This is a genomic window from Flavobacterium sp. GW823-FHT04A11 (genome assembly GCF_058796535.1).
Genome location: NZ_CM179503.1, coordinates 2133845 through 2191515, shown reverse-complemented (window position 1 = coordinate 2191515; position 57671 = coordinate 2133845). Strand labels below are relative to the sequence as shown.

Annotated in this window: 33 protein-coding genes and 1 tRNA gene (1 of these 34 cut by a window edge); 15 read left to right on the top strand and 19 right to left on the bottom strand. The window is 34.5% G+C overall.

The annotated features are described in order from the left end of the window. Positions 1-193 precede the first annotated feature (193 nt). Together AC3QL1_RS09490 and AC3QL1_RS09485 are read right to left on the bottom strand one after the other, a co-directional pair. Positions 194-1156, bottom strand: a complete 963-nt coding sequence (locus AC3QL1_RS09490) for a GSCFA domain-containing protein (protein WP_492497069.1) — start codon at positions 1154-1156, stop codon at positions 194-196. A gap of 92 nt (positions 1157-1248) precedes the next feature. After that, the gene (locus AC3QL1_RS09485; RefSeq protein ID WP_492497067.1) at positions 1249-2046 is read right to left on the bottom strand and encodes a hypothetical protein; all 798 of its coding nucleotides are present in this window, start codon (positions 2044-2046) and stop codon (positions 1249-1251) included. 157 nt (positions 2047-2203) lie between these two features. Here AC3QL1_RS09485 and AC3QL1_RS09480 point away from each other — a divergent pair, with 157 nt between their 5' ends. Then, positions 2204-3355 carry a M12 family metallopeptidase gene (locus AC3QL1_RS09480; RefSeq protein WP_492497065.1) on the top strand — a complete coding sequence of 384 codons (1152 nt, stop codon included), beginning with the start codon at positions 2204-2206 and terminating at the stop codon, positions 3353-3355. 80 nt (positions 3356-3435) lie between these two features. Here the strand turns inward: AC3QL1_RS09480 and AC3QL1_RS09475 are convergent, their stop codons facing one another. Further along, positions 3436-4224, bottom strand: coding sequence for a hypothetical protein (locus tag AC3QL1_RS09475; RefSeq protein ID WP_492497063.1), 789 nt, complete (start codon positions 4222-4224; stop codon positions 3436-3438). 250 nt (positions 4225-4474) lie between these two features. Next, positions 4475-5203 (bottom strand): hypothetical protein, encoded by a 729-nt coding sequence (locus AC3QL1_RS09470; protein ID WP_492497062.1) that lies wholly within the window; start codon positions 5201-5203, stop codon positions 4475-4477. A gap of 451 nt (positions 5204-5654) precedes the next feature. Here AC3QL1_RS09470 and AC3QL1_RS09465 point away from each other — a divergent pair, with 451 nt between their 5' ends. After that, complete coding sequence (locus AC3QL1_RS09465) at positions 5655-7400, top strand: ABC transporter ATP-binding protein (protein WP_492497060.1); 1746 nt, start codon at positions 5655-5657, stop codon at positions 7398-7400. Between the two features lie 459 nt (positions 7401-7859). Here AC3QL1_RS09465 and alaS read toward each other — a convergent pair whose 3' ends face one another. Continuing rightward, positions 7860-10496, bottom strand: a complete 2637-nt coding sequence (gene alaS, locus AC3QL1_RS09460) for an alanine--tRNA ligase (protein ID WP_492497058.1) — start codon at positions 10494-10496, stop codon at positions 7860-7862. 257 nt (positions 10497-10753) lie between these two features. Between alaS and AC3QL1_RS09455 the strand changes: the two genes are divergently transcribed. From AC3QL1_RS09455 to AC3QL1_RS09415, 9 genes are all read left to right on the top strand, one after another. Next, positions 10754-11731, top strand: coding sequence for a M23 family metallopeptidase (locus AC3QL1_RS09455; RefSeq protein WP_492497057.1), 978 nt, complete (start codon positions 10754-10756; stop codon positions 11729-11731). Between the two features lie 47 nt (positions 11732-11778). Then, positions 11779-12111: a MerR family transcriptional regulator gene (locus tag AC3QL1_RS09450; protein ID WP_492497056.1), complete on the top strand. Its 333-nt coding sequence runs from the start codon at positions 11779-11781 to the stop codon at positions 12109-12111. A gap of 45 nt (positions 12112-12156) precedes the next feature. Beyond that, on the top strand, positions 12157-12738 hold the full coding sequence (locus AC3QL1_RS09445) for a LemA family protein (protein ID WP_492497054.1): 582 nt from the start codon (positions 12157-12159) through the stop codon (positions 12736-12738). Positions 12739-12805: 67 nt separating this feature from the next. Continuing rightward, positions 12806-13243 carry a TPM domain-containing protein gene (locus AC3QL1_RS09440; protein ID WP_492497052.1) on the top strand — a complete coding sequence of 146 codons (438 nt, stop codon included), beginning with the start codon at positions 12806-12808 and terminating at the stop codon, positions 13241-13243. A gap of 3 nt (positions 13244-13246) precedes the next feature. Then, complete coding sequence (locus tag AC3QL1_RS09435) at positions 13247-14074, top strand: TPM domain-containing protein (RefSeq protein WP_492497554.1); 828 nt, start codon at positions 13247-13249, stop codon at positions 14072-14074. A 141-nt stretch (positions 14075-14215) separates the two neighbouring features. Continuing rightward, positions 14216-14911: a tetratricopeptide repeat protein gene (locus AC3QL1_RS09430; RefSeq protein WP_492497051.1), complete on the top strand. Its 696-nt coding sequence runs from the start codon at positions 14216-14218 to the stop codon at positions 14909-14911. 10 nt (positions 14912-14921) lie between these two features. After that, entirely contained in the window at positions 14922-15335 is a 414-nt protein-coding gene (locus tag AC3QL1_RS09425) for an RrF2 family transcriptional regulator (protein ID WP_041517419.1), read from the top strand. Positions 15336-15582: 247 nt separating this feature from the next. Further along, on the top strand, positions 15583-18132 hold the full coding sequence (locus AC3QL1_RS09420) for a TonB-dependent receptor (RefSeq protein ID WP_492497049.1): 2550 nt from the start codon (positions 15583-15585) through the stop codon (positions 18130-18132). 176 nt (positions 18133-18308) lie between these two features. Continuing rightward, positions 18309-19046 (top strand): DUF2490 domain-containing protein, encoded by a 738-nt coding sequence (locus AC3QL1_RS09415; protein ID WP_492497048.1) that lies wholly within the window; start codon positions 18309-18311, stop codon positions 19044-19046. An 85-nt stretch (positions 19047-19131) separates the two neighbouring features. On the opposite strand, the gene AC3QL1_RS09410 is transcribed toward AC3QL1_RS09415, so the two are convergent. The 3 genes from AC3QL1_RS09410 to era all read right to left on the bottom strand — a co-directional run bounded on the left by AC3QL1_RS09410 (position 19132) and on the right by era (position 24702). Beyond that, positions 19132-21900, bottom strand: a complete 2769-nt coding sequence (locus tag AC3QL1_RS09410; RefSeq protein WP_492497047.1) for an outer membrane beta-barrel protein — start codon at positions 21898-21900, stop codon at positions 19132-19134. A gap of 156 nt (positions 21901-22056) precedes the next feature. Further along, positions 22057-23364 carry a ribosome biogenesis GTPase Der gene (gene der / locus AC3QL1_RS09405; RefSeq protein ID WP_492497045.1) on the bottom strand — a complete coding sequence of 436 codons (1308 nt, stop codon included), beginning with the start codon at positions 23362-23364 and terminating at the stop codon, positions 22057-22059. A gap of 456 nt (positions 23365-23820) precedes the next feature. Next, positions 23821-24702 (bottom strand): GTPase Era, encoded by an 882-nt coding sequence (gene era, locus AC3QL1_RS09400; RefSeq protein WP_492497043.1) that lies wholly within the window; start codon positions 24700-24702, stop codon positions 23821-23823. Positions 24703-24818: 116 nt separating this feature from the next. Between era and AC3QL1_RS09395 the strand changes: the two genes are divergently transcribed. Next, positions 24819-24891 (top strand) — tRNA-Met (locus AC3QL1_RS09395). A 321-nt stretch (positions 24892-25212) separates the two neighbouring features. Here AC3QL1_RS09395 and AC3QL1_RS09390 read toward each other — a convergent pair. Both AC3QL1_RS09390 and AC3QL1_RS09385 read right to left on the bottom strand, forming a co-directional pair. Continuing rightward, on the bottom strand, positions 25213-25608 hold the full coding sequence (locus AC3QL1_RS09390; RefSeq protein ID WP_492497041.1) for a hypothetical protein: 396 nt from the start codon (positions 25606-25608) through the stop codon (positions 25213-25215). A gap of 535 nt (positions 25609-26143) precedes the next feature. Continuing rightward, positions 26144-26602: an RNA methyltransferase gene (locus tag AC3QL1_RS09385; RefSeq protein WP_492497039.1), complete on the bottom strand. Its 459-nt coding sequence runs from the start codon at positions 26600-26602 to the stop codon at positions 26144-26146. 136 nt (positions 26603-26738) lie between these two features. Here AC3QL1_RS09385 and AC3QL1_RS09380 point away from each other — a divergent pair, with 136 nt between their 5' ends. Continuing rightward, entirely contained in the window at positions 26739-27188 is a 450-nt protein-coding gene (locus AC3QL1_RS09380) for a hypothetical protein (protein WP_492497038.1), read from the top strand. 263 nt (positions 27189-27451) lie between these two features. Here AC3QL1_RS09380 and AC3QL1_RS09375 read toward each other — a convergent pair whose 3' ends face one another. Continuing rightward, on the bottom strand, positions 27452-32233 hold the full coding sequence (locus tag AC3QL1_RS09375; RefSeq protein WP_492497036.1) for a DUF5977 domain-containing protein: 4782 nt from the start codon (positions 32231-32233) through the stop codon (positions 27452-27454). A 40-nt stretch (positions 32234-32273) separates the two neighbouring features. Next, positions 32274-32342, bottom strand: a complete 69-nt coding sequence (locus tag AC3QL1_RS09370; RefSeq protein ID WP_492497553.1) for a hypothetical protein — start codon at positions 32340-32342, stop codon at positions 32274-32276. Positions 32343-33134: 792 nt separating this feature from the next. Between AC3QL1_RS09370 and AC3QL1_RS09365 the strand changes: the two genes are divergently transcribed. Together AC3QL1_RS09365 and AC3QL1_RS09360 are read left to right on the top strand one after the other, a co-directional pair. Next, a complete protein-coding gene (locus AC3QL1_RS09365; protein ID WP_492497035.1) occupies positions 33135-33404 on the top strand; it encodes a hypothetical protein in 270 nt (89 codons plus the stop codon). Between the two features lie 472 nt (positions 33405-33876). Then, positions 33877-36054 (top strand): hypothetical protein, encoded by a 2178-nt coding sequence (locus AC3QL1_RS09360; protein WP_492497033.1) that lies wholly within the window; start codon positions 33877-33879, stop codon positions 36052-36054. Positions 36055-36241: 187 nt separating this feature from the next. Here the strand turns inward: AC3QL1_RS09360 and AC3QL1_RS09355 are convergent, their stop codons facing one another. The 7 genes from AC3QL1_RS09355 to AC3QL1_RS09325 form a co-directional block, all read right to left on the bottom strand. Continuing rightward, entirely contained in the window at positions 36242-36784 is a 543-nt protein-coding gene (locus AC3QL1_RS09355) for a hypothetical protein (protein ID WP_492497031.1), read from the bottom strand. Positions 36785-37881: 1097 nt separating this feature from the next. Further along, the gene (locus AC3QL1_RS09350) at positions 37882-41274 is read right to left on the bottom strand and encodes a DUF6443 domain-containing protein (RefSeq protein WP_492497030.1); all 3393 of its coding nucleotides are present in this window, start codon (positions 41272-41274) and stop codon (positions 37882-37884) included. 34 nt (positions 41275-41308) lie between these two features. Beyond that, positions 41309-46486, bottom strand: coding sequence for a DUF5977 domain-containing protein (locus AC3QL1_RS09345; protein ID WP_492497028.1), 5178 nt, complete (start codon positions 46484-46486; stop codon positions 41309-41311). Between the two features lie 351 nt (positions 46487-46837). After that, positions 46838-48499: a T9SS type A sorting domain-containing protein gene (locus AC3QL1_RS09340; RefSeq protein WP_492497026.1), complete on the bottom strand. Its 1662-nt coding sequence runs from the start codon at positions 48497-48499 to the stop codon at positions 46838-46840. 790 nt (positions 48500-49289) lie between these two features. Next, positions 49290-49736: a DUF4265 domain-containing protein gene (locus AC3QL1_RS09335; protein ID WP_492497024.1), complete on the bottom strand. Its 447-nt coding sequence runs from the start codon at positions 49734-49736 to the stop codon at positions 49290-49292. An 8-nt stretch (positions 49737-49744) separates the two neighbouring features. After that, positions 49745-54781, bottom strand: coding sequence for a DUF6443 domain-containing protein (locus AC3QL1_RS09330; protein ID WP_492497022.1), 5037 nt, complete (start codon positions 54779-54781; stop codon positions 49745-49747). Between the two features lie 10 nt (positions 54782-54791). Then, on the bottom strand, positions 54792-57671 hold the 3' portion of the coding sequence (locus AC3QL1_RS09325; RefSeq protein WP_492497020.1) for a hypothetical protein. The gene runs 336 nt beyond the window's last position; 2880 of the gene's 3216 nt are visible here — the last part of the coding sequence; the start codon falls outside the window, past its right edge; it ends in the stop codon at positions 54792-54794.

Here is a 57671-nt window from a genome sequence, read left to right as displayed (position 1 = left end):
AAGTTGCGTTTTTATATACCTGTATTTATACAGTATACAAAAGTGTTAATTTTAAGCTTTAACAATTTACATAATTATGCGCAATTATTCTAAAATTATACTGACAAATAGTTAATTTCTTACTTTTTATTTTGGTGGGAAGACACTAAAACACAATGTCTTTTTCTTATAAATGCTTGTTTTATTTAATTTTTTAAAACCTAATATGCGGCAATTTTTCGCCCAGAAGATTTATTCTTTGCTGAAGTTTGGCTAAGAATTTCTGATGTTGTTTTGATTCCGGATTGAAACTTTTGTGACGCAGGCTTTTTTGAATTTCTTCGATTTCTTTCATGGTAGAAACAGCGTTTTCAGCAATATAATTTTCACTGAATTTATGCCAGATATAATCTATCGCAACCTGGTTCGGATGCAGCATGTCTTCTTTGTAAAAACGATAATCACGAAGTTCATCCATCATGATTTCGTAAGAAGGAAAATAGTTATGAATTGTGAGTTGTGAGTTATGAGTTTTTTTTAAAGTCTGATGAAGAGCCGCAAATAAATGGGATTTGCTTAATTGATTTTCCGCAAAACCATCTTTTATATGGCGAACTGGTGAAATGGTGAAAATGAAGTTTATGTCCGGATTAATCGTCTGAATTAAATGGATTGTGTTTTGAATGCTTTTTTCGATTATTTCAACCGATAATAATTCTTTTGCGAATTGCTTTTGCGGTACTTTATGACAATTTGCAACTATTTCATTACTTTCCAGATTTTTGTAAATCCACGAAGTTCCGTAAGTAATAATAATATGTGTGGCTTCTTTTAGTTTTTTATTGGTTTCTAAAATCGCTTTGTTTAAAGTTTCCAGTAATTCCTGTCGGTCTGAATTGCTTAAATCGGAATGTACTTCATAAGAATGCCAGCGTTCGTTGTGAAAGAAAACATCTTTTTCGGTAAATTCTTTTTGTTGAACTGTTCTTTCTATTACTTTCTCAATCGAAATCGGATTAAAAATAATTCCGAATGGATTTGTTTCATTTTGAAATTTAAAGTAATCAAATTTATCAGCCATATTTTCAGCAAAACAAGAACCAAATGAAAGCACTTTCGAATTATAATCGATTGGATTATTTGTTTTAGAAATTGGGATTTCGGTTCTGAATTGCATGGCTTTTTATTTGAACACGAATTTCACGAATTTTCACCAATAAAAAAACCAAATACAGAAAGTATTTGGTTTTTGTGAAAGAAGCTTTTTGCTTAATATGTATATTCGATTATCTCAATTATATTTCCCGTATAATCATAAGTAGTTTTTTTAGTTGGATATCCTTTCGAATTGTATTCGTATTTCATAACATTTCCGGAAGGTTCAAATACAATTGTTGATTTTGAATTTTGAATATGATGAACTTTATATCTTGTTATATTATTTGCTGAAGAAAGATTCATTTCATCATCAAAATTAAACTGATCAATTAGTAAATTCAATCCTGTAACATTTTTAAAGACATTGTTCTTTGTATCATATTCATAATAAGAATTACTAATAACATTATAGCCGTCTCCCCAATTGTATTCTGATTTAACTATGTTGCCATTCAAGACAGTAAAAACCATATTTTCATCGCTTTTTGACTCTTTTCCTGTTTTGTTGTCAAAATCATACACCTCTTTTTTAATAGAACCATGACCATTATTGATATATAAAAATTTTGTTTCTTTTCCGTTTACTAATTTTGTGACAGTTTTTAAACTATCATTTGAATAGTTATATGATTTTTCAATACAACTTTTACCATAATCCCGATATTGATTTTCTTTCACTATTCGATTGCCATCATAAACAAAATCAATAGTTACAAATTTATTAGAAATGCTTACCATTTTATTACCATCATAAGTAAAAGCTGTAGTTTGATAAATGTTGTTGTTTTGATCTTTATATGTTATTGTTTTGGGTAAAACTAAATTAGCAGCATTATTACTCTCCTCATTTGAGCAAGAATTCAAAAGCAAAAGCAGTAATGGCAAATAATAAAATAAATTCTTTTTCATACTATTTAGTTTATGTATTACACAAAAGAAATCTTTTCTTAAAAGCGCTATATCCACAATAAGCTTTAATTACAACACTTTAAGACATACTACGGATTTACTCTTTTTTTATACTCTTTTTACATGCAAATTGCAGATTAACTTTAATCGATATAAAATGAAAAAACTAAAATTTGTAATTGCTGGTTTTACATTTATTTTTTTCTCTTGTGATAAGAATAACGATACTACAACAAACTCATTCTCTCCTATCGACGAAACAGAAATTTGTACATTTGATTTAATAAATTCACAAAAAACAACAACTCCAAAATCAAGTTCAACGATTATAAATTGGCATAGATGGGAAACTGGTCAGGTTATAAAAATTAAATTCTTAGATGGTACTGAAACTCAACATGAAATAGTAAAAAAGTATGCAGATGAGTGGATAAAATACGCAAATCTAAAATTTGAATATGTTTCTAAAGATCAAGATTCCCATATTAAAATTGCCATTAATATGGGTAGTGGAAGTTGGTCTGAATTAGGAGCTATACCAATGTATCCAAGTCCGCTTTATACTAATGCTCAAAATACACCAACTATGCGCGTGGGGAATGTCATTGATCTTCCAAGCTCCCGACGCAATATACTACATGAATTTGGACATGCTTTAGGTTTAGAACATGAAACAAAAAACCCTGATGCCAATATTAAATGGAATTTATCAGAGGTTTATAAGTATTACAGCGATGCGCAAGGATGGACAAAAGAAGAAGTAAATCTATTTGTAATCAACAAAGCAAGCAGTACAAATTATAGCGAATATGATCCGCTCTCTATCATGCACTATAATATACCTGCATTTCTTACAACTGATCATGTGGCCGTATATCAGACAACAGAATTATCTATTATTGATAAGAAATCGATAAATGAATGGTATCCGTTTACAATTGTATCAGTTTTAGATTCAGGACAAAGTATAAACGATCTTCCTTGGAACAAACGCATAAAATCTCCTAATGGAAAATATTCGCTGGAATTTGACAATGGCCTTCTACAAGTTATGGATCTTACTGACTACAAAGTTATTTGGGAAGCTGGAGATTCTAATTATAATCGTAAACCAAGTTGCTACTTCGAGTCAACAACCGGAAATATTATAATTAAAGGCGCAAGACTCAGCACTCTTCCTACAACCATAACATGGACAAGTAATACTTCTGGTTTTCCGGGAGCAAAACTTTATTTACAAGATGATGGTGATCTGCAATTAATGCATAATGGAGTTTTACGATGGTCTTCTGCAAAGGGGAAAATATAATTTGGAATGATTAATAAAAAAGTCCAACAAGTTTAAAACTATGTTGGACTTAATTTACACAACTTATTTTTTTACAAATCTTAATAAGTATATTCAATTTCATATTCTATTGATTTACCTCCGCTATCTAATGAACTACGTTTTTTTGGATAATCACTTTCATTATAAATATAGCTTGTCAGGTAAACCGCTGTATTATCAGATGATGTTCTGGTAGTTTTTACAATATTATTTTTTCCAAATTCACTAATTTCATTTAGTAAAAGATTAAAGCCTAAAATATTTTTAAGTGGATTATTCTTTGTATCGTATTCGTAAAACAATGTTATTGTTGTAGAATCAAACTTTTGTTGGTCTTTGACAAGATTGTCATCTTTATAAGTCAAAGTACCTTCACTAGTTTTAATTTCTTCTTTTGTGTTTTTATCAACTGAAGAATTTACATATGAAATTAATTCATTAGAGCTATAGGTATAAACTGTTTTATCAAAATACAGACCATCAGGATTATTAACAGAAATACCATCTGTAAAAGTTCTGGTTTTTAATTTTCCATTTTCATAAAAATAACCAACTTCACTATGTTTAGTTTCTTTCCCTTGCTGATCTACATCAAATGCTTCTTGCTTTACAATAAAATCACCGCTGTAAGTAAATGTTACTTTTGATCCAAATTCGACAATACTTACAATTTTATTTCCATCAAACGTAAGTGTATTTTTTTCATTCGTTCCCGGAGATATGATGGGATATGTGTAAGTAATGGTTTGAGGTAAAACCAAAGTATCTTCTAAAATAGAATCATCATCATTAGCACATGAAGTTAGTACAGCAATCAAAGCGATACAAAGCAATAAAAGTTTTTTCATTTTTAATAGGTTATTTTTAAGGTTATATAGTATCAATTGGGCAAATATAATCGAAAATAAAAAAATGCAAATGTTTAATCTTTTTTAAACTAAAAATCAAATTTATCAGTTCTGTCTTCGGCAAAACAAGAACTGAAACAAAGCGCTATAACTGTAATAAATTGAATTAATGTTTTCACGAATTATCACCAATAAAAAAACCAAATACACAAAGTATTTGGCCTTTTTATTTTTTGGGGAAAATTAACTATTAGTAGAAATATTCAGAAGTAAAGCTTTCTCCTTCTTCATTATCAATACTTTTTTCAGGATATCCATCAGCGTTATATGTAAAGCTGTAAGTAGACCAAATTTCTCCGTCTGCAGTATCAGAAAGTTGATTATGAAAAACGTCAGTTCCTTCACCATCTACAAATGCAATTTTATCAAGACCTAAAACATTTTTAGCTGCATTGTTTTTACTATCGTAAGTATATTTGTGATCAGGTGAATTAGTACTTGTAATTTCAGATACATCTCCATTAACAAAGGTAATTGTAGATGTTCCAGTAGCATTAGTTTGAGTTTTATCATCTCCGTTATATGCTTTTACAGAAATAGTACCATTTGCATTATAAGTATAAACTTCTTTGTATCCTTTAAAGTCATCTTCATCAAATTCAACTCTAACAAAAGTGGCTAATTTTCCATCTGTTCCGTAAGTAAATGTATTTGTTTGCTCTATTGATCCATCAGGAAGTTTAAAATCAATTTTAGTAATTAAATCTCCTGTGTAAGTGTAATGCATGTTTATCACTTTAAAATCATCAACTACGCTTACAAGTTTGTTTCCATTATATGTGTAGTTCACTGTAGTTTTTCCTTCCGATCCCGTTAGGACAACTTTTTTAAGTAAAACTGTATCAGATGAATTATCATCACTAGAACAAGATGTTAATGCTAATGTCATAGCACAAAAAAGAAGTAAAAATTTTTTCATTTTTATAATTTAATATTAATAATTAAAATAAATGTAATAGAAACACTTTGTATAATCCAAATTAATTTTTAACATTTTTTAACACATAAAATCACATTGTAGTTTAATATCATGCAACTAAATTTCTAATTATTTCAAAGTCAAAGTAATAAGCAAATTACATGTTTTTTAAAAAAATGAAATAAAATAATCCTGTACCGTATAAATACCTAGCTCTTTTCTTAATTTTTTGTAATCAAAAATTTGTTATTAGATTGGCAAAGCATACCAATAAAATCATCAATAATACTTTTAAATTATATTTTTATCTATAGCATACTTAAAGTTCTTAAGTGATTATTTCAGTTTCTGAAATCTATTTTACAGAATTACATTTTTAATAACAAATAATCCTCTGTATTAACTCAAACTATTCACTACTTTTGCATCTTCCATAAACTCAAATTCATCTATGAAATTATTATATTCTTATATAATCAAACATAAAATGCTACTATTTTTTGCTTTGATTATGGCTGCTATCAACATCTGTTTCAGCTTATCAGATTCTATTATTACCGGTAAATTAATGCAAGATTGCGGTGTTGGACTGCATAAATACAAAGGAAACGAAATGGGATTTATTAGATCCTTGTCGTTTTGGTTAGGACTTTCTCTTGGCGCTGCCATGATTTCCAGAATTACCAAAAACTTTCAGGATTACTTTACAAACGTAGTTATTCAGCGTACCGGAGCTCAAATGTATACAGACGGAATCAAAAAATCTCTCGATTTACCTTATGCCGAATTTGAAGATCAGAGAAGTGGTGAAACTTTAAGTAAATTGACAAAAGTACGTTCTGATTCTGAAAAATTAATTACCCTTTCCATTTCTTTGATTTTCCAGACTGTTATTGGTTTCGTATTTGTAATTGTTTACGTTGCGCGAATTGATTATCGTATTTCACTTATCTTTTTAGTTACCGCACCGATTATTGCATTGGTAAGTTCTTATTTAGGAAAGAAAATAAAAATCGTTTCTAAAAAAATCGTGAATCAAACCAATGCTTTGGCAGGTTCTACAACCGAAAGTTTAAGAAATATTGAACTTGTAAAAAGTCTTGGTTTGACGTATCAGGAAGAAAAACGTTTGAATTTAAATACGTTTAAAATCCTTCAGCTCGAATTAGAAAAAATCCGTTTTATCAGAAGTTTGAGTTTTATTCAGGGAACAACTGTTCACTTTTTAAGAACTTGCGTTGTTTTTACTTTGTACTATTTCTTATTTGGAGGAAAAATTATTGTGGGTGATTTGCTTACAATGGTATTTTTTACTTTTTTCATTTTTGGTCCTTTACAAGAATTGGGGAATTTTATCATTGCTTTGAATGAAACCAAAGTCTCGATGGAAAACTTTAAAATCTTATTGAGTGCTCCAAAAGAATTCCGACCAAAGAGTCCAAAACATATTGCGGCGATTCAATCTTTACTTTTTTCTAATGTGAGTTTTAAACACAAAACGGCAAAATTTAAAGCTGTCGAAAACATTAATTTTGAAATCAAACAAGGGCAAACAGTGGCTTTCGTTGGTCCGTCTGGTTCTGGAAAGACTACTTTGGTAAAGCTTTTAGTTGGTTTGTACACACCTGCAGAAGGGCAAGTTCTTTATAACGATATTGATTCTACCGATATAGATTTGCTAGACTTAAGAAAACAACTAGGTTTTGTAACGCAAGATGCCCAGTTATTCTCAGGAACGATTCGCGAGAATTTATTGTTTGTGAAACCAAATGCAACCGACGAAGATTTATACGATGCTCTAAAAAGAGCAAGTTGCGATAAATTACTAAGACGTGCCGAAGATGGTTTAAACACGACAATTGGCGAAGGCGGAATTAAAGTTTCCGGTGGTGAAAAACAACGTTTATCAATCGCTCGTGCTATTTTAAGAAATCCGAATTTATTGATTTTTGATGAAGCGACTTCTGCATTAGATTCTATTACAGAAGAAGAAATCAATGCTACAATCAGAAACATATCAGACAAAAACAGAATCACGGTTTTAATCGCCCACCGATTATCTACCGTAATGCACGCTGATAGAATATTTGTTTTAGAACAAGGAAAAATTATCGAACAAGGAAAACACGAAGACTTAATCGTTGAAAAAGGTTTGTACTACGCTATGTGGCGTCAACAAATTGGGGAAAGAAAGTAATTTTAAGATTCTAAGTTACTGAGAATCTAAGTCACTAAGGTTCTGAGTTCTTTTGTTTAAAAAAATAATCTCGCAAAGACGCAGAGTCGCAAAGTATTTTTCAATAGCGTCCAGCTTTAGCTGGATGGAAAAATAAATTAAAGAAAGGGCTTTAGCAAAACTGTTACGTTTGGCTAAAGCCCTTTTTTTAATCCCTTCTAAAATGTTCTTTTTTTTAAAATAATCAAGTTTAACGCACTATTTGTCATTTCGACGAAGGAGAAATCACACTAGAAATTCTACAATCAAAATCGCCAATCTTTATCGAGTTACGCGTGTGATTTCTCCTTCGTCGAAATGACATAAAATGAGACAAACACACAAAAAACCCGACAGGTTTTAAAAACCTGTCGGGTTTACTTTATAAATCTTATAAAAAACTTAGAACCTTAGTAACTTAGATTCTTAGCAACTTTTTCTTTACTTCACGAAATCAACTGCATGAACTAAAGCTTCTTTAATTCCGGCAGCATTTTTACCTTTTCCGGATGCAAAGAAAGGCTGTCCTCCTCCGTTTCCTTCAATATATTTCCCTAATTCTTTGATAACTGCATTTGCATTTAAGCTTTTGCTTGTTACCAATTCTTTAGCGATATAACAATGAATATTTGGTAAACCATCTTCGATTGAAGCTAAAAACACAAACGAATCTGCTTTTGAACTTCCTAAAGCAGAAGCTAAATCTTTTGTCGAAGCCATACTTAAATCAACTTGTTTTGCAAGGAAATTTACGCCGTTTACTTCTTGAAAATCTTTTTCTAATTCTGATTTTAAAGCATTTACTTTTTCTTTCAGTAATTGCTCCACTTGTTTTTTCAATTTCGCATTATCATCTTGTAAAGAAGCCACTGATTTTAAAATATCCTGAGGATTTTTCAATGTTTCTTTTATTTCAGATAAAGTATTTTCCTGATTTATATAGAAGTCTTTTACCGCATCACCTGTAATTGCTTCAATACGACGAATTCCAGCCGCTACTGCACCTTCAGAGATGATTTTGAAATGCCAGATTTCTGCTGTGTTTTTCACGTGAATTCCACCGCAAAGTTCTTTACTGTCACCAAATTCAATCATACGAACATTATCTCCGTATTTCTCTCCAAATAAAGCCATTGCACCTTTATCTAATGCTTCTTTAATTGGAATGTTTCTGTGTTCTACTAATTGTAATTGTGCTTCAATTTGCGTATTTACACTTGCTTCAACCTGACGTAATTCTTCATCAGAAACTTTAGAGAAATGCGAAAAGTCAAAACGCAAATAGTTCGGGTTCACCAATGAACCTTTTTGTTCTACGTGAGTTCCAAGAAGGTTTCTCAAAGCCAAATGCATTAAATGCGTAGCTGAGTGATTTTTAGAAGTTGATGTTCTTAAATCAGTATTTACTTTTGCCACAAAACCCGCTTCAATATTTTCAGGCAATTGTTTTGCCAAATGTAAAATCAGGTTGTTTTCTTTTTTGGTGTCAATAATTTCGATTGTTTCATTTGCAGAAACCAATGTTCCTTTATCGCCAACTTGTCCTCCTCCTTCCGGATAAAATGGTGTATTGTCTAAAACGATTTGATATAGAATTCCGTCTTTCTTAGAATCTACTTTACGAATTCTTGTAATCTTTACCTCATTCTCTACTTTATCATAACCTACAAATGTTTCTACATTTCCAGGAATCAAAACCGACCAGTCTTCTGTTGAAACTTCTGATGCTGCACGTGAACGATTTTTTTGTTCCTGCATTGATGCATCAAATTCTGCTTCATTGAAAGACATTCCTTTTTCTTTCAGGATCAAAGCTGTTAAATCTTTCGGGAAACCAAAAGTATCGTACAATTCAAAAGCTTTTGCTCCTGAAACTTCCGCTCCTGAAGTTTGCGCAATTACGTTATCTAATAATTGTAAACCCTGGTCTAATGTTCTCAGGAAAGAAGCTTCTTCTTCACGAATTACATTGGTAACCAATTGTTGTTGTGATTTAATTTCAGGGAAAAATTCTCCCATTTGATTGGCTAAAACCTCAACCAATTTATTGATAAAAGGCTCTTTTGTATTCAGGAAAGTAAATCCGTAACGAATTGCGCGACGCAAAATTCTACGAATTACATAACCTGCACCAGTGTTTGATGGCAATTGTCCATCAGCAATTGCAAACGCAACGGCACGAACGTGATCAACAATTACACGAATGGCAATATTAGTTTTGTTTTGTTCTTCACTGATGTTTTTAACTTCATCAGAGGTATATTTTAAACCTGTAATTTGTTCTACTTTTTCGATAAGCGGTGTAAAAACATCAGTATCATAATTGGATGTTTTTCCCTGCAAAGCCATACACAAACGCTCAAATCCCATTCCCGTATCTACGTGTTGTGCAGGAAGTTTTTCTAGAGATCCATCCGCTTTACGGTTGAATTCCATGAATACATTATTCCAGATTTCAACTACTTGAGGGTGATCGTTGTTTACTAAACTTTTTCCTGTAACCAATGCTTTTTCAGATTCCGGACGTAAATCAACGTGAATTTCAGAACAAGGTCCGCATGGCCCCTGATCTCCCATTTCCCAGAAATTATCTTTTTTATTTCCAAGAATGATTCGGTCTTCATCGATTAAAGTTTTCCAGATATCCCAGGCTTCCTGATCAAAAGGAACATTATCTTCTTTACTTCCTTCAAAAACAGAAACATAAAGATTTTCCTTTGGAATTTTATACACTTCTGTCAATAAAGTCCAAGCCCAGTTGATGGCTTCTTTTTTGAAATAATCTCCAAAAGACCAGTTTCCAAGCATCTCAAACATAGTATGGTGATACGTATCAAAACCTACATCTTCAAGATCATTATGTTTTCCTGAAACACGAAGACATTTTTGCGTATCGGCGATTCTTTTACTTTTTGGCGTTCCGTTTCCTAAAAAATATTCTTTAAACTGGGCCATTCCCGAGTTGTTGAACATAAGTGTTGGATCGTCCTTAAGAACGATTGGAGCAGAAGGAACAATTAAGTGTCCGTGGCTCTTAAAAAAGTCTAAAAATTGTTTACGTACGTCTTGTGATTTCATATTTTATTAATGTGACAATTTGATAATGTGACAATTAGAAAATTACTTACTGTAACAATTTAATAATCTGATAATTTAAACTAAAAAACTTACTGCTTTAGACAATAAATCTCCTACTTAATACATTATCTAATTATCGAATTGTCCCGATTATCTAATTGATTTTATTCTTTAAAAAAGCAGTGAACAACTGAAACATTTATTAAATTTGTTCGACAAACTATTTTACAAGCTGCAAAAATAGGGTATTTTAAAATATGGCGAAAGTAAAATATTATTACGACTCAGAAAATCTGGCTTATACGAAAATAAAAACCAGAAAAAGAATCAAAATCGGTTACGCATTACTGTTTTTGCTGGCTTCAGCGCTATTTGGATTTTTGGTTTTTGTACTTTTAATTAACACACCTTATTTCGAAACTCCGAAGGATCGCTTACAAACCCGCGAAATCGAAAATTTAAAATTGAAATATGCCATTTTGAATAAAAAAATGGATGAAATTGATGATGTTGCCGACGCGCTTGAAGAAAGAGACAACAACATCTACAGGGTTTATTTTAATAAAGCTGAAATTCCGGATTCTATCAGAAAAGCCGGTTTTAGAGACATTAACAGGTACAAGGATTTAGAAGGTTATAACAATTCGCAATTGGTATTGAATACTACAAAACGAATTGATCAGCTTTCAAAACAATTGGCGATTCAGTCAAAATCGTTAGATGAGATTTTGAAATTGGCGAGTGTAAAAGGAAATTTATTATTGGCAATTCCTGCCATTCAGCCAGTTCGAAATGAAAACTTAAAACGTGTCGCGTCAGGTTTTGGATATCGAATTGATCCTTTCACGAAAGTGCGAAAAATGCACAACGGAATGGACTTTACCGCCCCTACAGGATCTCCAGTCTATGCTACCGGCGATGGCGTTGTTGCAAGAGCGGATGCTGCCGCCTCGGGATTTGGAAATCATGTCGTGATCAGGCATGGTTTTGGATACGAAAGTCTGTATGCACATTTAAGCAAATACAATTGCAGGCCGGGACAACATGTAAAAAGAGGCGATGTTGTTGGTTATGTGGGAAGTACAGGAAGATCTGAAGGACCGCATTGCCATTATGAAGTACACAAGGACGGAAAAGTCGTGAATCCGATAAATTTTTATTACGGAAATATTTCGGCAGTCGAATATGTGGCTATTTCACAAATGGCAAACCAGGAAAACCAGTCATTAGATTAATACTATAAAAAGTAGTATTTTTGGAATAAATAAGAAAAATAAAAATCATGCACATTGAGCTTTCTAAAGATAAAAGATATTACAGCATTGGCGAAGTAGCCAAAGCTTTTAATGTCAACGCATCTTTGATACGTTTTTGGGATAGCGAATTTGATATTCTAAAACCTAAAAAGAATGCGAAAGGCAACAGAATGTTTACGCCTGAAGACGTTACGAATCTTCAATTGATTTATCATTTGGTTAAAGAACGCGGTTTTACACTTGATGGTGCCAAAACGCATTTGAAAGAGGGACAGAAGAAAACATTAGATAAATTCGAAATAATACGTAAATTAGAGACCATAAAAACACAATTAACAGAAATTAAAAACGAATTATAATATATTTTAATAATTAAATTAGAAACAAACTTAAATTAGATAAACATGAAAAAATGGTTAATCCCCGTAATAATTATTGTAGCACTTATCGCTATTATTGCTTTTTGGTCAATTGGAATTAAAAATACTGGTTTGCAAAAAAGTCAGGCAGTTAATAAAGAATGGGGAAATGTACAAACCGCTTACCAAAGACGTAACGACCTTATTGGAAACTTAGTAAATACTGTAAAAGGTGCTGCTGATTTTGAAAAAGGGACTTTAACTGCTGTTATCGAAGCTCGTGCAAAAGCAACTTCTGTTACAGTTGATCCAAGTAACGTAACTCCGGAACAATTAAAAGAATTCAATCAGGCACAAAGCGGTGTTTCTTCTTCATTATCAAGATTATTGGTTTCTGTTGAGCAATATCCAACGTTAAAAGCAAATGAAAATTTCCTGAAATTACAAGATGAACTTGCAAGTACAGAAAACCAGATTTTAACTGCCAGAACTCGTTTTAATGAATCTGTTCAGGAATATAACGGTTACATTCTTTCAATTCCAAACAAATGGTTCTTAGACTATAAAGAAAAACCATATTTTGAAGCTTCTACAGGAGCTGATAAACCAGTGGAAGTAAAATTCTAAAACAGAATTAACTATTTTAGACAATATTAAATCTAAAATCAGCAATCTAAACTCTAAAATTATTTCAATGTCAAAAGTAGAAGATTTTTTATCCAAAGAAGAAGAACAAGAAATTGTTGAAGCTATTCGCGTGGCCGAAAAAAACACTTCTGGCGAAATTAGAGTACATATAGAAAAAACAACTTCTAAAGTTCCTTTTGACAGGGCTTTAGAAGTTTTTCTTGAATTAAAAATGAATGAAACCCAACTTCAAAACGGTGTTTTATTCTACTTTGCCGTTGAAGATAAAAGCTTTGCAATTTGCGGAGACAAAGGCATAAATGATGTTGTTGCACCGGATTTTTGGGATTGTACCAAAGATAAAATGGCGGAACAATTTAAATTAGGAAATTTTAAACAAGGAATTGTTGACGGTATTTTGAACGCCGGCGAACAATTAAAAAAGAATTTTCCGTGGTCGGAAGGTGACACAAACGAATTATCAAACGAAATTTCAAAAGGATAAATGATGAAAATTTCCACAAATAAAATCTCAAATTCCAACGGAATTTTTCAGTTTACTTTTTTGTTTATCGCGTTTTTTATCTGCAACAATATTTTTGCTCAATTTGATATTCCTGAAATACCGGCTAAGCAGACTTCGGTTTATGATTATGCTAATATTTTAAGTGCATCAGAAAAAGCACAGCTTGAAGAAAAACTAATTCGTTATTCAGACTCTACCACAACTCAAATTGTTGTTATTACAATTGAAAGTTTAAAAGGTGAAGATGTAAGCCAGCTTGCCACAAAATGGGGACAAACCTGGGGAATTGGAGGAACAAAACAAGATGATAACGGTGTAATTATTTTATTGGCCAAAAACGAAAAAAAGATTGCCATTAATCCCGGATACGGCGTTGAAGATCGCTTAACGGCCGGAATTGGCGGAACAATCATTAGAAATATCATCATTCCTGAATTTAAGGCAGGAAGTTTTTACAACGGTTTAGACAAAGGAACTGATGCTATAATTGATGTTTTTAAAGGAAAATTTAAAGGAGAAAGAAAACAAACCAAAGGAAACAATTTCCCTATCTTTCCTTTTATTGTTATTGTTGTAATTGTATTAATTTTACTGTCCCGAAATAAACGAGGCGGCGGAGGAAATTCAGGCAATAGTGGCGGTGGTCCAAGTCTTATGGATGTAATTCTTCTAAGCAGTCTTGGAAGAAGCGGCGGCGGTTTCGGCGGCGGATCATCAGGAGGTGGTGGTTTTGGCGGCGGAGGCGGTGGCTTCGGCGGAGGTTTTGGCGGCGGCGGATTCTCTGGTGGAGGTTCTAGCGGAGGCTGGTAAAACTTGTTTTTTGTTTCAGGTTTTAGTTATTTTTAGTTTCAAGTTTTTAAATTATATATGAAAATTATCTATCTATTTTTTCTTTTTTCCTATTTCAATTCCTATTCACAGGAATTTTTCGACACCGAAAAAGTTGAAAATATGAAAGATCTAAAAGTCTTAGATAGTTTAATTGAACGATTCCCGGATGTAAATAATTATTATTACAGGGGTTATTTCAATTATGAAAGCAAAAATTACGATGAAGCTCTTTCTGATTACAACAAAGCTATCGCATTAACTCCAAATGATTTTAAAAGCTATTTTAGCAGAGGAAATTTATATATAAAATTAAAGGATTATCAAAGTGCTATTAATGATTTTAGCGAATGCCTTATAATAAATAAAAACTCTTATAAAGCTTATTTCAACAGAGCCTTTTTAAAATCTAAATTAGGAAATGTCCAAGGAGCACTCGATGATTATTCGAAATGTATAGATATTAATCCTGAATATATTCAGGCATATGAAAATAGAGGATTGTTAAAAAACGAATTAAATTTACACAGAGAAGCAATATCAGATTTTGACAAAGTTATTAAATATAACCCAAAATCGATAGAAGGATTTCAGAACAGAGCTATTGCAAAGGCATTAACTCATTCTAAAGATGCTATAAACGATTTTGACACCGCTGTAAATTTAGCTCCTGAAAATCCACAAGGATATTACAACAGAGCCTTATATTTCATTAATTTTAAAATTAAAAGAGATTATTGCTCCGATTTAAAAAAAGCAGTCAGTCTTGGTTATATACCAGCAAAGGAAGTACTAACTGAAAATTGTAAATTAAAATAATTAAAAACAGATGTTATCACATAAAGCAAAATACGCCCTTAAGGCCTTACTTTATTTAGCTGAACAAGACGAAAATCACATTTCTAGAACTATAGAAATTGCTGATGGAGCTAACATTCCTAAAAAGTTTTTAGAACAAATTTTATTAGATCTAAAACGAGGACGTTTTGTGAGCAGTAAGCAGGGAAAATTTGGCGGATATTATTTGATACGATCAAAAAACGATATTACTCTGGCAGAAATTCACCGTTTATTTGACGGTGCAATTGCGCTTTTACCATGTGCTTCGTTAAACTTTTACGAACCATGTTCTGATTGTAAAACCGAGGAAGAATGCAGCCTCAGACACGGTTTAATGATCATTCGTGATGAAACTCTTAAAGCAATGCAAGGCATCACAATAGCCTCTCTTGTAAAGAAATAAAAAAATATTTTCTAATTCCTAGTAAATCTATAGAATTTACATATATTTGCAAAAAAATCAACAACCAATTACAAATTTTAACCCTATGAAAGTAAATTACAATCGATCAGGTTTAACTGAAAATCTTTTGCAAAGAAACCAAAATAGTCAATTCACTATCGTGAAAAACAATTCTTCTATGATATGTATGTGCTGGTAAAAAAAATTTTAATTTAAATTCTACTAATCACATATACTTAATATAAAAATGAAAAATCTATATAAAATATCTATTACAAGCATCTTTTTACTTTTAGCCTTTACAACATCATATGCGCAAAATATTGAAGGCGTTGTTAACACAAATGAAAATATTCCGTTAGAAGCAGCTAACGTTGTTATAAAAGGAACCACTTCCAGCGCCAGCACAGATGCCAGCGGAAGATTTACAATTGATTCTAAAGGAAAACTTCCATTGACACTTTTAGTTCAATATGTAGGATACAAAACTACAGAAATAGAAATTACAGCTTTACCAACAGCACCTTTACAATTAATACTTCGTGAAGAAAATGAACTTATCGAAGTGGTTGTTTCTTCAAGACGCCGTATCGAAAAAGTTCAGGATGTTCCAATTGCAGTTTCTGTAATTACTGGAAAGCAGGCAGAACAAACCGGAGCTTTTAACGTAAATCGTATTAAAGAATTAGTTCCTTCTGTTCAGTTATATTCATCAAACCCAAGAAATACAGGTATTAATATTCGTAGTCTTGGTTCTCCTTTCGGACTTACAAATGACGGAATCGATCCGGGTGTTGGTTTTTATGTAGACGGTGTTTATTATGCACGTCCGGCTGCAACAACACTGGATTTTATCGATGTAGAACAAATTGAGGTTTTACGCGGACCACAAGGATCTTTGTTTGGTAAAAACACAACTTCGGGAGCTTTTAACATTACTACACGCAAACCAAGTTTTACTTCTGGTGCTGATTTTGAAGTGAGCTACGGAAACTATTCTTTCATTCAGGCAAAAGCATCTGTTACAGGAGCTTTGGGCAAAAAAATAGCAGGTCGTTTATCTTTTTCAGGTACACAACGTGACGGTTTAATTGATAATGTTGCTACAGGAAGAGCAACAAACACTTTAAATAATCAGGGAATCAGAGGGCAATTGCTTTGGACACCAACAGAAAATACAAATATTATATTGGCTGCCGATATTACCACTCAGCGTCCTGACGGATATGCACAGGTTGTTGCCGGTGTTGCTCCAACTCAAAGAGCTGCTTACCGCCAATTTGATGCTATTATCGCCGATTTGAATTACCAGCTTCCGAGTCAAAACGCTTTTGACCGTAAAATTGATCAGGATACTCCTTGGAGATCTAATCAGGATTTAGGAGGTATATCTCTTAATATTGATACCAAAATTGGAGGTGGAACCCTTACTTCTACAACTGCATGGAGATTCTGGAATTGGGATCCATCAAATGACAGGGATTTTACAGGATTGCAAGTACTGGCAAAATCACAAAACCCTACAAGGCAAACTCAAATTACACAAGAAGTTCGTTATGCAGGACAGTTAACTTCTAAAATTAGTGGTGTTGCAGGTGTATTCTTTATTGACCAAACATCACAAACAGATGGTACAGAAGAATCCGGAAATGCGCAATGGAGATTTGCTCAAAGTTCAACAAGTACTTTATGGAAAACTCCGGGTCTTTTTGAAGGTTACGGAATTAAAACAGATGCCAATATCAGAGCATCAAGTGCTGCGGTATTTGGACAAATTGACTGGGCTATCACAAGTTGGTTACATGTTTTACCTGGTTTACGTTATAATTTTGACAAAAAAGATGCTCATTATGCCCGTACAACTTATGGAGGATTACAAACAACAGATCCTGCATTAATTGCTTTGAAAAAACAAGTATATTCTGACCAGGCATTTGATTCAGCTATCGACAACACAGATTTTTCCGGAAACATTACAGTTACTGTTAAAGCTTCGGATAAAATCAATGCTTACGGAACTTTTGCAAAAAGCTACAAACCTGTTGGGGTAAACGTTGCAGGATTACCAACAAATTCTGCTGGCGCGCCTTTACTTGATCTTGCGGTTATCAAACCAGAAAAAGTATATCATTATGAAGTAGGTGTAAAAACATCTCCATTCAAAAATTCAATCTTAAACCTGGCATTATTTCAAACAGATATCAATGATTTCCAAACTAACGTTCAGGCAGCAGAATTAGGTGTAAACCGCGGATATCTTGCAAATGCTGATAAAGTACGTGTACAAGGTGTAGAACTTGACGCTAGTTTTGTAGTAAGCCAGCATTTAACTATTAATGGAGCTGCAACTTATACAGATGGTAAGTACGTGAAATTTACAAATGCGCCACTTCCATTAGAAGAAACCGGAGCAACCGTATCTTTCAAAGATGTATCCGGATCTGCTTTGCCTGGTGCTTCAAGATGGGCAGGATCTTTGGGAGGAGAACTTTCTGATCGCGCAAAATTCTTCGGAAATGCAGGAAAAGTTTTCGTAGCTGTAGATTCTTATGCACGTTCTGAATTCTCATCAAGTCCATCAGCTTCAAAATATTTGGTTGTTCAGGGATATGCTATTTTTAATGCCCGTTTAGGTTTCCGTGCTTCGCAAGGTTTATCTGTTCATTTCTGGGGCCGTAATCTTTTAAACAAAGATTATTACGAACAATTATTGCCTGCAGGCGGAAATTCAGGACAATACGCCGGAGTATTGGGAGATCAAAGAACTTATGGAATTACTTTAAAATATTCACTATAATATTTAGTTAATTTTAAATAGATTAAGCGAGATAGATTTTAAAATTTATCTCGCTTTTTTTTATGTTTTGGTTTTTTATAAAATCACAAAATCGAAAGGAAAACAAATTTAAAAATCAATTCGCTTTCTCTTAATCAGTTCGCATTTGTATATATTCGCATCCTGAATTTATATAAATGAAAATTCTCAGGCTAGCTGCATTTTTATTTTTTTTGACTCAACATGGTTTTGCTCAAACCAAAAGAAATTTTGACCAGCAAACACTAACCTGGATTCGGTATTATAATATTTTACCCTTAACCGAAAAATGGGCGCTGCATTCTGAATTTGATAATCGCAGTTTTATAAATCCTGTTCATGAAAATTTATTTGTGATAAGAGTTCAGGGAAGATATCGTGCCGGTAAAATTGTCGATTTAGGCGGCGGTTTTGCTTATTTTAATGTCAATACACAAGATCCTCACATCGATCCTGATTTTTCGGTTCCGGAATATCGTACTCAGCAGGATATTACGCTAATTAATGATATTGCAAAAATTACATTTCACAATCGTTTTCAACTGGAAGAACGATTTATTCAGAAAGCAACTAAGACCGAATTACTTGACGAATTTTCTTTTGCTTTCCGATTCAGATATAGATTACAATCGACTTTTGATCTTTGGAAAAAAGAAAAACAAAGTCTAAAAGGAACAATTTCTGATGAAATTATGTTCAACTTCGGAAAAGATAACAAACGAAATACTTTTGATCAAAATCGTCTCTATGCCGCATTGCGCTATCATATAAATCCAAATATTGGTCTGGAATTAGGATACTTAAAAAGTTTTCAAAGACGTGCCAGCGGACTAGATTTTTATGATCGGGATATCATTCGCTTTACTTTTTATCATAAGATTGATCGTAGATTTTAAAAAGGCTGATCATTAAAATTTGATCAGCCTTTTTCTTTACCCCTTTGTCTCTTTGAACTCTGCTCCTTTGAACCTTCAAAGAGAACTACTCTCTTTCTCTTCTCTTATTTCCTTTTTCTGCTCCTTTAAAATTCCCAATTTTATAAGCCAGAGAAAACATCACATAACGCTTTAAAACTGTATTTTCTTCATCGCGAATTGAGGTTGCCGAAATGGTTCTTGTTGCGCTTAAGTTTTGATTTAAAACATCATATACTTTTACTTTTGCATAAAGTGTTTTATTTAAAAATCCGTAAGACAAACTGGTGTTCCATAAATAAAAATCTTTTTTGAAATCATCTGAGATGTTTGAATTGTAAGTATATCCAAAATCATTTCCGAAAATGAAATTATCCGGCCAGTATGATGTTGTTTGCAAATTAATTCTGTGTACCACATTTGAAGTCTGCCCCAGCAAATAATTTTCATATTTAGACTGGTTGTATGATAAATTATATGATGGTGCAATTGTTAATATATCTCCATAATCATAAGACATATATACTTTTGGAGTAATTCCGACAGATTTGGAATTATATAAAATTTCATTGGTATATCCTTTATCAAAAGAATAGTTTCCGCTTAAACCTACACCATATCGAATTGTGTGTGCATCTTTTTTAATCTGCTGATTCCAGTTTGCTCCTAAAGAAAGATTATAAACTCCTGAAATATTTGTATAGGTAGTTTCTTTCTGTCCATTTTCATTATAGCTGGAAATAGAAACAATATCATTATTATAATAATCTCCTTTTAAATTAAAACTATAACCTGAACGAGATCTAAAATCATAATTTCTAAACTGGAAATTAACGCTGTTTTTTTCAACTGGTTTTAAATCAGGATTTCCAATAATTGTATTTAAAGGATTATTTAAATTTACAATCGGCATTAACTGATTAGCTGAAGGTAATGCATTTGAATAATCATATTTGAATGTTAAGTTTTTTGAACGATTAAATTTGTATCGCAATAAAGCAGTTGCAAAGGGCAACGCATATTTTTTACTCAAATCTGTCGCTACATTTTGATATAGTGAATAATTTTCAAAATTTACAATGGAAGTTCGGCTGTCCAGATTTACGGTAAACTTGTTTTTTTGCAAAGTAATTCCAACTTTTGGTGTAAACGAATTTTGAATTGAACTTGTGTAATTACTAAATTTTGCATCATAATCCGTATATTCCTGAGTATCATCATTGAAATTATACGTTTTTTGATCATTACTATTACTTCTCCAATCTAAATCTGCACCAATTCTAATTCTTAACGAATCTGTTATTGGTTCTGTATATTCTATATCCGCAGAGTAAGTATCACTAATCGCTCTCTTTTTTGTATTCTGATTCCTTAAATCATTTGGAGTAGAGCCTACGTAATAAATTGTTTCAGAAATATTCAAAGCATTAGAATCACTGTCTGTGTTATTGTTCGTAAAAACAAGACTTAAATTACGGGCTTTTCTATCAAAAGCTTTATTAAAGTTTATCGTGTTTGCAAAATTTGTGTTTGTACCCTCTGAAATAGAGCTTCCATCACTTTTATTCAGTTCATTACCGTTTTCATCTTCAGTGGTACTGGAAGATGATGATGTACCATTTGTATTTGATTGGCTTACTTTAGGAGCAATTACAATTCGTGTTTTAGGATCTAACTTATACTCCAGTTCAAAATTTGCATTATTACCCGTGTTTTCATTTCTGGTTTTAGATTCACTTTGTGTTATGTTATTTCCCGTTGGCTGAAAAACAACTTCATTTGACTTACTATCATTTTTATTGACGGTATTCGAAAAATTATAACTCCCCATGGCCAATAATTTTTCAGTCCAGTCATCAGAATAATTAAGTCCCACTAAATTGGACTGCGTAATTCCTTTTCCGCTTCCGCCAGAACCAGAATTTCCGCTTCCGCCTCTTCCGCTACTGTTTCTTCCTCCTCCCATATTATCAAATACATCATCCATCGAAAATCCGGTAGAATTGATGTTATTGGAAGAAGCCAGTAAACTTATTTTTTGTTTATTATTGAAATAATTCAGGTTGACATTTGCCTCATAGCGATCATCTGTTCCGTAACCGCCCATTACTTTTCCAAAATATCCTTTGTTTTTCTTTTCATCAATAGTAATATTAATGCTCGAAAAATCTGAAGTTGATTCTTGTTTTGAAAGTTCTTCTTTTTTGGTTTTAAAATCCGAAACCTGGATTTTTTTGATAATATCGGCAGGTAAATTTTTAATAGCAATCGCTCCGTCTTTATCAAAAAACGTTTTACCGTTTACTAAAACCTGATTAACCTCACGCCCATTTACAGTAATTTTTCCGTCGTTGTCGACATCAAATCCGGGCAATTGTTTCAATAAAGTCTCGACATTAGAATCCGGACGCACTTTATAAGAACCGGCATTAAACTCTAAAGTATCTTTTTTAATGGTAATTGGTGCTGCTTCTGTTTTTATAACAACATCATTCAATGCGTTTACATTTTCTATCATGTAAAGTTTACCAAAATCCTTGCTTTCTGTAAGTCCTTTATATTCTTCATAATAAGTTTGATATCCCATATAACTTACCTTAAGAAAAACAGGCTTCTCATATTTTTTGATATCCATTCTAAAAGTTCCGTTTTTATCCGTAGTGGCATATTCAATAACGGTAGAATCTTTTATGGTGGTAAAATAAACAGTCGCCATTTCCAGCGGCAATTGGGTGTTAACATCAAGAACAGTTCCTCTTAATGTAATGTCGTTTTGAGCGTTTGCTGCTACGACGAAAAGGAAGAAAAACGATAAAAATGAATAAATCTTTGTCATAAATTGGTTAGGTTTGATTTGTTAGACTGCAAAAAAGTCAAAAGGTTTAATTGTAGTTTTTACATTTATTCAAATAGCATGCCATTTCAGTCTGACAAAATCAATTTGATTTAAAAGGAGGCATAAAAAAAGTCCCCGTTTTGAGGACTTTTTATTTTATTTTTCTCTGATATAAATATCAATTGGCACTCCTGAAAAATCCCAATTTTCTCTAATTTTATTCTCCAGATAACGTTTGTAAGGTTCCTTAACGTATTGTGGCATATTAGCAAAAAACACAAACTGAGGCGTTAATGTTGGTAACTGCATACAATATTTAATTTTTACATATTTACCTTTTGTCGCTGGCGGCGGATAAGCTTCAATTACTTTCAACATATATTCGTTGAATTTTGAAGTTGCAATTCTTTGTTTTCTGTTTTCAAAAACCTGAACTGTAGCTTCAAGTGCTTTCAATAAACGTTGTTTCGTTAAAGCCGAAACGAACAAAATTGGCACATCTGTAAAAGGCATTAATTCTTTTTTGATTTTCTCTTCGTAATCACGAGTCGACATGGTATCTTTTTCAACCAAATCCCATTTGTTTACTAAGATTACAACCCCCTTACGGTTTTTCTCTGCCAGCCAGAAAATACTTTGATCCTGACCTTCAAATCCACGGGTTGCGTCGATAACTAAAATACAAATATCAGCATGCTCAATTGCACGAACTGAACGCATTACAGAGTAAAACTCTAAATCTTCTTTTACCTTTGCTTTACGACGGATTCCAGCAGTATCAACCAGGTTAAATTCAAAACCAAAACGGTCAAATTTAGTATCAATTGCATCACGCGTTGTTCCTGCAATATCGGTAACAATATATCGATCTTTACCAATCAAAGCGTTGATAAAACTTGATTTACCTGCATTTGGACGTCCTACAACGGCAAAACGAGGCAATTCAGCTACTTCTTCAACTGGTTCTTTTTCTGGAAACGCTTCAATCAACGCATCTAATAAATCTCCTGTTCCGCTGCCCGAAATACTTGCAAACGTAAAATAATCTCCTAAACCAAGATTATAAAACTCAATTGCATCTTTTTCACGCATTGCATTATCTACTTTATTTACAGCCAATAAAACCGGTTTTGTTACTTTGCGCAACAATTTCGCCACCGTTTCATCCATTGGTGTAATTCCTTCTTCTACATCAACCACAAAAATAATAACATCAGCTTCGTCGATAGCAAGCTCTACTTGTTTGCGGATTTCACCTTCAAATACGTCATCAGATCCACGAACATATCCGCCGGTATCAATTACAGAAAACTCTTTTCCATTCCACTCGCTTTTACCGTAGTTTCTATCTCTGGTAACTCCAGAAACCGAATCTACAATAGCTTCTCTTCTTTGTATCAGCCTATTAAAAAGGGTTGATTTCCCTACATTAGGTCTTCCTACTATCGCAACAATGTTATTCATTTTTTTGAATTTTAGATCTTAGATTTCAGATTTCAGATTTTTAGTTCCCTAAAAACCTAATCACTTGGAGTCCAAAATGCTTTATTTTAATTTTTTGCAAAGGTAGTTAAAAAAGTGGCTAAGTCACTAAGTTTCTAAGTACCTAAGTTTTTTATTATTTTCCCTATTATTTTAAGGAGCTATTTCCAGCTGTCCGCTATATCTTTTCCTGGCTAAAGAAGCCAGAAAAAGGATGCCGCTTCCATCTGGGCTAGGGCTTAAAGGGTTGAAGAATATTTAGTTTACAAAATTTGAAATTTATTACTCTTCCTGATAAACCCAATATCCTTTTTTTATCTATTTTAATTTCTTTTTAGTCTTTGCGTGAGGGATAGAAGTGGAAATCCTTTTGTGTAATGAAATGGAACAAAAGATTGCAACGGATAGCCCGACCCGGAGGGGCACGCCCAAACTATATTACTGATTATACCCGAAACGTTTCAACATATTAGCATTGCTTCTCCAGTTTTTATTCACTTTTACAACCAGTTCAATGTGAATTTGTTTTCCGAAGAATTTCTCTAAATCAGCACGGGCATCTGTTCCTACTTTTTTAAGAGCAGCACCTTTATGTCCGATGATGATTCCTTTTTGCGTTTCGCGTTCTACCATAATAATCGAACGGATTCTGATAATTTTTTCATCTTCAAAAAACTCTTCCGTAACGATTTCAACTGCATACGGAATCTCTTTGCTGTAGTTCAGTAAGATTTTTTCACGAATGGTTTCGTTTACGAAAAAACGTTCCGGTTTGTCTGTTAATTGATCTTTTGGATAATATGCCGGTGATTCAGGAAGTAATTCAATGATTCGTCCGAAAACTTCCGGTACATTAAAATTCTGTAAAGCGGAGATTGGGAAAATTTCAGCATTTGGTACTTTTGCAGTCCAAAACGCTACTTGTTCCTCTAATTGTTCCTGATTTGAATTGTCGATTTTATTCAACAACAATAAAACCGGAATTTTAGCGTGGATTATTTTATTAAAGAAAGCTTCGTCTTTTAAGTCCTGCTCCCCTATTTCGACCATGTAAATCAAAATATCAGCATCTTCAAAAGCCGATTTTACAAAATTCATCATCGACTCCTGCATTTCATAAGCCGGTTTAATGATTCCCGGAGTATCCGATAATATAAGTTGAAAATCTTCGCCATTCACGATTCCAAGAATACGGTGGCGAGTTGTTTGTGCTTTTGATGTAATAATCGATAATCTTTCTCCAACAAAGGCGTTCATCAATGTTGATTTCCCTACGTTTGGATTCCCGATGATGTTTACAAAACCTGCTTTATGTGACATTTGTGAATTATTTATTTTGCAAAGGTAGTCATATCAACTCAATACAGAAAATAAAACATTTTTTAAAGTTTTCGTTGGATTTCTCAAAAAACGACGTATCTTTGCACCCGAAACATCGCGGGATAGAGCAGTAGGCAGCTCGTCGGGCTCATAACCCGAAGGTCACAGGTTCGAGTCCTGTTCCCGCTACTAAGACAAAGCTTCAGAGAAATCTGGAGCTTTTTTGTTTTAGTCAAATCTTAAAGTCAGAAGATTTTCGTAACGTTTATAATTTCTAAAAAATAAAAAAAATGCGTAAAGTCAGAGACATTTGCGGAACTTTTTATAAAAACTCTTTAGAATCAAAGTATGGATTATTGCTGTGGTTGCGAAGTCAGAGACATTCGGACAGCATCTTAAAAACAACTCTTGTATTGCTCATCTTTTTTGTTTTTTACTGATATTTCTTCTATTTTAATGTGTTAGAAATTTGAAATCTCATATCACTAACTTTGAAACACTCAACATTACCTAGTTTATGTAACAAAGTCCCTTTAAGTTTTCTGATACAAATAGGTCCCAAATAATTCCGTTACCACGCTCTAATTTCACCATACTTCCATTATATTTTATTCCGGCAATATCTAGTTTTTGATGATAGTTGGGAGAAAATACAGATTTAATTTTTAAACTTAAAAAATCACCTTTTTTTATTGGCATACAAGTTATTGTATCCTTTTTCGTCGATGCGATTTTAAAAACAGAATCATTTCTCTTTGCATATATGACATAGTTTGTTTCAATTAATTCTATTCCTATAATTTCAAATTTCAAATCTTTTTTTTCAGTATTTGATGAATTTAAATTATTAGTTCTACAGGATATTAAAACAAAATAGAAGCAAAAAATTAAAATTATTGTTTTCATAATATTTTATTATTTAAGGTGAAGTTTGAATTATTTTCGGGTCTCTAGTGCCTTCTTGTACAAAATAATTGAAGTTCCATTTTGATAATACACTTCTCCTGTATCATTTCCATTTTTATCTCTATACTCAAATCCTTAGGGCCACACTTTGAAATTGTATTAAGACTATTATGTACTAAATTATAATTTGTCCCCACCGTCTTAGAATTTCCTGAACTTTGAGACAATTTATCCCCTTAATATGCTTCTGAAAATTCATGTGCTGTATCTGCTCGTCACTTATCCTAATAAGTACTTTGTGCTTCTAAAACTTGGATTAATTTCTTGATAAGCTTGTACCGTTGTTGTATTAGTAAGAACGTAAATGTTATTCTGGAACGTTATACAGAATTAATAAACTCATTGCCTGATGTAATTGAATGATATAATAGGAAAAAGTTCAGATTAAATGCCTTTGTGTTTTATCCTAAATATTAAACTTTTTCAGGACGAGACACTAGTTTAATACAGGGCTTTATTAACAAGCGGTTTTATTTTAAGATCGCGGCTTAGGCAAATTTCTGTCATACATAATAATAGTTCCTGCGACAGCCACATTCAAGCTTTTTACAGATTTAAATTTCACTAAATGATGGCATTTAGCCATAACTTTTTTGGACAAACCATGATCTTCTGCTCCCAATAAATAAACACAACGTCTTGGGTGCTCAAAAGTTTCTAAATCAGATGCTTTTTCATCTAATTCAACACCAACTAATCGCGCTCCTTTAGGTAAGTTTTCAAAAAAAGCTTCAAAAGTATCATAATGAAAATACGGAATTGCTTTTACCGCATCATGAGTGTCACAGGCTTGTTTGGCATATCGATTCCCTATGGTAAAAATAAAAGTAGCACCTAAATTTTGAGCTGACCTCCATAAAACACCCAAATTTTCAGGCGTTTTACCATTTTGTATTCCAATACCAAAATATTCATTTATAAAATTATCATTCATAAACGCAAAAGTACAAACTGTAAATACATAAATCAATTTTATTGAGTTGAAAGAAAGATCCAGCATTGAGTACTTATATAAATAATTTTTAATTTAGTCTCAAATTTTATCAATTACAAGTGTTATAATTAAATCAATGAAATTAGGATCGCAAACATATTTATATCGAAAACAAGTAAATGGCAGAGGTGCATTTGGCTCCGTAACCATTGAAATCGTTCAAACGAAGACTCATTCGATAGTAAAAGATGCTTGTGAATGGAAAACACATAAAGATGCTTATCCAAATTTTATCGCAATAAAACTTTTTCTAGAAAGTGCAATAGTTTCTGCAAATACAGTAATTAAAAATTTCATTCTTCCTGAAAATATTGAAATTATTATAAGGGATATAATTAGTTTACCAATTGATACCTGTCCATCGCATATCGGCGCTGCAACAATTTTAGGTATTTTTGACTATTGCGAAATGCCTTTATCTAAAGAAAATATGAAAGTGCTGGATGAGTTTGTCGGAAAAAATAGTCGTTTTTCCTTATTGCCGGATTATAATGAGTTATTCTTGATGTTCAATGAACCTTGGTAAAAATCATTTATAAAACTCTTAGAATAGTAGGCATTTTAAAAACTTTTCAAAAAATGCAACACAAAATCAAAAGAATATTCTGACTTAGTTCTTCCTTGGTCAAAGTATTAAAATTCCCTACTTAACAGCTTTTTGGGAGCTGCAGTGTAAACAAAATTATCGTCACTGAAACCCTGGGCTTGAATTACCGGAATTGCAAAATTATAATTGATATAAATTTTTTCATCAAGTTTTACTTCATATATTATAAATTATTGAGGCTATTATTGTACCGAACCTTCTAGTTCAACATGTTGGGTTCCGTTGACTCCGCCTACTGTTAATGTAAGTGATGCGGAAAGTTGGTTGGCTCCCAAGACAATGCTTCTTCTTAAAGTTAAAAGTTTATTAGCGGTAGATAAATACGTTATTATAAAATTAAAGGTGACTGCAGGATGATTTGCTATTGAACAATAAGCAAATAGTGTCATACTTAATGATGCCGGAGAATAAGTATAATCAAATGTGTAAACTGGACCGGCCGGTGTACAAATTCCTATATTATTTGCATTATTTTGTCCATCTGTATTAAATTTAGCTAAACCTAAAGAATCCGCCTCCGTCTGTGAATTTGTAGAAGTTGAAACTCCATAGGCCTGACTAAAAGAGACACTTGAACTAACAAAACCTACACCACAATTATTTCTGGTAAAAGATCCGCTTATTGGAATACTGTAAAATGTACATTTCGCAGTAGCATTAGCAAATGCCTGCCCGTTAGTATTAATTTCTGTTTGAGCCTGTGCATCTGCATCTGACTGTGAAAGATTTGAAAAATATTTTCCGGCCGGAACACTATATAATGTGCTGCCCGGTGAACTATCCGATGTGCAATTATTACGAGTGAATGCCTGACTCCTTGCAACATTCCAATACGTGCATTTGGCATTAGCATTACCATATGCCTGTCCATTACTATCAATTTCAGCTTGAGCCTGCATATCTGCATCTGCCTGGGAAAGATTTGAAGAATATTTTCCAGCCGCAACATTATAATATACGCTTTCCGGTATGCCTCCTGCTCCGCAATTGTTACGGGTAAACAACTGGTTTTTGGCAATATTCCAAAAAGTACATTTAGCATTGGTATTGGCATATGCCTGTCCATTGGTATCAATTTCAGCTTGCGCTTGTGCATCTGCATCTGCCTGGGAAAAATTTGAAAAATATCTTCCGGCCGGAACTGTATACAATACATTATCAGGTGTGCCTCCTGCTGGGCAATTGTTACGGGTTACTGCCTGGGTCTTGGCAAAATTCCAAAAAGTACATTTGGCATTAGCATTAGCGAATGCCTGTCCATTAGTATTAATTTCTGCTTGAGCCTGTGCATCTGCATCTGACTGGGAAAGATTTGAGAAATATCTTGCGGCCGGAACCGTATATAATGCACTATCGGGTGTACCACCTGCTGCGCAATTGTTGCGGGTTATCAGCTGGCTCTGAACAACATTCCAAAAAGTACATTTGGCATTAGTATTCGCATATGCCTGTCCATCTGCATTGAATTTAATAAGGCCTCTATCATCAGCATCTGTTTGGGAAATATCTGAAATAACAGCTCCAATTTCCTGGCTATAGTCGATAGACCCTGCTGATCCTCCGGCCGGACAGTTATTTTTTGTAAACAAACCACTTCTGGCTATACTTTTATATGAAATAACAGTTGTTGAAGTATTGTCACCACAATCCGTCTGTTGCCCTTTATAATTATAACAATATTTTTGAAGTACGTTTAATTCATTATCTTTTACAAATTTTAATCTGCCTACAGCATCATATTCATAGTAAGATGCCATTCCTTTTGGATCGGTAATACTGGTGACACCTACCAACGGATTATAAGTATATGTCGTAACAAAACTGTCTGAAAGTGAATTTCGAAGCACATTTAACGCATTTCTAAGGAGCTGTTCACTACAACTTTCGCTCAAACAGTTATCCTTATCAGTATTTGATAATGTTTGTAAATTTGTTATTGTTTCAACTGGAATATTTTGATACGCTTTATTTTCAATTTTAGCTATCGGTTGTGTTTTGTTATATCCCCAGATGATAGAAACGGGCAAACCTGCTTCAGGAGTATACTGCAATATATTCCCCGTATCATCGTACTTATCATATGTTATTTTTCTTTTTAAATCATCTGCGGTAGTATTAGAGTTGGGAAATTTAGCTGCGAAAATAAACTTGGGCAACAATAAATTACTTGTTGAAGCATCTTTTGCATATAGTGTTTTTTGACCGGATTGTAATACATTACTTCGGAAGGTTTCTGTTTTTAAAGGTGTATCAATTCTGTTAGCTGTTATCATATCATTTACAAAAGGCTCGCTTGACATAACAGCATCCTGAGGATAATAATATCTCGTTTGGAGTGTTTCCTGAGATGATGATTCTGTACTTTGCGACGTCAACTGAAGATGTACAGGATCATATTGATAAGTTGTTGTAGTCTCTATCGGATTTAATCCTTTAAGATCATACGTTTTAGCTGTTGAGGATTCCAGATAAAACCAATATCCTTTGGTCTTATACTCGACAATACTAAAATTCTCGACAGTCTGTGATAGCGGGCAAGGCTCTTCATAATTTTTTCTAACACTATAAGCTTTAATTTCCTTATTATATGAGGAATCTAACTTATATTTATTTTCATTCTCTGACACAATAACAAATTCAGATCCTGCTTGCCTTTTTTGAAATACCTCTGACTTTATCTCTAGACCATTATCCCATCCGAAATTGGTAAGTGGAGCACTTTTAATTTCTGTTTGTCCAAGAATGATATTTCCGATACCGTCCCTATCCACTATAAATTGTTTCATTTCTCCCCCATTCTCAAAAGTATCACCGCCTTGGCTAACCGTTACGTATTCATAAAAACAATTACTGTTGCCCGTATCAAATAAGGAAATCATACTACTGGAACTTACCACCAGATCAAATAAAGTTGTGTAAAGACAAAGTACCATCCCGTCATTACTACTACAGACTTTTCTTTGAGTAGCAATATCCAGGTATAAAGGCATTTTGCCGTTATTACCCGATGATTGATTTATATTGTCCTTATTGGCATAATAATACCTTTTATACACTGGAACTGAACCCTCTATTGCAAAATCCTTAGTGGACTTAATTCTTACACCACCGGTTTCGATATTGGTATTTGCCGTTACCGGAGCGGTGGCATAATAGCTAACCTCCACATTTGCCGCAGCACGAATGCCGTTTTTATAGAGAACAAGTGTATAGGTTTTTCCTGCCTCAGCATCGAAATAAAAAACATTATCGACAAACTGAGTCTCTGTGCTGTTTATAAAAGTAAAACCTCCTTGGTGAGTATAAGGAACACCAAACTGAGTTAATTCGTAAAAGGGAAGGAAAACACCCGGAGCATCAGTACTGCTGATCTGCATAGCGGCAGAAAAATGCCCCGTATAGGATGGGTCAGGTATTAAGTTACCATACTGATCATATATAGGGGGCTGATTACTTACATAATTGACCCTGCCTAAAAATGCGATTCTTTGATTTATTGGTGAGCTAATTGTGTAAATACTTCCAGCAACATTATTATCTTCAGGGGATCTTTGTAAATTTAAATTCGTTTTTGTAGGATAGGTCGTTTTCTCTCCCCAATAGGTATTGCTTTCATAATCAAATTCGGTATAACCTTTTGTAGGGTAAACAATTTTACTTAACAACCCTATCTTAGCAAAATTTTTATCTGGTTCTTTGTCAGCTCCGTTATAATCAATATTATTTAGGTCTAAATTATAACCCGCTATATTTTTAGGAACTAAATTGATATTGTTCTTACCATTATAGTACCCCCAATGATCCTGGCTGTAGGATAATCTTTCAGGAAATTCGTCCTGATTAATGTACTCAAAACTATATTTTTTAGTCGGGTCAAGAAATATAATGTTTTGTAAAAAAACTCTTTTGTTTACTGTTTTTAAGTATCCAAACTTTATTTTTTCTATTTCAATATTATCTTTATTAAACAGTGTGATGTTCTCTATCTTATTATCGCCCGATACCTCTTCATTATCACCTGGAATATTATAAGTAAAAGTCACGTAACCATCCATAGTATTATCACTGAATATTTTAGTAATTCGCTTTCCTATTACAGACATATTCTGGGAAATAATTCCACTAAGAGCTGGTGCTTTAGCGTATACAACTCCAAAGCAATCTTCCTGTATTGGAGGATAAGACATTATCAATGACTGAGAATTAGAAGCCACATAGTTCATTGTATAATTCTCGTAGGTAAGATAAATTTCAGACCCGTTTGGATGCACAATTTTACTTAAATACCAAGCTGTGACACTTCCAACAGGAATTGAATGCCCACCTCCTGAACTTATAAATGTTGTGGTTTCTTTTTCCGTAAAATAATATTTAACTCCATTGGTCGCTGTCAGTAAAAAATCAGCATTTTGGTTTCCGGTTCTTTCAATTTTAATTTTTTGATTGTTAATCAAAACCGGAGCTCCGTTTTTATCATATACAAACTTTCCCGAATTGCCATTGAAATTAAAAGAATAGATGTCACTTTCCGTATCTGCATTCTCCTGTCCGGCCGCCCTGTAAAACTGCACTCTTTGCTCAGTGGTTGCATTAGACAAATCATCGGGTGGATAAATGGCAGTTATGGGCTCATCCAATTTATCTCGTACCGTACGGGTAATAACTCCTCCAAAATTCATATTCCAGCCCAAACCTACATTCGAGGAAACTTCATCCACCTTTATTCCGTTTGAGCCGTAAAAAAGTGATATCGGAGATTCTAAATCTTTTGTTTTAAAAGTAATTAAGGGAACTGAAATATTAGCAGCTCCGGTAAAGAGCCCTACAGGAACATTGCCAAATTTTCCCAGTTCACCCGCTGTAGGAGAAGGAGGTACTATATTAGGCAAAAATTTATCTGTATCAGACTGTGCAATACCAATTTCTGATATAAACATGAAAAGCAGCAAAAATAAATTTTTCACTGAATGCTTTAAAATTAATTTATACATTATAAAAATATTTTTAATGAATTGATTTTATGACTTTAACCGATTCTGTTTTAACATCGGTTTTGATATTGATGATGTAGATTCCTTCCGCATATCTGCTTAAATCTTCCGGAACTGTTCTGCTTGAAATACTAAACTCCTGCAGAATTTAGTATAACTTTTATACTTGCTTTGATCTTCTGGATTTTTGCCTTGTCTTTAAGCTTTATAACCCAAAGAAGTCATACTTCGAATATTGGAGTTTTCATCTTTTGAGGAATTTGAAACAATGGACTTCCTGCCAAAATAAAATTCTAATCTACATGGATTCCACCATATGATTTCTCTCAAAGAATATTCTGGGAATAACTAAAAAAGGACAATAAAAGAAGAAGTAAAGTTTTTTCATAAGCTTATTGAGTTGTTTTTAGATTTGCGAGCAAATCTAAACTATTCGTACATTAGAGCTTTACGGCTTTCCTCATTTTGGAATAAAATTCTCAAAATTCATAATATCTCCAGAATAATTCATTCAAAAAAAACAGACAAGCCTTAAAACAATTAACTTGAGAGCTAATTTATACCTATGTGATTAGAGTGTACTTTTTTTACCACAAAAAGTTAATGTAGTTTTTCAGATATTATGCCAGTTCAAATTTGTGGAAGAATCTTGGCACATGTTATTTTGGAAAACTCAAAGCCTAACAAAATCTATGCATACCTTCTTTAAGTTTTATATTCAATATATACACAAACAGAAAATTAAAACTGCATTAACAACAATAACCAAATGATAATTATATAATTAGGTTCTTTAAATCTATAATGACAAATTTTGCTGATGCAGTAATTTTATATAATTAATACTATTAATCATTTAAAATAAAATACGATTATGGAAAATTTAATCAATCAGGAAAATCTTGAGAATATCAGAGAATTTATAGAAGACAAAATTAGTGATGTACCGGGAGAAGTAATACTATTTGGAGCAGTGGGCGCATTGCTTTTATCATCTTATCTGAACAAAACTGGTCATAAAAAGGCTGGTTCTGTGATCGGAAATTTGTCTATTCCTATAATTGGGATAGGACTTGCCAAATATAAGGATCTCTTAAAATCTGATTCCCTGAGTTTTGAGCAAGCCCAACAGGAAATAGCTTAGGGAAAACCGAATTTTTTTTGTGAGCGCAAATCTTATTTTAGTAATACCGAATTAATGGAGTTTATCTTGCTTTACTCTTCGAAAATTAGTTTTTTTTAGACTATTTTTAGAAGTATAGGGCAAGATAAAATCTATGATTTAAAGTAAGAAATACAAGGCTCTTGAAAAAGAATACCAATATTGTTTTTAATTATTTTTTGTAATGCGGAAAATCTTATAAAAGGTTCAACAAATTATGTAAAGATATAAGCTATGTTATTTCTGAAATTTACTGAAAATCAGTTTAATTATGAATATGTATTTGCGAACTTATGGCTTATTCCTATATTTCTTAGTGCTTTCTTTAGGAACGCTAATGATAGGTCAATTTATTTTTAGTAAATAGTAGCATAAGCTAAGTCAAAATAATATTCATGACTGCGTTCTTCGCTAATCATTGAATTTTACACTAATATAACTAAAACTATATTGTATGCATACAGTTACAGCTTGGAGCACTACTGCTCAGATAGATATTGAAAACAGCGAAATACTTTTAGAGAGAAAAATTCTTGATTATACCTATCAATTTTATAATACCGGCGATTCACTTTGGATTGTTGCACTCATGTCTGAGAAGGGAAAAATAGCTTTTCGTGCTGCATTTGCCATGAACAGCTGTTTTGAAATCGTCAATCTCTTTGACGATGAAGACACCATCGTTTTTGCACTCGATACCAGACTGGGAAATTATGAAGTTCGTGTTAATTTTCCTGATCAGGCATCGCCTATCTTGCATTACACTACCACTTTTAAGGCAAATGTCCCGCTTATGATTCCCTTTTGGCCACGGGATATAATTCCCCTTACAGAAAATGGGAATATAGAAAATACTGCTGGAAGAATACATATGGAACAATTCGGATCACGATCAGGATTAATATTTGCAAGCATTACAAAACCAGAGACAGGGTCTTTTTTTTATTTTCAAAATCTTACTTCATTGTCGCAATATTGTGAAGCTACTCAAACGGAATCAAAAAATACAGTGGGTGGAAACTGGCCCGAAATTGGATTTCAGCTTCCAAGTACTGATAAATTGCCGCTTCCCGCGGGTAAAACTTTTACAATATCAGATGCCTATGTAGCATTAGACACTGAAATAGTAGAGGAAACACTGGCTATTTGTGAGCACTTTTTAAATAATCTTGTCAAAATATACAAAGTGCTTCAGCAGCCAAGAATTGAATATCACAATTGGCCGGAGATCGCTCAAAATGCTTTAAGAGATCTACAAAATAGCAGGGGTGCATGGACGCAAACAAAAGGAGTTTCGTATCTAAACGCCTATTTGTGCGATTATAAAACTCCTGCCGAAAGTATGGTTCAGCTTGCTGTTTTGTCCCCATATAAAGAATATGAGAAATGGAGAGGTGAAAAAAATTCGCTTTACGATGATATCCTTAATGGATTGCCAGCCTTTTATGACCCAAAGATAAATTGTATCAACAGATGGCTCCCCGCTCTGGCCAATAAGCTGGATCAGTCAGAGGAACAAAAAAAAGAAATGGTGATGGACTCGTGGTATTTACATCACCCTTTAATGAATTTGGCAAGACTGGCTTTACACGGTGACAAAACAGCCGAAAAACTGGTATTGGATTCTATTGATTATGTTATAAAAGTAGCGCACCATTTTAAATACAAATGGCCTGTCTTTTATCATATGGAAACTCTCGAGGTAATCAAAAAAGAAACAGCACCCGGCGCTGGTGGAGAAAAAGATGTTCCCGGGGCGTACGCACATTTAATGCTGCTCATTTTTAAGTTAACCAAAGAAAAACGCTATTTAAATGAAGCTGAGAAAGCGGCAAAAAAGCTAACAGAGGAAGGTATAAATATTTTATACCAGGCCAACAACACCGCTTTTGCAGCTGGAGCATTACTTGAATTATATAAAATAACAAATAAAAAACTATATCTTGAAATTAGTTATACCTGTCTTAGCGGGTTATTTAAAAACGTACAGCTGTATGATTGCAAATATGGCTTTGGTAAAAATTATACCAATTTCTTTTCTATATTTCCCCTTAACGATGCGCCCTACACTGCCGCATATGAGGAATTAGAAGTTTATGCTGCTTTGTCTGAATATTACATTCAGGCAAAGGATGTTACCATTTTACCATCTTTAAAAATATTAATTCCGGAATTTATTAAATATGCGGTAAACAGAATTGCCTATTATTATCCCCCGAAGCTGCCAAAAGAAATGCTCTCAGACGAAGTAAAAACAGGTGAGCTACAAGCTGATTTATGGGTTCCCCTCGAGGATTTATACAATGGGTGGCAACAAAGTGGTCAGGTAGGTCAGGAAGTTTATGGCGCCGGAATGGCCTTTGGGATAGTACCGAGACAATATATTAAGATCGATGAAGACTTTTTGATTTTTATCGATTATCCTCATCAATTTACAAAAAGAGAAAAATCCATTACCATACATCTTAATGGTGATAAGGAGATGTCATGCAATTTGAAAATTATAAAACTTGCCAAAAACAAAATTGACTTCAAAGTTTTACAGGATAATGAAATGCTGAAACCGCACAAAAAAACTGCCAAAATGCACGAATATGAAATCTCTGGTCTGGGAACAATTAAAATTCAATGATACTATTCATTTAAGTTTTCCTGATCGAATTATACAATGATTAGGGAGAACACGAATGTTTTCATTTTAAATAATTTAAGTATTTACAGAAGTTCTTTTATTTTTTGGTTTAGCTACAGCTTTATTTTCTTGTAAGTTTATGACTGATTTTTGTATCTTCCTCTAAAAGCATAAGGAATATTATAATTTACCGTGTAATCTCACTAATCTCTTTTAATAAGAACCATTGATGGCTTTTTTTTGCATATACTTCAACATAACCGTTATGGCAATTCAAGGAGTAATAAATTAACACTCTGTTTTTCTCTTCATTGAAAACTAAAAAATTAAATGATATCAGCTCGCATTGATTGGCATTGATTGAAACAGAATCATTAAGGTTAGAATTTGGATTTTTTCTCTTATAGATATAAAATTCTTCAAAATCAAATGGTTTATAGCCCGTAAAAATGACAGGCCTTTCAAAAGCAATAGGTCTTTTTGAATTGAAATATTTTTTTAAATAAGTGGTATCAACCCCACTTTCCTTAATCCAATATGTAAACTCCAGAGAATCTCCATATCTTACATATTTATTTTTTTTAAAGTCGTAATCCTTTTTTTTAGTTTGAATGAAATTTTCAAAAAAAACATCTATTTCTTCTTTCTCTGTTTGTTTATTAAAATTATTACTAGTTTTTGTACAACCGAAAATTATAAAAAAAAGCAGATAAAAAGTATATCTAATCATAGAAAGGAAATTTAATTGTATTGACACTTATAGTATTATTTTCAATTGGGTTAAAAGTGATTTATAATAATCCTCATTTAGAAAAATTTACAATGTTTGTTTTAATTTGAAAGCCTCTGCAAAAGTCATGTTTTTTTTACTTATTTAATAAATTGTACGTAAAAGAATGTGCAAAGTCAGAGACATTTGCGCATCTTCATAAAAACTTTAGAAGAGCAGAGTATGATTATTGCTACGGGTGCGAAGTCAGAGAAATTCGCACAGCATCTTAAAACAACTCTTTGGAGAGGGGGCTCCAATCTTAATTTACTTTTTTATTTAGCTTCCAAGCGATACAGGCAAATATAGGTACAGAATTTAGCCCTTTAGTACATTTAATATTGTTGTAAATCAAAAAGCCAATCCGTTTATGGAATGGCTTTTTGATTTTTGATTGCGTTCACGAGCGAGACGCTCGCGCCAGCTGGGGCTAATCTGGGTACAGAATTTAGCCCTTTAATACATTTAATATTGTTGTAAATCCAAAAGCCGCTCCGTTTATGGAATGGTTTTTTGATTTTTGATTGCGTTCACGAGCGAGACGCTCGCGCCAGCTGGGAAATCCATTTTTTATGCATTTACCATTACAAAAATTACATTTTATTTCATGACCTAATTTGAAACACTAAGGTAAGATAAAAGCATTTTAAGGCTTATTAAAAGACAAAAAAGAAAGAGATGACTAGCTGGTCGTCTCTTTCTCTATTCAATAATTAAAATTTTATATTCTTTTTCAGTCAGTTAAGTGTTTAAATTATAAAAACACCTAATCTGTAACACTACCCATTTGATACATTACCCATTACCCTTATTTTTTCTTAATAGTTAATAGTACTATAGATATCATAATTAATACAAACACATATCCTATGTTTAAATAAAACATATTCATATAATCTCTTTCTATAACTTCCTGAATGCCTATTAAACCTTGTTGTCTATTTGTGTAAGGTATTTCATCTACAGTATATTTTTTGTTCAACAATAAATCCGTTGTAAAGGAGATTATATATAGGCAAATTAATCCAATTATTACTAAACAAGTTATTTTAAGTTTATTAGTCATATTTATCTGTTACTTTTTGTACGTTAGTTCCGCTTTGTTGTGATGCTTGGTTTAATTGTTTGTTTAAGTCTTTTGGCGCATAAGTATCTTTAGTTCCGTCTTCTGTTACAACAGGAAATCCACCAGCTGTAACAGTGGTTTGATACTTTATCTCCCCTCCAGGAACAGCACCATTTACTGCTTCTAAAGCTTTGGTTGTACAATTATTTTCAGAAATGTCATACTTATCAATAACATGAGCACGTTCATCTCCTTTGTATTTTCCTGTTTCTGGTGTCTTGTCAGATTTTTTATATTCTGTTTCCAAAGTAGCGCCGACTTTCTTTTCATTTGCGTTATTAATCTGATAGACTTCAGCTCCAAACTTTTTTACATATTTTTGGATTTCAGCTACTGCATCCTTGCCTGTGAGTTTAACCATTACACCATTTCCATTATTAAGAGGCGTATGGACTCCCGCACTATTTGCATCTGTTCCAGCCCATCTTCCATATGTATAAACAGTCGTATTTTTTCCACTACTAACTGATACAAATGTATGTCCAACGTCTCCTTTTGCATAATTTCCTTTGTCAACAATTAATTGAACTTCTAATCCTTCTAATTCAACACCATCAATAACTCTATTTTCAGAGAAATTATATACTCCATTATACGGATATTTTGATGCTAATGGGTCGACACACATGAATCTTGCTATTGCAGGGTCATAATTACGGTATTTAAAACTGTACCAGCCAAGCCCTAGTTCATCTTGAAGCTCTTGTCCTTGGAACTTATACTTATTATTAGTAGCCACATAATCATTATATCCTTTGTGTTTTAGCCCGAAAGGATAATAATTGTTTTCTTCGATAATTTCAAGAACCTGGGTTGTCGGGTTCTTTGCAAAACTCAACCGTATGTTTCCTAAATGGTCTTTGTACTGGTACACATAGGAAAGCGCACCGGCATTATTTTTCACATACCCCTCCGCGGTTGGGAAAAACTCCAGAACATTGTCTTTGTACTGAAAACCTCCCAGATAATTGGTACTCGTTGTCGTGGTCCCTTCCTTTACAATTTTCTCCAGCTTTTGTCCTGCCGCGTTGTAAATATACTCAATTGTATTTCCTATGCCAAAAGTTATTTTCTTAGGTAAATTGAGCTGGTTATATTGTATTTCGGTGATATTTTTATTTTTATCAGCAATCAGGTTTCCGTTCGCATCATAAGTGTAATCATCCCCTGTGGTATTGGCATCGTTAAATCCGCTTGTATTAGGGATGTTATCGGTCACTTTTGAAAGCTGGTTGGAATTGGCGGGATACGTATAGGCTAAATTATCTATTACATTGGTACCGGCCTGCATGTCCATATCCCCGTTTCTATTCAGCGAGAGGATATTTCCGTTTTTGTCGTAGGAGAGGTTCTCGTTATAGGAATCTGTGGTTAACTTCGATTTTTGATAAACAGCACTCGTTAGCCTATTAAGCTTATCGTACTGGTAACCATAGGCGCGTTCCGTATTATCAGCTCCCGTTTTCCAGAACGTTTCGGCTATGTTTCCGTTGTACAGGGCATTCACATTCGGGATTTGGGCCTGCGGTTTGTCATAATTGATTTTAAAGGCAAACAAATCAACAGGGTCTGTATTTTGCTGCAGATCATCGGTTTTGTTGATCTCCGTAAGCCAGCCTCTTATATTATAAGTATAATCGACTTTCTGTAAAGGGCTTCCCGTGCTGTTCCCTACCAGCTTTTCGGTTAGCTGTCCGAGCTCATCATAGGTGTTCGCCGCCAAAAGCTCAACTGTCCCTCCGTTTATCTGATGGGTATGGGTCAGTAATCGGTCCTGGGCAGAATAGGTGAATTCTTCCCTTATGCTGATTTCGTTATCTCCAGCCGTGCGTTTGTGTTTGCTAATGGTATAAAACGGTTTTCCTGTAAAATCAAGTTTACTGTCCGTTGTGGTATAACCTCCCAAATGATTCTGGGCATAGATCCTCACTGCGCGTGCCTTCTGATCATAAACCGTTGTTGTGGTCTCCCCTGCATTTGCCGTGGCCGTTGTGACCGCCCTTGCCCAGCTTGCCGTTGCCAGCCCTTTTACATTGCCCAGAACAGTCTGCTGCTCTACAGTGGTTGGTATTGCCGGCGCATTCGGATAATTATAATCATCATAATAATTAACCGTTAAAAGTTTAAAAGTGGTCGGCGCAATGGCATTACTGTAATAAACCTGTATATTATCAATACTGCCCGAGGTTTCTTTTGTTTCAAACAATTTAACAGCCGTCTCCTGGGCATCCTGAAGTGATTTTCTGGTTGCGGCATTAGCCGACTGACCCATCCAGCCGGTATAAACCGGACGGCTAAAAGCATCGTATTTGGTAATGATCCAGCCAACGCTGGTATCATCCTTAAATGGCGATAAGGCAGGACCCGTGGCAACGGGCCTGTCCAGTTTGTCATACACGATAAATTCCCATTGTTTGCCCGGTAATTTTTTCTCAACCAGACGGTTATTGCCGTCATATTTGTATTGATAGCATAGTCCGTTTAAAACTTCATCAGTGATGTCCCCGTCTGCTTTTGGAGGAATCACATAGGTCAGGTTTCCGTAAGGGTCATAAACATAATAGGTATCATGTTTTGTTGCTGATTCATAAGTCCTTTTTAAGACTACCTGTCCTTCCTTGTTTTTAAACTCTACTGTAGATCCGGAAGATTCCCCTGGGTTTGCACTGGTGTTTTCATCATAGGTGACATTCTTGTATAACTCATTTGCGGCATAATTTCCTGAATCTGAAAATGATGTTTCGTACAATCCCAATCCCGCATCCCATGTTGCCGAAGCCTGGTATAATTTTACTTCATCTTCGGTATTGGTATTATAGTCCAGTTTGATCTCATGACCGCTGCCCATAGCCCACGAAGTGCCCGGGGCCGCCTGTTTCAACACCCTGTTTAAGGGAGAGGATTCGAATTGTTTCTCGGAAAACGGATTAGACGTGTTATCGTATTTCTGTGATCCGTAAAAAGCCATGGCAGCATTGATTGATGTAGCAGGATCTATTCTTGGATAACTGGTACCTCCGTTTGAAGATGCATACGGCAGATATTCCTTAACCTGTCTGCCAAAACTATCGTATTCTGCTGGGATTATTATATCAGAACCGTTTCCTCCCTGACCAATGGCAGTAGTCTGAACAGGTCTGCCCAGTCCATCAAAATAGGTAATGTTCTGGCTTACCTCTTCCTTGGTCAGAGTATTGAAATTTCCCGACTTAACCGCTTTTTTTGGAGCAGCCGTGTAAACAAAATTATCATCACTGAAACCCTGGGCTTGTAGCACCGGAATTCCAGATAATAACAAAATTATAATTGATATAAATTTTTTCATCAAGTTCTGTTTCATATTTAAATTATTGAGGCTATTATTGTACCGGGCCATCAAGTTGAACATTTTGAGTATCGATGACTCCACCTAAATTAAATGTCAGTGATGCGGAAAGTTGGTTGGCTCCCAAGACAATACTTTTCCTCACAGTTATAAGTTTATCAGCGGTAGTTAAATACGTTATTATAAATTTAAAGGTGACTGCAGGATGATTTGCTGTTGAACAATAAGCAAATAGTGTCATACTTAATGATGTAGGAGAATAGGTATAATCATATGTGTAAACTGGGGCGGCAGCTGTACAAACTCCTACGCTGTTTGCATTGTTTTGTCCATCTGTATTAAATTTAGCTAAAGCTAGAGAATCCGCCTCCGTCTGTGAATTTGTAGAAGTTGAAACTCCATACGCCTGACTAAAAGAGACACTTGAACCTACAAACCCTGCAGCACAATTATTTCTGGTAAAAGATCCGCTTCTGGCATTGCTGTAAAAGGTACATTTCGCAGTAGCATTAGCAAATGCCTGCCCGTTAGTATTAATATCTGTTTGAGCCTGTGCATCTGCATCTGCCTGTGAAAGATTTGAAAAATATTTCCCGGCCGGAACACTATATAATGCACTGTCCGGTGTACCTCCGGCTCCACAATTGTTACGGGGTATTAGCTGACTCTTGGCAAAGTTCCAAAAAGTACATGTAGCATTGGTATTGGCATATGCCTGTCCATTACTATCAATTTCAGCTTGAGCCTGCATATCTGCATCTGCCTGAGAAAGATTTGAAGAATATTTTCCAGCCGCAACATTATAATATACGCTTTCCGGTATGCCTCCCACCGCACAGTTGTTACGGGTAAACAACTGGTTTTTAGCAATATTCCAAAAAGTACAGTTGCCATTAGCATTGGCATAAGCCTGTCCATTGGCATCAATTTCAGCTTGCGCTTGTGCATCTGCATCTGCCTGGGAAAGATTTGAAAAATATCTTGCGGCCGGAACTGTATACAATACATTATCAGGTGTGCCTCCTGCTGGGCAATTGTTACGGGTTACTGCCTGGCTCTTGGCAAAATTCCAATAAGTACATTTGGCATTAGCATTAGCGAATGCCTGTCCATTAGTATTAATTTCTGTTTGGGCCTGCATATCTGCATCTGCCTGGGTGATATTTGAAAAATATCTTCCGGCCGGAACCGTATATAATGCACTATCGGGTGTACCACCTGCTGCGCAATTGTTACGGGGTATCAGCTGACTCTTGGCAAAGTTCCAAAAAGTACATGTAGCATTGGTATTGGCATATGCCTGTCCATTACTATCAATTTCAGCTTGAGCCTGCATATCTGCATCTGCCTGAGAAAGATTTGAAGAATATTTTCCAGCCGCAACATTATAATATACGCTTTCCGGTATTCCTCCTGCTCCGCAATTGTTACGGGTAAACAATTGGTTTTTGGCAATATTCCAAAAAGTACAGTTGCCATTAGCATTGGCATAAGCCTGTCCATTGGTATCAATTTCAGCTTGCGCTTGTGCATCTGCATCTGCCTGGGAAAGATTTGAAAAATATCTTCCGGCCGGAACTGTATACAATACATTATCAGGTGTGCCTCTTGCTGGGCAATTGTTACGGGTTACTGCCTGGGTCTTGGCAAAATTCCAATAAGTACATTTGGCATTAGCATTAGCAAATGCCTGTCCATTAGTATTAATTTCTGCTTGAGCCTGTGCATCTGCATCTGCCTGGGAGATATTTGAGAAATATCTTGTGGCCGGAACCGTATATAATGCACTATCGGGTGTACCACCTGCTGCGCAATTGTTGCGGGTTATCAGCTGGCTCTGAACAACATTCCAAAAAGTACATTTGGCATTAGTATTCGCATATGCCTGTCCATCTGCATTGAATTTAATAAGGCCTCTATCATCAGCATCTGTTTGGGAAATATCTGAAATAACAGCTCCAATTTCCTGGCTATAGTCGATAGACCCTGCTGATCCTCCGGCCGGACAGTTATTTTTTGTAAACAAACCACTTCTGGCTATACTTTTATATGAAATAACAGTTGTTGAAGTATTGTCACCACAATCCGTCTGTTGCCCTTTATAATTATAACAATATTTTTGAAGTACGTTTAATTCATTATCTTTTACAAATTTTAATCTGCCTACAGCATCATATTCATAGTAAGATGCCATTCCTTTTGGATCGGTAATACTGGTAACACCTACCAACGGATTATAAGTATATGTCGTAACAAAACTGTCTGAAAGTGAATTTCGAAGCGCATTTAACGAATTTCTAAGGAGCTGTTCACTACAACTTTCGCTCAAACAGTTATCCTTATCAGTATTTGATAATGTTTGTAAATTTGTTATTGTTTCAACTGGAATATTTTGATACGCTTTATTTTCAATTTTAGCTATCGGTTGTGTTTTGTTATATCCCCAGATGATAGAGACGGGCAAACCTGCTTCAGGAGTATACTGCAAGATGTTCCCCGTATCATCGTACTTATCATATGTTATTTTTCTTTTTAAATCATCTGCGGTAGCATTAGAGTTGGGAAACTTGGCAGAATACACTTCTTTCGGAAGTAGCAAATTAGCTGTGGTATCATCTTTAGCAAAAACTGTTTTATTCCTAGAAATCAAATTAATTTCATTATACTGTTCTATAACAACAGGATCTGCTATCCTATTTGTAGAAGTCAATTCAGCCATCCCTGCTTCTCCTACTAAATCAGGAGGGTAAAAATATTTGGTTTGCAAAGTTTCATTAGTACTATTAATGCTCTGTTTTCGGCTTAATTGTGCATGATTAGGATTATCATAAATATATTTGGTTTCATTTAATATTGAATTCGTAAGAACATCATTAGTATTATAGAAATATTCTTTTGTTTCATTTGAAGAGAGATAATTCCAATGCGAAGAAATTACACTCCGCATAATATCCAGATTTTCTATACTATCTGGCTGCCCAAAAGAATAGCAATCTAACTGAAAATTCATTCTCACAGGATAGTTGTAGACTTCTTTATTAATTCTGGTATCCAGGACATACGTATTGGTACTTTCCTTGAGATAGAGAAAATCATTTGCTGTATTCTTCTTTTTAAAATAAATTACTTTACTTTCTAATCCGTTATCCCATCCGGAATTGGATTTTGATGAATTATTAAAATCCGTTCCTGAGAGAACTTCCCCTGGCAGATCTCTATTTATAATGAATTGATGATTCTCTCCACCATTCAAAAATGAATCATCTCCATAGCTAATTGTAACATTACTATAGAAGACATTGGCACCTTTGTCATATAGTGAAATAATGCTGCTTGACGACAAAACTAAATTAGTTACATCAACATGCAAACAATTAATAGTAGTTGGACCAGTCCCATGACATGGAATTCTTTTTACACTATTTGATATGTAATAGGGATTTCCTGATGAAATCCCTGAGGATATATTTAAATTAGATAAAGAAGAATAATAAAATCGTTTATAATTACCTTGATTGTTACCATCAGTATCCTTAACTGTTTTTACCCTTATTCCTCCTGTGACTATATTATCTTCAATAGTATGAGGTAGAGCATTTTCGTAAGTAAAATTAGCTCCTCCGGCGGTACATCGTACATTGGCTTTTAAACTAATTTTATAATGCCTATCGGATTTACCAAAAAAATAGAGTGTGGAAACTGAAATGTTTTCTTTTAATAAAAGAGATTTTGTATAATAAAATAAAGTTCCAGATTGCGCTTTTGCATATAAATCCATCAGCGTATTTGTTTCAATTTCAGTAACAGTCAGGTTTGCTTGTGAATGATCTGTATTCATACTTGCAGGACAAGCATCAAGATTAAATTCTCCCCAACCTCCAACCTCTACGATTTGGCTAAAAGGGAGGTATATTGTTTCTTCACTTACCTTAGTAGTGGGAGGATGATCAGGATCAGGATCAGGTTCGGTAAGGGAAGGACCAATATAAACCATCAGATTCCCACCGACTGGAGCGGGTGTAATCGTTTTTTGACCTCGAAATGTATTCGCTTCATATTCAAATTCTGAACAACCTTTCGTAGGATAACATATTTTTTTAAGCATTCCCATTTTGGTATAGCTTTCACTGGGCTCTTTATTGGCATTATTGAATTCAATTTCTGGAAAATTGGGAACCTTGGGCACCAAGCTGGTGTTAGAAATTCCATTGTAATAACCCCAGTGATCCTGGCTTTTAGATAATCGGAGCGGGAATTGGTCAGGAGAGATATAATCAAATTTATATTTTTTGCTTATATCTTTAAAAAAGATTTCATTCAAAAAAGTACGCTTATTGGAAGATACTGTGTAATTAAAATTAACCTTTTCAATAATTTCAGAAGCATTACCAACCAATTGTATTTCTTTAATTTTTCTATTTCCCCCACCTGAAACTTCCGGATCATTATCAGCATAATATAAAAAATTTACAACTCCATTAATTGTGTTATTGGAGTATATTTTTTTTATATGCTTACCATTGATAGACATACCGTGCGAGGTTATATTGGTTAGCACTGGACCGTACTGGTAATTATTTCCATTTTCTGTGCAATTTTCCTGATTATAAGGATTTGATACAATTAAAGACTGCGATTCTGATGCAATAAAATTGTAATCATTACTTTCATATTCCAGATAAATTTCATCGCCAAAAGGATGTTTAATTTTGCTTAAATACCATGAAGTTGTGTAAGTTTGTGGTAGTGAGAAACCGGCATTCTGTGACCTGAACACGGTCGTCTCGGTTTCTGTAAAATAATATTTCACCCCGTCGTTAGTAGTCACTACAAAGGAAATTTTTCCAGAATCAGTAACTTTCTCCACCTTAACGTTTTGATTCTCGATCACCACCGGGTTTTGATTTTTATCTAAAACAAACTTACCGGATATCGAATTGAAATTAAACGAAAAAATATCAGTTTCAGAATCTGCCCTTTCATTATTTCCTATTACATAGAAATAATTAATATCTTCAGCGGTATTATTTCCATCATCTAAAAGCGCATCATCAGGTATATCGTTTGAAGACATGCTGTTTTTTTCATCTGCAACATCATTTGCACTTCTGGTAATAATACCTCCTGCATTCATATTCCATCCCAATCCTACGCTTGAGGAAAGATCATCTACTTTAAGCCCATTTGAGCCGTAAAATAAATTTAAAGGCATAGTTAAATTCTTTGTCGAAAAAGTTAACAATGGAATATTAATATTAGACGTTCCATTAACCAAGCCTATTGGAACATTCCCATAATTCCCCAGTTGATAAGCACTGGGGGCTGGGGGAACTATATTTGGAAGTAAACTTGTTGCTTCGTTTTGACTCCAACTCTTATTTAGAATCAGGAGTAATATTATTATTAATTTATAAGTATTTGTTATTTTCATGTTTCTTAGCCGTTGGCTTAGTTAGCTTATTGGGTACTTATTATTTGTAGTTATTGGTCATTAAACTAAAATTTGAATTTTCAGAATTTTAAATAATAAATCTTTCGTTTTTATTCGAATCACAATAAAAGGCTAATGAATTGATTTTATGACTTTAACTGATTCCGTTTTAACATCGGTTTTGATATTGATGATGTAGATTCCTTCCGCATATCTGCTTAAATCCACGGGAACTGTTCTGCTTGAAATACTAAACTCCTGCAGGATTCTTCCTGAGATATCCACCACAGTGGCTGTTCCTTCCTTAAAGTCATAACCAACAATTACATTGGTGTAGGTCTTGGCCGGATTGGGGATGGCTTCTATACTTGCTTTGACTTTCTCAATTTTCGCCTTGTCTTTAAGCTTTACAACCCAAAAATCATTACTGCCAATATTGGAGTTTTTATCTTTTGAGGAATTTGAATTGGAAGTCCCTGCCATCAGGTATCCCCCGTCACGGGTTTCAATCAGCCTTCTAAGAATATCCTCTCCGTTGCTTCCGATGGTTTTCTTCCAGGTTTCTTCTCCCTTGTCATCTATTTTTAAGGCGATATAATCATCAACTCCGTCTTTTTCCTTACTTACTCCGGCAGCTTTAGCAACTTTATTTACTATGGATCGCCCTGATTCTGTTTTGGCATGGCCGCCAATTAAATAAGTGCCATCATTATTCTCGACCAAAGAAGTTAGAATGTCCGTTTTTCCAAAATCATACGTTTTACTCCAAATCACCCCTCCTTCGGTATCTAATTTTAAGACCCAGAAATCAGTACCGTTACCTACAATGCCTCCTTGTGGGGTTAGGGCGTTTTTACTATTGGTGTTGCCGCCAACGATATATCCCAGATCCTTAGTTTGGTGAATCACATAAGGCTGATCATCGCCTTCTGCTCCATAACTGTTTTGCCACTGGATTTCCCCGGTATCATTTATTTTTATGATCCAGTAATCTCCCGTTCCTTTATTGGCATCTGTTTTATCTCCGGATATGGGAGAACTCGAATAGCCCGCCAGAATATAACCGTTATCGCTGGTCTGTTCCATGCTTCTGAGCAGATCGGCATATTTTCCCCCATACGTTTTTTGCCATTCAATAACACCTTCCTTATTGAGTTTTACCACCCAATAATCCATATTGCCCCTGCTTTTCTCAGATTTGTTGTACAGGTCTGCCTTAGTAGTTGCTGCTGCTTTTGCTTCCGGTTTTGTGCCTGAAATTGCTGGAGGATTAGAACTTGAAGAGCCGCCTAATACATAACCTCCATCTTTGGTCTGAAAAGCACATAATAATTCATCCTGGCCAGAACCTCCAATGGTTCTTTGCCACTGTTCTGTTCCCGAAGCATCTAATTTTATCACCCAAAAATCGGTAATCCCTTTACAGTCTTCCCCTTTCTGAAAACCGCTTCCCGAACCCGAAGTGCCCGCCAGGATAAAACCGCCGTCATTGGTGTTTTTAATACTTTGAAGCAGGTCAAAACCGCTTCCTCCAATGCTTTTTTGCCACTCGAGGTCGCCTTTTTCATTCATTTTCCAGATCCAGTAATCCAGATCTCCATGGTTATCGTCTGTTTTATTTCCTGTTTTGCCCGACAATGAACTTCCTGCCAAAATAAAACCGTAATCTGCCGTGGGTTGTGCATCGAAAAGATAATCCGCATGGATTCCACCATAGGATTTCTCCCAAAGAATATCCTGGGAATAACTAAAAAAAGGCAATAAAATAAGAAGTAATAAGTAAAGTTTTTTCATAAAAGCACTTGATTATAAAGTTTTGGGTTACGCTAGATTTGCAAGCAAATCTAAATCTCTCACCCGACAAAACTTTACGGCTTTCCTCATTTTGGAATAAAAATTTTAAACTTTAACAACATCCTAATTTAACAGGCTAAAATCAATGCCTTTAAAAATTTACCGTATCGGGTTCGGTATTTAAAATCTGGAAATATTTAATCATCCTTCACTTAATTTCCTCAAATCACATATAAACGTTCCGGAATTATCCTGCAAGGGCTAAAAAAAAGCTCCAGATTGCTCTGAAGCTTTTTTATTGATTTTTGATTGCGCTCACGAGCGAGACGCTCGCGCTAGCTGGGGGATATTTGCGCATCTTTTAATAAAAACTTTAGAAGAGCATATTATGATTATTGCTACGGGTGCGAAGTCAAAGAAATTCGCACAGCATCTTAAAACAAATCTTCAGAGAGCGGGTGTCTTCAATCTTAATTTTCTTTTTTATTTAGCTCCTCAGCGATACAGGCTAATCTGGGTACACAATTTAGCCCTTTAGTACATTTAATGTTGTTGTAAATTCAAAAGCCACTCCGTTTATGGAATGGCTTAATTGCGTTCACGAGCGAGACGCTCGCGCCAGCTGGGGAGGACAAATGTTCCGAATACTATTTTTTCAAATTTTAATGAGGTTCGCCAGCAGATACAGGATAACTTGGATTCTATTTTAACAGTTTGGTACACTTTAAAGTGCTATAAAAAGCAAAAGCCACTCCGATTGGAGTGGCTTTATTTTGATAAATTCTCAATTTTAATAATCGTGTTCTAAACAAGATTCTTCATAAACCCAAATACCTTTTTCTTCTCCATCATCTAAATAGTTCTTAATTGGAGTATAATTTACAATTTTTGGAATATTTACTGCAACAATACTTCTAACAGGCAAAACTTCTGATTCACAACTATTTTTATTCAGCCATTCTCTTGTCGATTCAATTTCGTTATCATCATAGAAAAAAATTCTTATTGTACTATTTCCTGACGTTTTAACAAAATCGTCAAAATAATACATTTTCTCATCATCATCATATTCGGCTGTAATTGTGTCGCCTAATGAAATTCTTTTTGCGACGAAAGGAATATTATCAACTATAAAATTTTCTCCATCTCTCTCGCACCAAATAGTTTCGGTTTCAAATTCACCTTCATTTATTTTTTGCACAAAAGCGACCTTTACATTACTTTCTTTATTGTCCATATTATTAACTATTTATCGCTTTTTTTAATATTACATCCTCGGCACAAAACCTGTCCATTGGCAGGTGTCCCACTACCTCCTTTTGCTTGTGCTTTCTTATGGTCAACGTTTGTTTCTTTTTTAGATGGTGTTACACCTTTTTTAGATTGTGTCGCTGGTACTGTTTCTACTCCGCAACCCTCACAAACAGTTTTACCACCATTTTTTGCTTTATTTACATCTATTACAGCTTCCTTACCCGCTTTTGTCATAGGTAGACCAGGTCTATCTTTCTTACTTAACTTAGCCGCTCTCTCTTCTGGTGTAGGTTTTGCTTTTGCTTGGTCAATACTTCCAGTCGTTGCATTCTTTGGAACTAAATCAACTTTTACGTCAGACCCTCCCATTACCGTATCTACAAGTTCGCCAACAAAGTTACCAACAGTTTCCCACATACTAACTCTTGGTACAACTTCGACAGCTTCAACTCCAATGGTAAATTCTGGCGTTACACTTACACTTTCTACAGGTGCAAATTCTACTTCTACAGAAAGAATAGGTGAAACTAGTTCTAAACCTTCTAATTCTCTACCTAATCCCATTTTATTCTCTTGGAAAGCATAGGTCGAGTTGTAAGCGTATTTTTCCGCTAATGGGTCTATAGACATAAACCTTCCAAGAGCAAAATCATAATTTCTCCATTTAAAGCTGTCCCAGTTCAGTCCCAGCTCATCTTGACGCTCTTGCTCTTGATACTTATACTTATTATTAGTAGCCACATAATCATTATATCCTTTATGTTTTAGCCCAAAAGGATAATAATTATTTTCTTCAATAATTTCAAGAACCTGGGTTGTCGGGTTTTTGGCAAAACTCAACCGTATGTTTCCTAAATGGTCTTTGTACTGATACACATAGGAAAGCGCACCGGCATCATTTTTCACATACCCTTCTGCGGTTGGGAAAAACTCCAGAACATTGTCTTTGTACTGAAAACCTCCCAGATAATTGGTACTCGTTGTCGTGGTTCCTTCCTTTACAATTTTCTCCAGCTTTTGTCCTGTCGCGTTGTAAATATACTCAATTGTATTTCCTGTGCCAAAAGTTATTTTCTTAGGTAAATTGAGTTGGTTGTATTGTATTTCGGTGATATTTTTGTTTTTATCAGCAATCAGGTTTCCGTTCGCATCATAAGTGTAATCATCCCCTGTGGTATTGGCATCGTTAAATCCGCTTGTATTTGGGATGTTATCGGTCACTTTTGAAAGCTGGTTGGAATTGGCGGGATACGTATAGGCTAAATTATCTATTACATTGGTACCGGCCTGCATGTCCATATCCCCGTTTCTGTTCAGCGAGAGGATATTTCCGTTTTTGTCGTACCAGAGGTTCTCGTTATAGGAATCTGTGGTTAACTTTGATTTTTGATAAACAGCACTCATCAGCCTATTAAGCTTGTCGTACTGGTAACCATAGGCGCGTTCCGTATTATCAGCTCCCGTTTTCCAGAACGTTTCGGCTATGTTTCCGTTGTACAGGGCATTCACATTCGGGATTTGGGCCTGCGGTTTGTCATAATTGATTTTAAAGGCAAACAAATCAACGGGGTCTGTATTTTGCTGCAGATCATCGGTTTTGTTGATCTCCGTAAGCCAGCCCCTTATATTATAAGTATAATCGACTTTCTGCAAAGGGCTTCCCGTGCTGTTCCCTACCAGCTTTTCGGTTAACTGTCCGAGCTCATCATAGGTGTTCGCCGCCAAAAGCTCAACTGTCCCTCCGTTTATCTGATGGGTATGGGTCAGTAATCGGTCCTGGGCAGAATAGGTGAATTCTTCCCTTATGCTGATTTCGTTATCTCCTGCCGTGCGTTTGTGTTTGCTAATGGTATAAAACGGTTTTCCGCTAAAATCAAGTTTACTGTCCGTTGTGGTATAACCTCCCAAATGATTCTGGGCATAGGTCCTCACTGCGCGTGCCTTCTGATCATAAACCGTTGTTGTGGTTTCCCCTGCATTTGCCGTGGCCGTTGTGACCGCCCTTGCCCAGCTTGCCGTTGCCAGGCCTTTTACATTGCCCAGAACAGTCTGCTGCTCTACAGTGGTTGGTATTGCCGGCGCATTCGGATAATTATAATCATCATAATAATTAACCGTTAAAAGTTTAAAAGTGGTCGGCGCAATGGCATTACTGTAATAAACCTGTATATTATCAATACTGCCGGAGGTTTCTTTTGTTTCAAACAATTTAACAGCCGTCTCCTGGGCATCCTGAAGTGATTTTCTGGTTGCGGCATTAGCCGACTGACCCATCCAGCCGGTATAAACCGGACGGCTAAAAGCATCGTATTTGGTAATGATCCAGCCAACGCTGGTATCATCCTTAAATGGCGATAAGGCCGGACCCGTGGCAACGGGCCTGTCCAGTTTGTCATACACGATAAATTCCCATTGCTTGCCCGGTAATTTTTTCTCAACCAAACGGTTATTGCCGTCATATTTGTATTGATAGCATAGTCCGTTTAAAACTTCATCAGTGATGTCCCCGTCTGCTTTTGGAGGAATCACATAGGTCAGGTTTCCGTAAGGGTCATAAACATAATAGGTATCATGTTTTGTTGCTGATTCATAAGTCCTTTTTAAGACTACCTGTCCTTCCTTGTTTTTAAATTCTACTGTAGATCCGGAAGATTCCCCTGGGTTTGCACTGGTGTTTTCATCATAGGTGACATTCTTGTATAACTCATTTGCGGCATAATTTCCTGAATCTGAAAATGCTGTTTCGTACAATCCCAATCCCGCATCCCATGTTGCCGAGGCCTGGTATAATTTTACTTCATCTTCCGTATTGGTATTATAGTCCAGCTTGATCTCATGACCGCTGCCCATAGCCCACGAAGTGCCCGGGGCCGCCTGTTTCAATACCCTGTTTAAGGGAGAGGATTCGAATTGTTTCTCAGAAAATGGATTAGACGTGTTATCGTATTTCTGTGATCCGTAAAAATCGATTGTCGCTTGTGCAGCACCATCTGTAAAAGCCATATTTAAAGAAGAAGATTCATACGGCAGATATTCTTTTAGCTGTCTTCCAAAATTATCATATTCTATCGTTGTTATTATATCTTTTCCTAATGAGGACTGTTTATTGGCTATTTGCTGCGTTGGCCTGCCTAGCCCGTCAAAGTAGGTGATATTGGATTGTACCTGATCGATAGACGGGTTCTCTATAACAGTTTTTGTTGGTTTTTTATAAGTTTTTGTAATGATATAATTATGGTCTGAAGATGGGTTTGTCAAGTTCGAGCAATCAGAACTTGTGCCTTTTATTAAGGGACAGTTATCTGAATTATCTCTGACATAATTACCATTTGGCGCCGTGCATTGCTGAATAAAAATTGAAGGATCGCCCAGACCATCAGGTTCGTTATCGGCATACCATTTAGTATTTGGATTTAGTGTGGCTTGAGTATCATCACAATCAGCATTATTGGTAACCCAATTTAATGGCTGAGCACTGTAATAAACACTAACATTTGGATTTCCAAAAGTATCTCTGTCAAAATCTTCATAAAAATTTTGCGGAGGGATGTTAGTAATCATCTCTGTTCTGTCATCGTAATCTGAATTATTGGTTACATATCCCGTAGGTTGGATACTATAATACAAACTTACATTTGGGTTCCCAAAAGTATCTTTATCAAAATCTTCATAAAAAATTCGTGGAGCAATATTTATAATGTTTTCGGTACTATCATCATAATCATTACCATTATCCACATACTTAGTAGGCGGTTCACAGATTATCACCTTTATAGCGCTATTTCCAAAGCCATCACCATCATTATCAAAATACCACGTTTTAATTTGTTTTAATGCCGGATTACCGTCATCACAATCTGTAGAATTCTTAACGTATCTATAGGGTTGTGTACAACTTTGCATGCTTATGGCATTATTACCATACCCATCTCCATCTCCATCATAGTACCAAATATTACTTGGGTTTATTGTTATATTTCCATCATCACAATCTCCGGAAATATCCACATACCCTGCTGGTTTTAAGCAACTTTTAATAATATTTTCATTAGCTCCAAAGCCATCATGATCACCATCAGGATACCATATTTTATCGGGAAATATATTAACGTTATTATCATTACAATCCCCACCCTTTCGTACATATTTACCAGGTGCGTAACAGCCCGTAACAATATCATCATCGGTACCATAATTATCACCATCGAAATCAAAATACCAAACTGTATTAGGATTTAATACTGTAACGGCATCATTACAGTCATTTGGATTGTCTGCATAGCCAACTGGTTTCGTGCAGCTCAAAATAGTAGATGTATTCGATCCGAAATTATCCCCATCTACATCTATATACCAAACCGTGTTTGGATTTATGAGCTTCTCGAGGTCATTACAATCAGCATTATTGGTTACATAACCTACTGGCATTACACTGCAAAATATTGTCTCATTAGGATTGCCAAAAGTGTCATTATCAAAATCTCTGTAAAAAGTTTGTGGCGCAATATTGGTAATTGTCCCATTTCCATCATCATAATCACTGGCATTTAAAACATAACCCGTCGGTTGCAAACAACTCATTGTAGTAATTGAAACAGTACCAAAAGTATCACCATCAGCATCACGATACCAAACTGTATTTGGATTTACCGGTTTATTATTATCATCACAATCTAAATTGTTAGTCACATAGCCGGGAGGTTTTATACTATAAAATACTTTAGAATTTGGGTTTCCAAAAGTATCTCCATCAAAATCCAGATAAAAATACTGGGTAGGGGCCACGTTGGTAATATATTTATTATTATCATCCAAATCTGTTTTATTGCTAACGTATCCCTGTGGCTTAGTAGGGCTTGGCCTGCTTATCTGTGGATTTCCAAATCCATCTCCATCATAATCCTCATACCATGTATAAGAAGGCTCACCACCCCCGCCACCTGGTGGAGCTGCATTAACACTTACTTTTTGTGCATAACCAAATGATATTGTCAATAACAATAAAAAACTACATATATATATTTTCATTTTTTTCTTTTTAGTTTTTATAATGATATTGATTTTCTGATATAATGTTGCCCTGACTATCTTTTACCATTTTCAATCGGTTATATTCGTCATATTCATAATAAGTTGTAAGACCTTTTGGATCTGTAATTGTACTTATACCTATTAATGGTTTGTAGCTATAGGTTGTAATCATTGCATTAGATAAATTATTTCTAAATGTATTTTCGTTAGTGCTATAAGCTGTGATGGCATCATTATAAACTGCATTTTCAACTTTAGCAATTGGCTTGGTTTTATTGTATCCCCAGATAATCGACACTGGCATACCGCTTTCTAAAGTATACTGCATTATATTACCAATATTATCATATTTATCATAGGTTATTTTTTTCTCTAAAGAATTTGATGTATCAAGTGAATTAGGAAACTTAGCGGCATAAATAAACTTTGGCAACAACAAATTAGAAGTGCTAGCATCTTTTGCATATTCAGTTTTTTGTTCGGATTGTTTTACACCAGCTCGCAGCGTTTCTGTTTTTAGTGGTGTATCAATTCTGTTAGCATCGATCATTTCTGATATAAAAGGTTCGTTTACCATAGCCAGATCCTGAGGATAATAAAATTTAGTTTCTACAGTCTCTTTAAATGACGATTTTGTACTTTGCGATGTTAGCTGGATGTGAAGCGAATTAACATATTGATACGTTGTTGTTGTCTCAATTGGATTTAACCCATTAAGATCGTAATTTTTTGAAGTAGTAGATTCAAGATAAAACCAATAAGCTTTTGTTTTGTATTCAATAATACTCAAGTTCTCTACAGTATTTACATTTGGACAAGGTTCATCATAATTTTTTCTAACAGAATAAGCCTTTATTTCGTTCGCATATGCGGGATCTAATTTGTAATTGTTTTGCGTTTCTGAAACAATTACAAATGGGTTAGTTGAATTTTTTTTCTGCAATATTTGTGACTTTACTTCTAAACCATTATCCCAGCCAAAATTTGTAAAAGGTGCACTCTGAATATCTGAACCTAATAATAATTGTCCGAAATTGTCTCTATGAACAATAAATTCCTTCATTTCTCCGCCATTCTCAAAATTATCACCACCTTCACTAACAGTAACATACTTATAAAAACAATTACTATTTCCGGTATCAAATAAAGATATCATACTACTTGAGCTTACCACCAAATCAGACAGATCTGTAAAAAGACAAAGTCCTAAACCATCACCGCCGCTAGGACACATCGCTCTTTTATTTACAACTTCCATATATAATGGTGATCTTCCCTTATCTCCAGATGAATGATTTAGATCGTCTTTACCAGCATAATAGTATCGCTTATAAACCGGTGTTGCTGTAAGGGCAGTATAATCTCTTGTTGACTTAATTCTCACACCACCAGTTACTATGTTGGTATTTACAATAACCGGAGCTGTTCCGTAATAAATAATATCTGTCATAGCATAAGCACGAAGCCCGGTTTTACTAAAATATAATTTATATGTTTTTCCTGCTACGGCATCAAAATAAAAATTATTAGTTACTTTATTTATAAATCTAAAACTTCCGGGATGAAGAAAAGGAGTGCCAAATTGTGAAATTTCATAAAAATCAAGATATTTATTTGGGTCAGCCGTATCAACTATTTGCAATGATGCACTATAATTACCGGTATCATAAGGATCAGGTATTAAATTGCCATTAGCATCGTATCTTGGTTCTTGACTAGGTACATAAGTACACCATCCTCGAAATTCAACTCTCTGATTAACTGGTGATGTAAAAGTTGTTTCTGTCGGAATATCACTATTGTCTGTTGCCGCTCTTGATATCTTTAAATTTATTTTTGGTGGATAGGTCGTTTTTTGTCCCCAATAAGTATTACTTTCATAATCAAATTCTGTATACCCTTTTGTTGGGTAAATGACCCTTTTTAGCAAACCTATTTGTGCAAAATTTCCATCTGGCTCTTTATCTGCACCATTATAATTAATATCATCTAGTCCATATTGGTTAATATATTTAGGAACCAGATTAGTATTACTTTTTCCATTGTAATAGCCCCAATGATCCTGACTGTAAGATAGCCTCTGAGGAAATTGTGTTTGGCTTATATATTCAAAACTATATTTTTTAGTTGGATCGGCAAATGTAATATTTTGCAAAAAGACCCTTTGATTTGCTGTTTTTAAATAATTAAAATCAATTTTTTCAATTGCAATATTCTCAGCATTAAATAGAGTGATATTTGCTATTTTGCTATTTCCGACTACTTCTTCATTAATTCCGGAACCTGAATATGTAAAAATCACATAGCCGTCTGTGGCATTATTACTCCAAATTTTATTGACTCTTTTTCCCATCACAGTCATATTCTGAGTATTAATTCCACTTAAGGTTGGTGCCTTAGAATAAAGAACTCCCCCACATCCAAATTGCATTGGCGGATAAGACATTTCTAATGATTGAGAATTACTTGAGACATAATCCATGTTATAATCATCGTATGTTAAATAAATTTCAGGCCCGTTTAGATGTACAATTTTACTTAAGTACCAAGCCGTTACACTTGACGAAATAACAGATTGTCCAGATCCTGAATTTCTAAATGATGTCGATTCCTTCTCTGTAAAAAAATACTTAACACCATTTGTTCCAGTAATTACAAAATCTGCATTACCCGTTCCTGTTCTTTCAATCTTAATTTTCTGATTGTTTACCAAAAACGGTACCCCATTTTTATCATAAGTAAACTTTCCTGAATTTCCGTTGAAATTAAACGAATATTGATCCCTTTCTGTGTCAGCAGTAGCCTGACCGGCTGATTTATAAAACTGAACTCTTTGTGCTTCAGTTGCGTTTGCCAAGTCATCAGGCGGATATACACTTGCCAACGC

Excerpts from the sequence above, each read along its gene's own strand:
- AC3QL1_RS09490 (WP_492497069.1), bottom strand. The coding sequence starts at position 1,156 with ATGCAATTCAGAACCGAAATCCCAATTTCTAAAACAAATAATCCAATC.
- AC3QL1_RS09485 (WP_492497067.1), bottom strand. The coding sequence starts at position 2,046 with ATGAAAAAGAATTTATTTTATTATTTGCCATTACTGCTTTTGCTTTTG.
- AC3QL1_RS09480 (WP_492497065.1), top strand. The coding sequence starts at position 2,204 with ATGAAAAAACTAAAATTTGTAATTGCTGGTTTTACATTTATTTTTTTC.
- AC3QL1_RS09475 (WP_492497063.1), bottom strand. The coding sequence starts at position 4,224 with ATGAAAAAACTTTTATTGCTTTGTATCGCTTTGATTGCTGTACTAACT.
- AC3QL1_RS09470 (WP_492497062.1), bottom strand. The coding sequence starts at position 5,203 with ATGAAAAAATTTTTACTTCTTTTTTGTGCTATGACATTAGCATTAACA.
- AC3QL1_RS09465 (WP_492497060.1), top strand. The coding sequence starts at position 5,655 with ATGAAATTATTATATTCTTATATAATCAAACATAAAATGCTACTATTT.
- alaS (WP_492497058.1), bottom strand. The coding sequence starts at position 10,496 with ATGAAATCACAAGACGTACGTAAACAATTTTTAGACTTTTTTAAGAGC.
- AC3QL1_RS09455 (WP_492497057.1), top strand. The coding sequence starts at position 10,754 with ATGGCGAAAGTAAAATATTATTACGACTCAGAAAATCTGGCTTATACG.
- AC3QL1_RS09450 (WP_492497056.1), top strand. The coding sequence starts at position 11,779 with ATGCACATTGAGCTTTCTAAAGATAAAAGATATTACAGCATTGGCGAA.
- AC3QL1_RS09445 (WP_492497054.1), top strand. The coding sequence starts at position 12,157 with ATGAAAAAATGGTTAATCCCCGTAATAATTATTGTAGCACTTATCGCT.
- AC3QL1_RS09440 (WP_492497052.1), top strand. The coding sequence starts at position 12,806 with ATGTCAAAAGTAGAAGATTTTTTATCCAAAGAAGAAGAACAAGAAATT.
- AC3QL1_RS09435 (WP_492497554.1), top strand. The coding sequence starts at position 13,247 with ATGAAAATTTCCACAAATAAAATCTCAAATTCCAACGGAATTTTTCAG.
- AC3QL1_RS09430 (WP_492497051.1), top strand. The coding sequence starts at position 14,216 with ATGAAAGATCTAAAAGTCTTAGATAGTTTAATTGAACGATTCCCGGAT.
- AC3QL1_RS09425 (WP_041517419.1), top strand. The coding sequence starts at position 14,922 with ATGTTATCACATAAAGCAAAATACGCCCTTAAGGCCTTACTTTATTTA.
- AC3QL1_RS09420 (WP_492497049.1), top strand. The coding sequence starts at position 15,583 with ATGAAAAATCTATATAAAATATCTATTACAAGCATCTTTTTACTTTTA.
- AC3QL1_RS09415 (WP_492497048.1), top strand. The coding sequence starts at position 18,309 with ATGAAAATTCTCAGGCTAGCTGCATTTTTATTTTTTTTGACTCAACAT.
- AC3QL1_RS09410 (WP_492497047.1), bottom strand. The coding sequence starts at position 21,900 with ATGACAAAGATTTATTCATTTTTATCGTTTTTCTTCCTTTTCGTCGTA.
- der (WP_492497045.1), bottom strand. The coding sequence starts at position 23,364 with ATGAATAACATTGTTGCGATAGTAGGAAGACCTAATGTAGGGAAATCA.
- era (WP_492497043.1), bottom strand. The coding sequence starts at position 24,702 with ATGTCACATAAAGCAGGTTTTGTAAACATCATCGGGAATCCAAACGTA.
- AC3QL1_RS09390 (WP_492497041.1), bottom strand. The coding sequence starts at position 25,608 with ATGAAAACAATAATTTTAATTTTTTGCTTCTATTTTGTTTTAATATCC.
- AC3QL1_RS09385 (WP_492497039.1), bottom strand. The coding sequence starts at position 26,602 with ATGAATGATAATTTTATAAATGAATATTTTGGTATTGGAATACAAAAT.
- AC3QL1_RS09380 (WP_492497038.1), top strand. The coding sequence starts at position 26,739 with ATGAAATTAGGATCGCAAACATATTTATATCGAAAACAAGTAAATGGC.
- AC3QL1_RS09365 (WP_492497035.1), top strand. The coding sequence starts at position 33,135 with ATGGAAAATTTAATCAATCAGGAAAATCTTGAGAATATCAGAGAATTT.
- AC3QL1_RS09360 (WP_492497033.1), top strand. The coding sequence starts at position 33,877 with ATGCATACAGTTACAGCTTGGAGCACTACTGCTCAGATAGATATTGAA.
- AC3QL1_RS09355 (WP_492497031.1), bottom strand. The coding sequence starts at position 36,784 with ATGATTAGATATACTTTTTATCTGCTTTTTTTTATAATTTTCGGTTGT.
- AC3QL1_RS09350 (WP_492497030.1), bottom strand. The coding sequence starts at position 41,274 with ATGAAAAAATTTATATCAATTATAATTTTGTTATTATCTGGAATTCCG.
- AC3QL1_RS09345 (WP_492497028.1), bottom strand. The coding sequence starts at position 46,486 with ATGCCTTTAAATTTATTTTACGGCTCAAATGGGCTTAAAGTAGATGAT.
- AC3QL1_RS09340 (WP_492497026.1), bottom strand. The coding sequence starts at position 48,499 with ATGAAAAAACTTTACTTATTACTTCTTATTTTATTGCCTTTTTTTAGT.
- AC3QL1_RS09335 (WP_492497024.1), bottom strand. The coding sequence starts at position 49,736 with ATGGACAATAAAGAAAGTAATGTAAAGGTCGCTTTTGTGCAAAAAATA.
- AC3QL1_RS09330 (WP_492497022.1), bottom strand. The coding sequence starts at position 54,781 with ATGAAAATATATATATGTAGTTTTTTATTGTTATTGACAATATCATTT.